Annotated in this window: 61 protein-coding genes (2 of these 61 running past the window's edge); 2 read left to right on the forward strand and 59 right to left on the reverse strand. The window is 53.2% G+C overall.

Annotated elements, in window-relative coordinates:
• The 32 genes from argH to WC891_07660 form a co-directional block, all read right to left on the reverse strand.
• Positions 1 to 116, reverse strand: partial view of an argininosuccinate lyase gene (gene argH, locus WC891_07505; GenBank protein ID MFA5867785.1) — the 5' portion only. Its footprint begins 1255 nt before the window's first position; 116 of the gene's 1371 nt are visible here — the first part of the coding sequence; its start codon is at positions 114 to 116; the stop codon falls past the left edge of the window.
• On the reverse strand, positions 113 to 1312 hold the full coding sequence (locus WC891_07510; protein ID MFA5867786.1) for an argininosuccinate synthase: 1200 nt from the start codon (positions 1310 to 1312) through the stop codon (positions 113 to 115). The genes argH and WC891_07510 overlap by 4 nt, the downstream gene beginning before the upstream one ends.
• On the reverse strand, positions 1313 to 1765 hold the full coding sequence (gene argR / locus WC891_07515; protein MFA5867787.1) for an arginine repressor: 453 nt from the start codon (positions 1763 to 1765) through the stop codon (positions 1313 to 1315).
• On the reverse strand, positions 1762 to 2700 hold the full coding sequence (argF, locus tag WC891_07520) for an ornithine carbamoyltransferase (GenBank protein ID MFA5867788.1): 939 nt from the start codon (positions 2698 to 2700) through the stop codon (positions 1762 to 1764). The genes argR and argF overlap by 4 nt, the downstream gene beginning before the upstream one ends.
• The gene (locus WC891_07525) at positions 2694 to 3887 is read right to left on the reverse strand and encodes an acetylornithine transaminase (GenBank protein MFA5867789.1); all 1194 of its coding nucleotides are present in this window, start codon (positions 3885 to 3887) and stop codon (positions 2694 to 2696) included. The genes argF and WC891_07525 overlap by 7 nt, the downstream gene beginning before the upstream one ends.
• A 153-nt stretch (positions 3888 to 4040) precedes the next feature.
• The gene (argB, locus tag WC891_07530; GenBank protein MFA5867790.1) at positions 4041 to 4895 is read right to left on the reverse strand and encodes an acetylglutamate kinase; all 855 of its coding nucleotides are present in this window, start codon (positions 4893 to 4895) and stop codon (positions 4041 to 4043) included.
• A gap of 96 nt (positions 4896 to 4991) precedes the next feature.
• Positions 4992 to 6203 carry a bifunctional glutamate N-acetyltransferase/amino-acid acetyltransferase ArgJ gene (gene argJ / locus WC891_07535; protein MFA5867791.1) on the reverse strand — a complete coding sequence of 404 codons (1212 nt, stop codon included), beginning with the start codon at positions 6201 to 6203 and terminating at the stop codon, positions 4992 to 4994.
• Entirely contained in the window at positions 6200 to 7243 is a 1044-nt protein-coding gene (gene argC, locus WC891_07540; protein ID MFA5867792.1) for an N-acetyl-gamma-glutamyl-phosphate reductase, read from the reverse strand. The genes argJ and argC overlap by 4 nt, the downstream gene beginning before the upstream one ends.
• Before the next feature lie 172 nt (positions 7244 to 7415).
• Positions 7416 to 9815: a phenylalanine--tRNA ligase subunit beta gene (pheT, locus tag WC891_07545; GenBank protein ID MFA5867793.1), complete on the reverse strand. Its 2400-nt coding sequence runs from the start codon at positions 9813 to 9815 to the stop codon at positions 7416 to 7418.
• Complete coding sequence (gene pheS / locus WC891_07550) at positions 9812 to 10858, reverse strand: phenylalanine--tRNA ligase subunit alpha (protein MFA5867794.1); 1047 nt, start codon at positions 10856 to 10858, stop codon at positions 9812 to 9814. The genes pheT and pheS overlap by 4 nt, the downstream gene beginning before the upstream one ends.
• 91 nt (positions 10859 to 10949) lie before the next feature.
• Positions 10950 to 11306 carry a 50S ribosomal protein L20 gene (gene rplT, locus WC891_07555; GenBank protein MFA5867795.1) on the reverse strand — a complete coding sequence of 119 codons (357 nt, stop codon included), beginning with the start codon at positions 11304 to 11306 and terminating at the stop codon, positions 10950 to 10952.
• Positions 11307 to 11332: 26 nt separating this feature from the next.
• Positions 11333 to 11527: a 50S ribosomal protein L35 gene (rpmI, locus tag WC891_07560; protein MFA5867796.1), complete on the reverse strand. Its 195-nt coding sequence runs from the start codon at positions 11525 to 11527 to the stop codon at positions 11333 to 11335.
• Positions 11520 to 12053: a translation initiation factor IF-3 gene (gene infC / locus WC891_07565; protein MFA5867797.1), complete on the reverse strand. Its 534-nt coding sequence runs from the start codon at positions 12051 to 12053 to the stop codon at positions 11520 to 11522. Before infC ends, rpmI begins: the two co-directional genes overlap by 8 nt.
• A gap of 87 nt (positions 12054 to 12140) precedes the next feature.
• Entirely contained in the window at positions 12141 to 13232 is a 1092-nt protein-coding gene (locus WC891_07570) for a nitronate monooxygenase family protein (protein ID MFA5867798.1), read from the reverse strand.
• Between the two features lie 13 nt (positions 13233 to 13245).
• Positions 13246 to 13806: an elongation factor P gene (gene efp / locus WC891_07575; GenBank protein MFA5867799.1), complete on the reverse strand. Its 561-nt coding sequence runs from the start codon at positions 13804 to 13806 to the stop codon at positions 13246 to 13248.
• Between the two features lie 29 nt (positions 13807 to 13835).
• Complete coding sequence (locus WC891_07580) at positions 13836 to 14897, reverse strand: Xaa-Pro peptidase family protein (protein MFA5867800.1); 1062 nt, start codon at positions 14895 to 14897, stop codon at positions 13836 to 13838.
• 41 nt (positions 14898 to 14938) lie between these two features.
• Complete coding sequence (locus tag WC891_07585; protein MFA5867801.1) at positions 14939 to 16267, reverse strand: hypothetical protein; 1329 nt, start codon at positions 16265 to 16267, stop codon at positions 14939 to 14941.
• A gap of 7 nt (positions 16268 to 16274) precedes the next feature.
• Positions 16275 to 16895: a prepilin-type N-terminal cleavage/methylation domain-containing protein gene (locus tag WC891_07590; GenBank protein ID MFA5867802.1), complete on the reverse strand. Its 621-nt coding sequence runs from the start codon at positions 16893 to 16895 to the stop codon at positions 16275 to 16277.
• Entirely contained in the window at positions 16879 to 18396 is a 1518-nt protein-coding gene (locus WC891_07595) for a hypothetical protein (protein MFA5867803.1), read from the reverse strand. The genes WC891_07590 and WC891_07595 overlap by 17 nt, the downstream gene beginning before the upstream one ends.
• A gap of 44 nt (positions 18397 to 18440) precedes the next feature.
• Positions 18441 to 18899, reverse strand: a complete 459-nt coding sequence (gene aroQ / locus WC891_07600; GenBank protein MFA5867804.1) for a type II 3-dehydroquinate dehydratase — start codon at positions 18897 to 18899, stop codon at positions 18441 to 18443.
• Entirely contained in the window at positions 18896 to 19999 is a 1104-nt protein-coding gene (aroB, locus tag WC891_07605; GenBank protein MFA5867805.1) for a 3-dehydroquinate synthase, read from the reverse strand. The genes aroQ and aroB overlap by 4 nt, the downstream gene beginning before the upstream one ends.
• Positions 19989 to 20504, reverse strand: a complete 516-nt coding sequence (locus tag WC891_07610) for a shikimate kinase (protein MFA5867806.1) — start codon at positions 20502 to 20504, stop codon at positions 19989 to 19991. The genes aroB and WC891_07610 overlap by 11 nt, the downstream gene beginning before the upstream one ends.
• Complete coding sequence (aroC, locus tag WC891_07615; protein ID MFA5867807.1) at positions 20504 to 21652, reverse strand: chorismate synthase; 1149 nt, start codon at positions 21650 to 21652, stop codon at positions 20504 to 20506. Before aroC ends, WC891_07610 begins: the two co-directional genes overlap by 1 nt.
• Positions 21653 to 21685: 33 nt before the next feature.
• On the reverse strand, positions 21686 to 22207 hold the full coding sequence (locus WC891_07620) for a hypothetical protein (GenBank protein MFA5867808.1): 522 nt from the start codon (positions 22205 to 22207) through the stop codon (positions 21686 to 21688).
• Complete coding sequence (gene pilO / locus WC891_07625; GenBank protein ID MFA5867809.1) at positions 22204 to 22857, reverse strand: type 4a pilus biogenesis protein PilO; 654 nt, start codon at positions 22855 to 22857, stop codon at positions 22204 to 22206. The genes WC891_07620 and pilO overlap by 4 nt, the downstream gene beginning before the upstream one ends.
• Complete coding sequence (locus WC891_07630; GenBank protein MFA5867810.1) at positions 22854 to 23522, reverse strand: PilN domain-containing protein; 669 nt, start codon at positions 23520 to 23522, stop codon at positions 22854 to 22856. The genes pilO and WC891_07630 overlap by 4 nt, the downstream gene beginning before the upstream one ends.
• The gene (gene pilM, locus WC891_07635; GenBank protein MFA5867811.1) at positions 23519 to 24640 is read right to left on the reverse strand and encodes a type IV pilus assembly protein PilM; all 1122 of its coding nucleotides are present in this window, start codon (positions 24638 to 24640) and stop codon (positions 23519 to 23521) included. The genes WC891_07630 and pilM overlap by 4 nt, the downstream gene beginning before the upstream one ends.
• Position 24641: 1 nt before the next feature.
• Complete coding sequence (locus WC891_07640; protein MFA5867812.1) at positions 24642 to 24824, reverse strand: helix-turn-helix domain-containing protein; 183 nt, start codon at positions 24822 to 24824, stop codon at positions 24642 to 24644.
• 444 nt (positions 24825 to 25268) lie between these two features.
• Positions 25269 to 25733 carry a Tad domain-containing protein gene (locus WC891_07645; protein MFA5867813.1) on the reverse strand — a complete coding sequence of 155 codons (465 nt, stop codon included), beginning with the start codon at positions 25731 to 25733 and terminating at the stop codon, positions 25269 to 25271.
• A gap of 48 nt (positions 25734 to 25781) precedes the next feature.
• Positions 25782 to 26162, reverse strand: a complete 381-nt coding sequence (locus tag WC891_07650) for a metalloregulator ArsR/SmtB family transcription factor (protein ID MFA5867814.1) — start codon at positions 26160 to 26162, stop codon at positions 25782 to 25784.
• Positions 26163 to 26212: 50 nt separating this feature from the next.
• A complete protein-coding gene (locus WC891_07655) occupies positions 26213 to 26653 on the reverse strand; it encodes a hypothetical protein (GenBank protein ID MFA5867815.1) in 441 nt (146 codons plus the stop codon).
• A gap of 689 nt (positions 26654 to 27342) precedes the next feature.
• On the reverse strand, positions 27343 to 30087 hold the full coding sequence (locus tag WC891_07660; protein MFA5867816.1) for an N-6 DNA methylase: 2745 nt from the start codon (positions 30085 to 30087) through the stop codon (positions 27343 to 27345).
• Between the two features lie 409 nt (positions 30088 to 30496).
• On the opposite strand from WC891_07660, the gene WC891_07665 reads away from it, so the two are divergent.
• Both WC891_07665 and WC891_07670 read left to right on the forward strand, forming a co-directional pair.
• On the forward strand, positions 30497 to 32959 hold the full coding sequence (locus tag WC891_07665) for an AAA family ATPase (protein MFA5867817.1): 2463 nt from the start codon (positions 30497 to 30499) through the stop codon (positions 32957 to 32959).
• A 344-nt stretch (positions 32960 to 33303) separates the two neighbouring features.
• Complete coding sequence (locus tag WC891_07670; GenBank protein ID MFA5867818.1) at positions 33304 to 34170, forward strand: hypothetical protein; 867 nt, start codon at positions 33304 to 33306, stop codon at positions 34168 to 34170.
• A gap of 164 nt (positions 34171 to 34334) precedes the next feature.
• Here the strand turns inward: WC891_07670 and WC891_07675 are convergent, their stop codons facing one another.
• From WC891_07675 to WC891_07805, 27 genes are all read right to left on the reverse strand, one after another.
• Positions 34335 to 34721 carry a helix-turn-helix domain-containing protein gene (locus tag WC891_07675; GenBank protein MFA5867819.1) on the reverse strand — a complete coding sequence of 129 codons (387 nt, stop codon included), beginning with the start codon at positions 34719 to 34721 and terminating at the stop codon, positions 34335 to 34337.
• A 71-nt stretch (positions 34722 to 34792) separates the two neighbouring features.
• Positions 34793 to 35614 carry an AmmeMemoRadiSam system protein B gene (gene amrB, locus WC891_07680; GenBank protein ID MFA5867820.1) on the reverse strand — a complete coding sequence of 274 codons (822 nt, stop codon included), beginning with the start codon at positions 35612 to 35614 and terminating at the stop codon, positions 34793 to 34795.
• Positions 35607 to 36521 carry a DNA-processing protein DprA gene (gene dprA / locus WC891_07685; protein MFA5867821.1) on the reverse strand — a complete coding sequence of 305 codons (915 nt, stop codon included), beginning with the start codon at positions 36519 to 36521 and terminating at the stop codon, positions 35607 to 35609. Before dprA ends, amrB begins: the two co-directional genes overlap by 8 nt.
• A gap of 3 nt (positions 36522 to 36524) precedes the next feature.
• Entirely contained in the window at positions 36525 to 38060 is a 1536-nt protein-coding gene (locus WC891_07690; protein ID MFA5867822.1) for a YifB family Mg chelatase-like AAA ATPase, read from the reverse strand.
• On the reverse strand, positions 38050 to 38442 hold the full coding sequence (locus WC891_07695) for a YraN family protein (GenBank protein MFA5867823.1): 393 nt from the start codon (positions 38440 to 38442) through the stop codon (positions 38050 to 38052). The genes WC891_07690 and WC891_07695 overlap by 11 nt, the downstream gene beginning before the upstream one ends.
• Before the next feature lie 68 nt (positions 38443 to 38510).
• Positions 38511 to 38957: a type II toxin-antitoxin system VapC family toxin gene (locus WC891_07700; GenBank protein MFA5867824.1), complete on the reverse strand. Its 447-nt coding sequence runs from the start codon at positions 38955 to 38957 to the stop codon at positions 38511 to 38513.
• Positions 38947 to 39210, reverse strand: a complete 264-nt coding sequence (locus WC891_07705) for a ribbon-helix-helix protein, CopG family (protein MFA5867825.1) — start codon at positions 39208 to 39210, stop codon at positions 38947 to 38949. The genes WC891_07700 and WC891_07705 overlap by 11 nt, the downstream gene beginning before the upstream one ends.
• Before the next feature lie 403 nt (positions 39211 to 39613).
• On the reverse strand, positions 39614 to 40075 hold the full coding sequence (locus tag WC891_07710; protein MFA5867826.1) for a hypothetical protein: 462 nt from the start codon (positions 40073 to 40075) through the stop codon (positions 39614 to 39616).
• Positions 40068 to 40637 (reverse strand): hypothetical protein, encoded by a 570-nt coding sequence (locus WC891_07715; GenBank protein ID MFA5867827.1) that lies wholly within the window; start codon positions 40635 to 40637, stop codon positions 40068 to 40070. Before WC891_07715 ends, WC891_07710 begins: the two co-directional genes overlap by 8 nt.
• 196 nt (positions 40638 to 40833) lie before the next feature.
• Complete coding sequence (locus tag WC891_07720) at positions 40834 to 41172, reverse strand: hypothetical protein (protein MFA5867828.1); 339 nt, start codon at positions 41170 to 41172, stop codon at positions 40834 to 40836.
• A gap of 3 nt (positions 41173 to 41175) precedes the next feature.
• The gene (locus WC891_07725) at positions 41176 to 42216 is read right to left on the reverse strand and encodes a heparan-alpha-glucosaminide N-acetyltransferase domain-containing protein (protein MFA5867829.1); all 1041 of its coding nucleotides are present in this window, start codon (positions 42214 to 42216) and stop codon (positions 41176 to 41178) included.
• Positions 42195 to 43403 carry an MFS transporter gene (locus WC891_07730; GenBank protein ID MFA5867830.1) on the reverse strand — a complete coding sequence of 403 codons (1209 nt, stop codon included), beginning with the start codon at positions 43401 to 43403 and terminating at the stop codon, positions 42195 to 42197. Before WC891_07730 ends, WC891_07725 begins: the two co-directional genes overlap by 22 nt.
• The gene (locus tag WC891_07735) at positions 43372 to 44076 is read right to left on the reverse strand and encodes a phosphatidylserine decarboxylase (protein ID MFA5867831.1); all 705 of its coding nucleotides are present in this window, start codon (positions 44074 to 44076) and stop codon (positions 43372 to 43374) included. The genes WC891_07730 and WC891_07735 overlap by 32 nt, the downstream gene beginning before the upstream one ends.
• A 66-nt stretch (positions 44077 to 44142) precedes the next feature.
• The gene (locus WC891_07740) at positions 44143 to 45123 is read right to left on the reverse strand and encodes a hypothetical protein (GenBank protein MFA5867832.1); all 981 of its coding nucleotides are present in this window, start codon (positions 45121 to 45123) and stop codon (positions 44143 to 44145) included.
• Between the two features lies 1 nt (position 45124).
• On the reverse strand, positions 45125 to 45796 hold the full coding sequence (gene scpB, locus WC891_07745; protein ID MFA5867833.1) for an SMC-Scp complex subunit ScpB: 672 nt from the start codon (positions 45794 to 45796) through the stop codon (positions 45125 to 45127).
• Positions 45797 to 45931: 135 nt separating this feature from the next.
• Positions 45932 to 46711, reverse strand: a complete 780-nt coding sequence (locus tag WC891_07750) for a segregation/condensation protein A (protein ID MFA5867834.1) — start codon at positions 46709 to 46711, stop codon at positions 45932 to 45934.
• Positions 46708 to 47694, reverse strand: coding sequence for a tryptophan--tRNA ligase (trpS, locus tag WC891_07755; GenBank protein ID MFA5867835.1), 987 nt, complete (start codon positions 47692 to 47694; stop codon positions 46708 to 46710). Before trpS ends, WC891_07750 begins: the two co-directional genes overlap by 4 nt.
• A gap of 15 nt (positions 47695 to 47709) precedes the next feature.
• Positions 47710 to 48210, reverse strand: coding sequence for an HD domain-containing protein (locus WC891_07760; protein MFA5867836.1), 501 nt, complete (start codon positions 48208 to 48210; stop codon positions 47710 to 47712).
• A 4-nt stretch (positions 48211 to 48214) separates the two neighbouring features.
• Positions 48215 to 48877, reverse strand: coding sequence for a site-2 protease family protein (locus tag WC891_07765; GenBank protein MFA5867837.1), 663 nt, complete (start codon positions 48875 to 48877; stop codon positions 48215 to 48217).
• A gap of 1 nt (position 48878) precedes the next feature.
• Positions 48879 to 50150, reverse strand: coding sequence for a CCA tRNA nucleotidyltransferase (locus WC891_07770; protein ID MFA5867838.1), 1272 nt, complete (start codon positions 50148 to 50150; stop codon positions 48879 to 48881).
• A 25-nt stretch (positions 50151 to 50175) separates the two neighbouring features.
• Complete coding sequence (locus WC891_07775; protein MFA5867839.1) at positions 50176 to 51447, reverse strand: thymidine phosphorylase; 1272 nt, start codon at positions 51445 to 51447, stop codon at positions 50176 to 50178.
• Position 51448: 1 nt separating this feature from the next.
• The gene (locus WC891_07780) at positions 51449 to 52654 is read right to left on the reverse strand and encodes a phosphopentomutase (GenBank protein ID MFA5867840.1); all 1206 of its coding nucleotides are present in this window, start codon (positions 52652 to 52654) and stop codon (positions 51449 to 51451) included.
• A 4-nt stretch (positions 52655 to 52658) separates the two neighbouring features.
• Complete coding sequence (xerD, locus tag WC891_07785) at positions 52659 to 53624, reverse strand: site-specific tyrosine recombinase XerD (protein MFA5867841.1); 966 nt, start codon at positions 53622 to 53624, stop codon at positions 52659 to 52661.
• Complete coding sequence (locus tag WC891_07790; protein ID MFA5867842.1) at positions 53608 to 54162, reverse strand: NUDIX hydrolase; 555 nt, start codon at positions 54160 to 54162, stop codon at positions 53608 to 53610. The genes xerD and WC891_07790 overlap by 17 nt, the downstream gene beginning before the upstream one ends.
• A gap of 23 nt (positions 54163 to 54185) precedes the next feature.
• A complete protein-coding gene (locus WC891_07795; GenBank protein ID MFA5867843.1) occupies positions 54186 to 55274 on the reverse strand; it encodes a DUF3866 family protein in 1089 nt (362 codons plus the stop codon).
• A complete protein-coding gene (locus tag WC891_07800) occupies positions 55274 to 56233 on the reverse strand; it encodes a hypothetical protein (GenBank protein ID MFA5867844.1) in 960 nt (319 codons plus the stop codon). The genes WC891_07795 and WC891_07800 overlap by 1 nt, the downstream gene beginning before the upstream one ends.
• Positions 56234 to 57671, reverse strand: partial view of a CTP synthase gene (locus WC891_07805; protein ID MFA5867845.1) — the 3' portion only. It continues 185 nt past the right edge of the window; 1438 of the gene's 1623 nt are visible here — the last part of the coding sequence; the start codon falls outside the window, past its right edge — the gene reads right to left on this strand; it ends in the stop codon at positions 56234 to 56236.

The following is a 57671-nucleotide window of genomic DNA, read 5'->3' on the forward strand; positions in this document are numbered from 1 at the left end:
GCCGCGTTGACCTCGATATCCTCCCGGTACAAGCGTTTGTCGAACGGCAGTGACGCGTTGAACTCCTCCATTATCTCGGCCGGTTCTTTGTCAAAACGCCCGCCCCAAAGTTTCATTTTTTCTCCTTGTTTTTCTTAGCCCATTCGATCAGCGGTAAGCCCCACAGTTCGATGAACCCGGTCGCCGCGTCGTGCTCAAAGATGTCGTCCTTGTCATATGTAGCCAGTTCGCGTTCGTAAAGGGAGGCCGGGGAGCGACGGCCGGCGACTGTCAAGTTGCCTTTGAAGAACTTCAACCGAATGGTGCCCGTCACATTCTTCTGCAAGCTCAAGAAAAACTCGTCCAAGGCCTGGCGAAGAGGTGAAAACCACATCCCCGTATAAATCAGGTCGGCGTATTTCTGTTCCGCGATGCGCTTAAAATGCAGGGAGTCCCGTTCCATTGTTAAATCCTCAAGCGCCTTATGGGCGGCGATGATCGACAACGCCGCCGGCGCCTCGTAGACCTCTCGAGACTTTATACCGACAAGACGGTTCTCTATCATGTCTAAACGCCCCACCCCGTGCGCGCCCGCCAACGTGTTCAGGCTGAGTATAATCTCCTTGAGCGTCATTTGCTTACCGTTCAGCGAAGCCGGCAAGCCCGACTCAAAACCAAGTTCCGCGTAGGCCGGTTCGTCCGGCGCCTCGCTGACAGGCTTGGTCATCAGATACACCTTTTCGCCCGGTTCCTGCCATGGATCCTCAAGGTCGCCGCCTTCGATCGCGGTTCCCCAGAGGTTGGCGTCGATGCTGTAAACCTTATCCTTATCGACGGTTATTTCTATGCCTTTCCCGTTCGCGTATTCGATCTCTTCCTCGCGAGACATCTTCCACTCGCGTATCGGAGCTACGATTTTCAAACCGGGGTCCAATGTCTTGATGCCTATGTCAAAGCGTACCTGGTCGTTGCCTTTCCCGGTGCAGCCGTGAGCGACAGCCACCGCGCCGCTCTTGGCGGCCTGCTTGACTAGATGCTTGACGATACACGGACGGCCTAAAGCGGTCGCGAGAGGATATTTGTCCTCGTATAAGGCATTGGCGCGAATGGCCCGGGCCAGGTACTCGTTTACGAATTCTTCGCTGGCGTCGATCCCGTAGACCTCGGCCGCTCCGTTGCGCTTGGCGCGCGCCAAGGCTTCGCTGACGTCTTCGCCGCCGTTCAAATCGACCGCCAACGCCACGACATCATATCCATAATTCTCTTTTAGCCAGGGTATGGCGACGGATGTGTCAAGCCCGCCGGAATACGCCAGAATAACCTTTTCTGCCATTTAAACTCCTTTCACGGCCAGGCTCTTGGCAAAAGCCTGCCCGCTGGCCTCGTCAGACGTTATGACAAGTATTGTATCATCGCCGGCCACGCTCCCCAGGATCGTTTTGTCGCCAAGGTTATCGACCGCTGTGGCGACTCCGGAGGCGTACCCGGGCAGTGTTTTTACAATAACCAGGTTGCCCGCGCGCTTTACCTCGCTAACAAGATCCTGCGCCATGCGCCGCAAGGCCGGCCAGGCCTGGGACTGCACCGCACCCGTCGCGTAGACCAGTTTGCCGACTTTCGATCGTGTCTTGCCGACGCCCATCTCTTTTAGGTCACGCGACAAAGTCGCTTGCGTCGTCTGGAAACCCGCTTTCTTTAGCTCCTCCGCCAGGTCCTCTTGCGTCTCTACCTGACGCGTTTCTATGACTTTAAGCATGGCTGCCTGGCGAGCCGTTTTCTCCCTCATCGCCATCCGCCTTTGCCGATCAATGCGTTCATTAGCGCCTTCTGCGCATGCAAACGGTTTTCAGCCTGGTCGAAAACTACCGAGTTCGGTCCGTCCAGTATGCCGGCGTCGATTTCCTCTCCCCTGTGCGCCGGCAAACAGTGCATGACCAGCGCGTCCACCTTCGCGACAGACATGACCTCCTCGTCGATGCGATAGGGCCGCAGGGCGTCCATCCGCTTCCCGCGCTCCGCTTCATCGCCCATACTTACCCAGACATCCGTGTACAGAATATCCGCTTGTTTGGCCGCGACCATTGGGTCTTCCGTTACCGCAACGGTTGACCCGGTGTCGATAGCGATTTCCTTAGCTGTCTTGACCATTTTAGCGTTCGCTGAAAATGCCTTCGGACAAGCCGCCGTTATGTTCATCCCCGAAGTCGCCGCGGCTATCATTAGCGAGTTTAAAACGTTGTTACCGTCTCCCAGATAGGCCAGTTTTAGGCCGGCCAAAGTCTTTTTCTTCTCAAAGATGGTAAACATGTCCGCCAGCGCTTGGCAGGGGTGGTGCTGGTTGGTAAGCGCGTTTACCACCGGCACCGTGGCCGCGGCCGCCAGTTTCTCCAGCTTTTCCTGCTCAAAGGTACGGATAACGATCGCGTCGCAATACCGGGAAATCACGCGGCCCGTATCCTCAATGGTCTCGCCCCGCCCCAGCTGCATGTCTTGGCCGTACAGAACAACAGCGTGGGCGCCCAGCTGAAACAGACCGACCTCAAACGATATACGCGTCCGCGTCGACGGCTTATCAAAAACTAAAGCGACGCTCTTCCCGCTCAGCGGTTGGTCGCGATATCCCTTCTTGAGCTTGTCTTTCATATCGGCCGTTTTGGCCAGAAGGACGTCGACGTCGCGCTTGTCTAACTCCTCGTATGTTAAAAAATCTTTGCTCAGCATAACGCCTCCAACGACGCTTGCAAGGTTTCTATCATCGCGTCAACGTCGTCTTTGGTGACGATAAGCGGCGGCAGGAACCGCAGCGTCGTTGCCGACGTCTTGTTGATGACAAGGCCTCGTTTCAAACAGTCCAACACGACGTCCTGGGTGGCCGGCTCGGTGAGCTCTAAGGCGGCCATCAACCCCAGGCCGCGAACATCGGCTATACAATCAACCCGCTCCCGCAACACGTTTAGGCTGTTTATCAGGTAACTTCCCATTGTCCCCGCGTTGTCCACCATTGCCTCGTCCTCAATCGCTTGTAGCGCAGCCAATCCCGCCGCGGCGGTTAGAGGAGATCCGCCGAACGTCGTGCCGTGGTCGCCCGGCTCGAATACCTCGTGCACTTTTTTTGAAGCGATAACTGCGCCGATCGGCACGCCCCCGCCTAAGCCCTTCGCGACCGTGACAATATCTGGGTCCACGTCATAATGCTCGTAAGCGAACATCTTTCCGGTCCGGCCTAAGCCGGATTGAACCTCGTCAATGATGAGCAAAGCACCGCTCTGGTCGCAGATCTCACGCGCTTTTTCCACATACACGTAATCGGCCACATTAACGCCACCCTCCCCTTGCACGACTTCCAGCATCACGGCCGCCAGTCCCGCCGTCGCGGCGTCTTCCAAAGATTTTATGTTGTTGAACTCCGCGTGGATGAACCCGGCCGGCATCGGCTTGAACGGTTCGTGTTTATCCGGCTGTCCCGTCGCGGCCAACGTTGCCAGTGTCCGCCCATGAAAGGAGTGTTCCGCCGTCAGAATCACGTAAGATCCCAAATCCGCGTCCTTGGCGTATTTCCTCGCTAACTTGATGGCCGCCTCATTAACCTCGGCGCCGCTGTTGGCGAAGAACACCTTGCCGGGAAACGTCATGTCAATCAGTTTCTCCGCCAAGAGCGCGGTCGGTTCCGTATAAAAAAGATTGCTGGTATGGATCAAGTTGGCCGCTTGCTCGGTCAAGGCTTTGACGACATAGGGGTGGCAGTGGCCGATCGCCGCTACGCCGATGCCGCCGACGAAATCAAGGTACTCCCGTCCGTCCGTGTCCCACAGCTTGACTCCGCTCCCCTTGACAAAAACGACCGGCAGCCGCGCGTACGTGTTCATCACATATTTCTTGTCCAGTTCCATAACCTCATGTGTTTTCATATAATCTCCTACCCTAATCTCCGCCACTTGTCGCCAATCGCCAAACTAAGTGATGGAGGAGGTGATTCTAGTGATGCTGGTGATAGCGCCTTTTTCGTCACCTTCATCACTTCAAGTTTCACTCCGTCACTGGCCGCCTTGCACCAATCACCATCAGATTATCATTGTGCCGACGCCCTCTTTGGTAAACACCTCGAGCAGCAAGGCGTGAGGAATCGTTCCGTCCAGAATGTGAGCCCGGTTCACGCCGCCTTCCAGCGCTTTAAGGCAGCCCGATAGTTTAGGCAGCATGCCCGACTCAACGTGTTTCTCCTCTACCATTCGCCGGCATTCTTTCTCTGACAGTTCCGAAATCAACGAACTCTTGTCGTCAAAATCCCGATACAAACCCGCGACATCCGTTAGAAAGATGATCTTGTCGGCGCTGATTGCCGCCGCCACCTCGCCCGCGACAAGGTCCGCGTTGATGTTATAACTGTTCCCGTCACGTCCGATCCCGACGGAGGCGACCACCGGAATAAAATCCTCGTGCACCAGGTCGTTGATGATCTTCGGCTCGATCTTCTCGACTTCTCCGACAAAGCCCAGGTCAACTTTCCCAAGTTTCTTGCGGGCGTGAATCAGATCACCGTCATCTCCGCTGACTCCTACCGACAGCCGACCATGGCGGTTTATCAAGGTCACAATCTCCTTGTTCACCTTGCCCACGAGCACCATCTTCACGATGTCCATCGTTTCCGCGTCGGTCACCCGCAGGCCGTCCACAAACTTCACTTCCTTGCCCGACTTCTCCATGAATTTGCTTATCTCCGGCCCGCCTCCGTGCACCAGAACCGGATTCATGCCGACGTACTTCATAAGAACCAGGTCAGAAGCGATGCTTTCCTTTAGCTCGTTATTGACCATCACGTTCCCGCCATATTTGACGACGACAGTCTTGCCGAAATGTTCTTTTATGTACGGCAACGCTTCCATCAAAACGGAAGCCTTATACATCGCGTCTTTCACATAAACTCCTATCGTCGTTAGTAATTAGTTGTTAGTTGTTGGTCGTTAGTCTTAAATACTAACTGCTAACAGCCAACTACTAACCACCTACGCTGTTCAGGTGCGGTAGTGGGCGTTGAACTTCACGTATCCGACCGACAAGTCGGTTGTCAAAACCGTCGCCCGGTCCTGTCCCGCGTTAAGATTTAGGTTGATTTCTATATCCCCGCTCTTCATAATCTTTTTGATCGTTTCGACGCAGAAAACAACGCCTTCGCCGCCGCGCATTATCGGCTCGCTATCGAGGCTTATTTCCAACCGCCGCGGGTCGAAATCGACGCCCGCCGCGCCGGCTGCCGCGGCTATCCGGCCCCAATTGGCGTCTTCGCCAAATAGCGCGCATTTTACCAGTAGAGAATCGGCTATGGCCATGGCGACCGCCTTGGCGTCCGCCTGACAGCCGGCTCCGTCGACCGCGATCTTCACGAACTTGGTCGCCGCTTCACCGTCCCGCACCATCATTTCTGCCAGCTTGAACATTACTTCAGTCAACCCGGCCGTGAACAACTCATGGCCTGACGTGTTTTGCAGAATATGGGTGTTGCCGGCCGCGCCGTTTGCCAGGACATTAACCGTATCGTTCGTGCTCATATCCCCGTCTATGGAAATACAATGGAACGAAACGTCGACGGCTTCCCGGACCGATTGGTCCAAAGCTTTCGCACAGATATCGGCGTCGGTGGTTATGACGGCGATCATGGTCGCCATGTTCGGAGCGATCATGCCGGCCCCTTTGGCCATACCCCCTATGCGGACGGTTTTCTTGCCGATGGCTACCTCAACCGCCGCTTCCTTGGGTTGTTTATCAGTCGTCATTATCGCCTTTGCGGCCGCCGCGCCGCCCTTGACTGTCGCTTTGGCCATGGCCGCCTTGATACCCTTTTTAACGGCCTCCATCGGCAGCGGTATGCCGATGATCCCGGTCGAGGCAACGAGTATCTTATTCTCCTTGACCCCGACGATATCAGCAGCCTGGGCGCACATTTCGCGCGCGTCGCTTAAGCCCTTGTCTCCGGTGCAAGCGTTCGCGTTTCCGCTGTTGATGATAATCGCTGCGATATGCTTCTCCCCGCAGTTCTCCATGGAGACAACGACCGGAGCCGCCTTAACCGCGTTCGTGGTAAACATGCATCCGGCTTTGGCCGGAGGATCGGCAACGACGACGGCCATATCCGGCAAGCCGCTTTTTTTGATCCCGCAGACCACGCCGGCGGCTTTGAACCCCAGCGGAGCCGTCACACCGCCTTTGACGCTCTTCACGGCGATCATGGCAGGAGTCCTATTGTTTTCAAGCCAACGTCTTCGGCCAGGCCGAACAATATATTCATGTTCTGAACCGCCTGCCCGGCCGCGCCTTTCACCAGATTGTCCAGGGCGGAGGCAACGATTAACCGGCCGGTACGCTCGTCAACGACCAAACCAAGATGGCAATAGTTCGAACCGACGACCGATTTCAACTCCGGCATTACCCCGTCCGGCAGGACGTGAACGAAGACGCTGTCCTGATAGTATTCTTGATAAACCTGCTGTATCTCCGCTGAGGATATATCCTCGGTCAAGTCGGCATACACGGTCGAGTAAATACCGCGTGAGAACGGCCCTAGATGAGGAGTAAACGATATCTTCGCGTCATCACCCGCCAGCCGGCTTAAATAAAGCTCCATCTCCGGTATATGTTGATGTAAGCCTCCGGCCTTATACGCCGCCACGCTGTCCGAACGGGCGCAGAAGTGCGTTTTTTGGTTCGCTTCACGGCCGGCGCCGCTGACGCCGCTTATGCTGTTGACGATAATGTCCTGACAGTAAACAATGTTTTTCTTAACTGCCGGCGCCATGGCCAAAATAGCCGACGTCGGGTAACACCCGGGATTGCTGACCAGTGAACTGCCGGCGATATTGCCAAGATTGATTTCCGGCAAACCGTAAACCGCCTCCGGCAACAAGTCGGTCTGCGTGTGCGGCACGCCGTACCATTTCTGGTAGAGTTCCGGATCCGGCAGACGGAAATCACTGCTGAGGTCAATGACTTTTTTGCCTGCCTTGGCCAGGCCGGCCACTATCTCCATGGACTTTCCGTGCGGCAGCGCTGCGAATACGATATCCGCCTGATTCGCGCTGTTCGGCCCGGTATAAGCCGAATATTCGATATCGTTCGGTCCGTCAAGACTAGGATACAATCCGGATGCGGCCTGGCCCGCGTATGTTTCCGAAGTGGCCAGGATTACCTTGACGTCGTCCCGGGGCCCGAGCAGACGCATAAGCTCCGCTCCCGTGTAACCCGACGCTCCGATTATCGCCGCCTTAATCATTTAAGCCTCCATAAATAAATACAACAGTACGCATATTATACAGAGGTGTGAATGTCTATGCAAGCGGTTTCTTGATCTACCAAACACGATTAGGGCTGGATAGTAAGCTTCGTGTCAGTTCCTGCGGCCGCAAAAAACGGGCGTCCCCAGGATGACTGTATGCGTTTTCATTTTATCTTATTTCGGCCTTGATGTTTTTCTTTAGGGCTTCGATGACTTTCGCGTGGGCCGCGTCGGTCTCCTCAACAGTCAAAGTGCGGTCCGGTGCCCGGTAAACCAGGCGATACGCCAGGCTCTTCTTGCCGGTCGGCACCTGGTTGCCGGAGTAAAGGTCGAACGGATACGCGTCGGCCAGTAAGTCGCCCGCGGCTTTCTTAATAACATCTGTAATTTGCTCGACTGTCATTTCGGTATCAACCAGGGTGGCCACGTCCCGAATCATTTGCGGGTAGCGGGACGGCGGGACTACTTTCACGGCTGGATTCCTGGCCTCGGCCAGGATCCCTGTGTCTATTTCAAAAGCGAAGACGTCGTTGGCGAACTCGTAATTCTTAGCGACCATCGGATGCACCAGGCCGAATACCCCCGCCTGTATTCCCTTCACCCTCAAACTCGCGCATTGGCCGGGATGGAAGATCGCGTCCTCCGCCCGCTCTATCCGGCTTTCGGTCACGTCCAGGCGTTCGACCAAAGCTTCTACGATGCCCTTAATATCGAAGAAATCCACTCCGCGGCCTTTCCCGTACCAGGTGTCGTTTCCTAAAGCCCCGGTCAATAAGCCGGCGGCCATGACTCTTTCCAGCGGTAAACCGGCATCGTCCTCGTCAAAGAAGACGCGCCCCGTTTCGAAAAGCGCGCAGTTCATCTCGCCGTAATTAGCGTTAAACCGGACCGCGTTGAATAGACCAGGCAACAACGAAGTCCTTAAAACGCTTTGCGCCTCGCTGACCGGATTGGCCAGCTTGATCGCGGCCGCGCGCCGGTCATCGGCGGGCAGAATCAACTTGGCTATATCCGCCGGGTCGATAAACGCGTAGTTGACCGCTTCCAGCAAACCGGCAGCCGCCAGTACAGACTCTGCTTTCCTGATAGATATCTGCTCGGACGTCAAAGGAGCCGCGCTGCCCCCGCTATCCGGAACTGTTGATGGCACGTTGGCGAATCCGTAGACCCTGGCTATCTCCTCGATCAAGTCGACCACGCGAGCGATATCCGGTCGGAACGACGGAGGTGTCGCCTTGATTGCGCCAGCCTTGATCTCTACTTTGAAATCCAGCGCTTTCAGGATTCCGGCCATCTCCTTGTCGCTGATCTCCGCCCCGATAAAAGACCTGGCTTTGGCCGTTTCAAGGTTAACTGTCCTGGCCGCGATCTTCTTCGGATAAACATCGATAGCGCCCTTGGCCACCTTGCCGCCGGCCAGTTCCTGTATCAGATAAGCCGCCCTGTCGGCCGCGAACAGCGTGCCTTCGGGGTCGGTGCCGCGTTCAAATCTGGCCGACGCCTCCGAGCGCAGATCCATGTCGAAACTGGTCCTAAAAATCCCGGTCGGAGCAAAATATGCCGACTCGAGCAGACATTCCGTCGTAGCCTCGTTAATCTCGGTCGTCGAGCCGCCCATTATGCCTGCCAGGGCGACCGGACCGGAAGGATCGGCGATGACCAGGGTGTCCGGTCCTAAAACCCGGTTAACCCCGTCCAAAGTAGTCATGTTTTCGTTTAACTCCGCCCGGCGGACGATTATCTTGGCGTCCTTGACAAGCTTTTTGTCAAAAGCGTGCAGCGGTTGGCCGGTCTCCAACAAAATGTAGTTGGTTATGTCGACTAAGTTGTTGATCGGCCGTATACCCGCCTTGGACAGCCGCTGTCTCATCCAGAACGGCGAGGTCCCGACCTGTAGACCGGTAATAATCCTGGCCGAATATCTCGGACAAAGGTCCGGGTCCTTGATATCAACGGAGGCCAGGAAGCCGGCGGTTGTCTGCCCTTCTTTAATCTTTACCGGAGGCGCTTTTATTTTGCCGCCCGTTATCGCCCCGACCTCACGGGCGATTCCAATCATCGACATGCAGTCGGGACGGTTGGGCGTTATCTCAAACTCGATCACGGTGTCTTCCAAACCCAAATGCTCGGAGATACCCACGCCGACTTTCGCCTCGGGATCGAGGATCATGATCCCGGCGGCGTCTTCCCCCAGCTCAAGCTCTGTTTCCGAACAAAGCATGCCCTCTGATTCAACGCCGCGCAGCGACGCCTTCTTAATGGTTAAACCGCCGCCCAGCTCAGCCCCGATCAACGCGACCGGCACTTTGTCGCCGGGGTTGATGTTTTTGGCCCCGCAGACGATCGTTAGCTCGCCCGACCCCGCATCGACGCGGGTCACGACCAGTTTATCCGCCTGCGGATGGGGCTCGATGGCCTTAATTACACCGGTTACGATCTTGTCCAAAGACGGTTTGATCTCGGTCACAGACTCCACGGCGGTACCGGTCATTTCCAGCCGGTTGGCCAGCTCGCACGGCGTCCAAGGAATGTCTACATATTCCTTTAGCCAGTTAACTGAAACTTTCATTTGAACTGCCTTAAGAATCTGATGTCGTTCTCGAAGAACATCCTGATGTCCGGAATATCGTATTTAAGCATCGCGATGCGGTCCGGCGCCATCCCGAAGGCGAATCCGGTTACTTTGGTGGGATCGTAGCCAACCATCACGAAGACATTTGGGTCGACCATGCCGCAACCCATAATCTCCAGCCAGCCGGTATGGCTGCATATCCGACAGCCCTCGCCTCCGCAACGAATGCAGGAAACGTCGACCTCAGCGCTGGGTTCCGTAAACGGGAAGAAATGCGGTCTGAAACGGACGGCACGGTCCGCGCCGAACATTTTGTGGCAGAAAACCTCCAACGTTCCCTTGAGGTCGCCGAACGTGATATTCTTATCGACCGCCAGCCCTTCTACCTGGTGGAACATGGGGCTGTGAGTGGGGTCGGCGACGTCCGGGCGGTAAACTTTGCCCGGCACGATGACGAAAACAGGGGGCGCTTGTTTCTCCATGACGCGGATCTGCGCCGGGGATGTTTGCGTTCTTAAAAGCGGCCGCCCTTCATTCCCGCCGGCCGACGGCCTGTCTACATAGAAAGTGGCTTGCAGCGTCCTGGCCGGGTGATCCGGCGGCGTGTTTAGCGCCGTGAAATTGTAATATTCGTTCTCGATCTCCCTCGTTTCAACGATTCCGTATCCTAGCGAGGTAAAAATCTCCTCGATTTCCCGGATCGTCCTGGTGATCACATGGGCCGCGCCGATCAGCGGCGGTCGAGCCGGCAACGTAATGTCAATGCGTTCCGTCCTTAGCCGCTCGGCGACAACTTCTTTGGCCAGATGTTCGGAGCGCTCAATCAACGCCGCTTCCAGCCTTTGCCGGATGTCGTTGGCCAGGCCGCCGATAACGGGGCGTTCTTCCTCAGGCAAGCCGCCAAGGCTCTTCAGAACCTCCGTCAGCTCTCCCTTCCGGCCCAGGTATCTGACGCGCACGTCCTCAATCGTCTCCGCGGACGCGGCGTTCGCCTCGGCTAGCGCCTTCTCACCAAGTTGTTTTAGCTCTTTCTCGCTCATCAGGCCCTCATTATAACAAAGAAAAAGACGGGGCTTTAAGACCCCGCCTTAAGATTGTGCCGCTATGTACGCGCCTCGAGGGCTGCGGGGTCTAGTTGACCTGCCCTCTGGCAACTTCGGCCAGCCTGGTAAAGCCCTCGGGATCGTTTATGGCCATGTCTGACAGAACCTTCCTGTCCAGCTCGACGCCGGCCAATTTCAAACCGTGAATTAAACGGCTGTACGACAACCCATTATTCCGGGCGGCCGCGCCGATTCTGGAAATCCAAAGCGTCCTGAACTGGCCTTTCTTATCCCGCCGGTCGCGGTACGCGTACATCAGGCTGTGCATGACCTGTTCCTTGGCTCGCCGGTACGAGCGGCTTTTCGCTCCCCGGTAGCCCTTGGCCAGACTCATGATCTTGGCCCGTTTTCTGCTTCTTTCGTTTCCTCTTTTAACTCTTGACATCGTTCCTCGCTCTTTCGTTGCCGGACTTATCTGCCCAGCAGTTTCTTTATCCTTTTCTCGTCGGCCGGCTTGACGATTAACATTTTCTCCAGCTGCGCCTTTCTCTTAGGGCTTTTCTTCTCGAGAATATGGCCGTCAAAAGCCTGCCGCCTCTTCAATTTCCCGGACGCGGTCGATTTGAACCTTTTGGCCGCTCCCGAATGCGTTTTCATTTTAGGCATTGATCGCTATCTCCTTCTTGGCTGCCGGCGCCAGGATCATGATCATATCACGTCCCTCGACCTTGGCTTCCGATTCTATAATCGCCAGGTCTTGCACCGCTTCAACCATCCTGTCCAGGAGCTTCTTGCCGAGTTCCGTGTGGGCCATCTCTCGTCCCCTGAACATGATTACTACTTTTACTTTACAGCCCGCGTTTAAAAACCTTTCTACGTGCTTTCTTTTCGTGTCGAAATCGTGATGGTCGATCTTCGGTCTTAATTTTATTTCCTTGATAACGATCAAGGACTGGTGCTTGCGGGCCAGTTTGGCCTTTTTCTCCTGCTCAAACTTGTGCTTGCCGTAATCCATCACCCGGCAAACCGGGGGCTTTTCCTGGGGCGCGACCTCAACAAGGTCAAGTCCCGCGTCGTAAGCGATCCGCAAAGCGTCTTCTATCGTTTTGATGCCTAACTGATCACCATTCTCGGCCACTAATCTAACCTCTCTGGCCGGAATCTGCGTATTAATCCGGTTTGTCGAACTGATTAAAAACCACCTCCGCTCAAGTCTGAGCTTTTCCTAAATGTCTTCAAAGGTAAAAGTATAGCTTGTCCAGTAGTTCTTGTCCATAGTCTAGGCGGTCGCCTGATACGCCGCTTCGGCCTCCGCCACCAGCTCATTCATTAGTTCCTTGACTGACGTGATGGAATCTATACGCCAGGCATTTGTGCCGGCGAAAACAAAACCTTCGTCCATATTGCCGTTCCGGGCGTTGACCAGGGCGCGCGCGATACAATAAGGGCTCTGGCTGGGGCGACAGGTTTTCAGACAGTGATAGGTGCACCGGATCGGCGTCGTCTCACCCCTCTTGGCTTTGTCCAGGAACTCATTCCGTATGGCCCGGCCCGGCAATCCCACCGGACTGTCGATCAACACAATGTCGTCCGGACTGACCGTTTTGATATATGTCTCTTTGAAGGCTAACGAAGCGTCGCACTCGTCCGTCGCGACAAACCGCGTCGCCATCTGCACCCCCGACGCGCCTGCCTCTAAAGCATTGGCGATGTCCCGGCCGTCAAAAATGCCTCCGCCGGCGATGACGGGAATCTTGACGCCGTGCTCCTTCTCAAAAGGCAGGACCGCTTGGACGGTTTCCTTAATCAGAGAAATGAGATCGAATTTGTCGATGTTGTCCAGCTGTTCCCGGTTGAAACCCAGGTGCCCGCCGGCCTTCGGACCTTCCAGAACAATCGCGTCGGGGAGACGCTTATATCTGTTCCACCAGGCCTTACAAATCAGCGCCGCGGCTCGACCGCTCGAAATAATCGGGGCAAGCTTTGTCTTGGCTCCCTTTTCAATCAGCTCCGGCAAATTCAACGGCAACCCGGCTCCGGAGAAAATGATATCTATCTTCTCCTCAACTGATACCCTCACCATATCCTCAAAATTCGTCAGCGCCACCATTATATTGACGCCCAAAAGGCCTTTTGTCTTGGCTTTGGCGGAACGAATAACCTTACGCAAAGCCTCGATGTTCGCGGTCGGAAAGTCGGTCTCCCAATTTGGCTCTTCCATGCCGACGCCGGCGGTTGAAATGACGCCGATCCCGCCTTCGTTGGCGACGGCCGCGGCTAGATTATCCAAGGAAATCGCGACGCCCATGCCGCCCTGGACAATAGGTACCTTGGCCACCAAGTCTCCGATTTCAAGTTCCGGTAAGCGCATCTGTCCTCCTGAACTAGACACGGGTAACATAAGCCCCGGTACGGGTATCAACGCGAATCGTTTCCCCAGGACCCACGAAAAGCGGGACCTGGACTACCGCCCCGGTCTCCAGCGTGGCTGGTTTTGAACCGCCTGACGCGGTGTCGCCCTTAACGCCCGGGTCTGTCTGGGCAACCTTAAGGTCAACGGTGACGGGCAGCTCGACAGACAAAGCCTTGCCCTCGTGAAACAGAATCGAGACCTCTATGTTTTCCTTTAGATACGACGCCTGATCAGCCAGGGCGTCCATCGGAATCGAATACTGTTCGTAATTGTCGGTATCCATAAAGACATAGTTCGCGCCGTCCGCGTACAGGTATTGGGCTCTGTTGGTCTCCATCATCGCTTGCTCGACTTTCTCTCCGGCCCGGAATGTCTTGTCGATAACCGCGCCGTCGCGCAAGCGTTTCAGCTTCGTCCGCACAAAAGCAGGCCCCTTGCCGGGCTTGACGTGCTGAAATTCAACGATATTAAAAAGCTGGTCGTCATCCAGCTTAAGCGTCATACCGTTCTTCAACTGGTTCGTCGTGATCAATATTCTTCCTCCAAAAGCGGTCGCACAACCTATAATCCGATTAAATCTCGCGGGGATTGTGTCATGAGCCGAGGCTCACCGTTTAATACTACCATATCCTCTACCCGCACGCCCCCGAAGCCCCGGGCGTAAAGTCCTGGTTCTATAGTGAAAACCATACCGTTCTTAAGCTCGTCCGTCGAGCCCGTTCCCAGTTGGGGTTGTTCATGAATCTCGAGCCCGACGCCGTGTCCCAGCCCGTGTAATAGCCTGGCCGGTCCGCCGTAGTTATCCAAGTAGCTCCGGCACATCTCGTCGGCTTCCGCGGCCGGCAGCCCGGGTTTAATAGCCTCCAGGACAAGCCGGCCGGCATGGGCGGCGGCCGCGTGCATAGCCGCCTGGGCAAGCGTCGGCTTGCCGATTACGAACGTCCGCGATATGTCGGAATGATACCCGTTGACGATCGCTCCCAAGTCGACCAACACCAGATCGCCGCGCTCCAGAATGCGGTCGGTCGACGAGGCATGCGGCATCGAGGAGTTCGGCCCCGAGGCGACGATGATTTCAAAGCTTTCCCCTTCGGCGCCATTATCTCTTAGATATCCGCAGGCCAGCTTAGCCAATTCTTTTTCCGTTCGTCCAGGTCTTATTTCTCCCGTAAGGTACGAGATTGTCCTGTCGGCCAGACCGGCCGCCAATTGTAAGTCGGCCACTTCGTCGTCGTCTTTGATGACGCGCAGGCCTTCTACCGCGTTATGAACCGGGACAAGTTCAATTTTCTTTGAGGCGTTGTCCAGGCTTTTAAAGAGGCTTTCGTATTCGGCGTAGGTTAAGCCGCCGGCCTCAAAACCCGCTTTGGCCGGCGCCGCCTCCATCAGCGCGTCTTTTAGCGCCGCCGCCACACTCCGTCCGCCCAGAATCTCAACGTTGGCCGCTTCCAGCTCCGCCCGCTCTTCATACCGCGTATCTACCACCAAGACCGCTTTGTTCGGCCAAATGACCAGGGCGCCGTCGGTGCCGCGGAAACCGCAAAGGTAAAACAGGTTGGCGGGACGGAATACGACCAACAGGTCAAGACGCTTTTTCTTAAGGAAGGTTTTGATCTTATCCAAACGCGCGTTCAAGCGCGGGGAATGACTGACGAGCTTTAGGATCATGGGGCGGACTCCAACCATTTAATAATCTCGAAACCCGCGTTGGCCGGTTCTATAAAATGAGGCGGGGCCAGATATGCCATCCTCTCGTCGAATTCGTACTTCTTATAGTAACCTGTGCGGCGGGTCGCTGAGAATGTGCCCACAGGACCCCTATACCTTTGGCAAATAGATCCCTTCAATGTGATGGTCCCCCTTTGGTTACCCTCACTATAACGCTCAAAACCGAATGAATGGTTGACCGCCGCGATGGCCGCATCGATCCTGACGTCGAAAGGCGCCACATCCACGCCCGTTCTGTTGTAATGATTGATATAGACGTAATTATCGGCCACCAGACCAAGTATCCCGTTAACCAGGTCCCCGTTAAGCACATCGGCCGTTACATAGATTATATTCTTTGCGCCGACCGTAAGCCCCCCGGAGTACGTTCCCGATATATAGACGTCGCCGTTGTTGGCCGTGTACTTGGCCGAAGCCAATCCGTCTACATAAACTACGCCGTTGGTCGGAAAGCTGACCGTGCCGACCGGACCTTTGGTTTTGCCTGATGTGTCCGAATTGGCGATAGTCAAAGAAGAACCTACTAAGGTTATAGTCGTCTGTCCGTAATAGTAGTAGCCGCCCTGCAAGGCCAGACTTTTCAGTTCAAGATTCGTCGGCGGGAAATCCAGCGCTGCAGCGTGTTCCGTGTAGCCCTGATCGAATGTCGGCGTTCCGTTACGGGCATCCAAAACGCCGGTCATGGTCACTTCGCGCATAAAATGGGGCGTGCCGTCGGTATGGAGGTTGTCGTTGGTGTGCAGAGGCCCCATGATGATATCGCCTGTAACCCACCAGATGACGCTGTTGGTCCCTTCAACAATCTCGTAGTCCGTCATATAGATATAGTTGGTGAACGCTTTCTTCCTTATCAGCGCGGTTATTTTTCGGCTGACATAGGCGCCCGTCGATCCCTTGACGCGACCTGTGGCCGTAACAGTTATCGCCGGAACGTTCCCGCTCGGCGGCGCGATTTCCAGGTGATACTGACCTTCCCCAAAATCAACCCATTTGTCGGCGCCCAGGGCGTCTTTACCTTGAGCAGGGTGAATGAAGTTCAAGTAATACAGCCGGTCCTTATTGAGCCTCCATAGGTAGTCGTTTACGCCGCTCTCGGCAATATTGACTGCCTTCTCCCTGTCGCTGCTATGTATGATACCGCGGCGCGTAGTCTGCACCAACAGAATCGAAGTCGTCATCAAGGTAATGATTAACGCGATGATGCCGATCACCTCGACGGTGGTCATGCCCGCCTCTGGCTTAAAGTCGTATATTTTGCGCGTCATATTTTGACTATTCATAGTTTCGAAGACTGACCTCCCGGGTAACGTTAGCCGGCGGCGGCGGTTTACTAATATCGACATCGCAACGTATGTTGATTCTGACCAGCCTTATTTTCGCTCTTTCCGCCGCCGTTTGACCCGTTATTTCGACTCCGTTCCCGTCAAAGTAGGAGAAAATCGGTGTGCTGGAGTCGTTCACGATATACCGGCCGATTTCCGCGACGGTCGTAACGCCGGTGAAAACCCAAGGCGGTCCGCCCGCCTGAGCAGTCTCGTACACTTTTAGCAGTTTCGCCCCCGATTGATAATAGCGATACCGGGTCGGCGCGCCTTCCAGGGTCCCGCCTCGGTATAAGACGATTTCGACCGGAAGGGCCGTCTCAATTATCGGCTGTGAGCTATCCAGGCTTCTAGCCGACCGAATCTCCCACGCCAAGGTGGAGATCGTTAATTGAGCCTCACCGTCAGCTTCCGATCTGGCTTGCACCTCACGCATTATGCCTAAGGCCGCGTTTAACAAAGCCAGCAGGACGAGAGCCGCGATGCTCATCAACATCATAGTGACCATCAACTCAACCAGGGTAACACCTATCTCGCGATTTTTGGTCGTGTCTTTAGAAACTGTAGACAACGCTGCTTTGCACCCCCGCGGCGACGGTGACATTCCTAGGGTAACGCCACCCGTTTCCTCCCCATCTGTAAACCGTATAGTTCCCCGGCGGGACGTCTATAAACAAAACCTGTCCGGGCGCGTAACTTCCCGTGATTCCCGTCACGTCGACGGTGCCTCCGATGAGCCGAACTTGGACATTGTCACGCGGCGCGCCGCTTCTTGTCTGCGCAGTCACTAGAACCGATCCGGAGGTCGGATAACCTTGCAGGTAAGCATTGAGATTCGTATTTCCGCTCTGTGTTATCGTTATCAGGTTGCTGTACGGCTGATAACCCGCCGCCGTTATTACGATATCGTATTGCGCCACCTCGAGGTCGATCTCAAGAATTCCGCTTGTGTTGGTCTGCGCGTTTATAACGGTCCCGTCGGTCCGATCAGTCAGTGCCACATCGACGATTCCCAGTCTACCTGACGTTACCGCATCGAACGTCTCTAGGTGGAGATGTCCGGAAGGAGTCGGCTGAAGCGTGATGTTTACGGTCTGCGACCCGTTCGGCGCGACAATTACCGAAACTGGTGTTATTGTCGGACTATATGCGGCGGCGTCCGCCGAAATCTCGTAATTGCCCGGGAACAGAGAAGCCAAATCGAACAGGCCTGTCGCGGCGGTATATTTGATGTCGCCAAAATCGGCGTTGGACAAAGTGATCTTGGAATATTTGTTGATAACGGTGCCGCCGGGGTCGAGCAAGCGCACTATTAGATGGCCCGGTTGGTCTATCAAAAAGGTAACGGTGCGGGTCTGGCCAAACACGACGGTCGTTGTCTGGATTTCCTGATCGACCCTTACCACATAGCCGACTTTACTTATCTTCAGAGAGTAATCGCCCGGCGAGACACTGGCGGCCAGCTGCGCGAACAATGCCGATCCCTCACCGTTCGTCCAACCAGCCAACGGCGACGCCGGCCCGGTCGTAATGTCGATCCTGGCGTCCGACACGCTCGTCACTCCGTCGGACAAAAACGCCTTAGCGATGATATTCCCGCCCGTGATGGCTGATTCCTCCGATTCGGCTGAGATATTGGCCGACAGCTCAGCCAGGGGCTTGGCGACGCCTGCTTTCGTTACAGTCACCCGCGCGAGTTTGAAGTCATTCGGAAGAGCGTCTGTCCCGGCCGCGGCCGTCCCGTCCATCGGGTCGTCCACCCAGCTGATGCGGACGGCTATATGAAATACGCCTCCAGAGCTTTGCGCTTCGTCCCGGTCCGCCAGAAAGATGCCGTTGGGGTTTCCCCCGACTATGCCTACCTGGTTGTAAGACGTTTTGCGGATCCTTTCCATCTCCCGGCTGGCGACATTATCCGCGACCGCCCGCAATCTGTTATTGACGACATAGTTGGTAAGCACGAAATACAAAGGTAGGACGGCGACAAAAGCCAGAACGATCAAGGATAATGCCAGCAATGTTTCCATTAAGGTATAACCGGCTTGGCGTTTCAACCTTGCTAAACCTGACATATTAAGCCTGCTTTTGATAACGATAAGCTCGCAACACCGTCTGCTTATATATTATCGTCAGACTGTGTGGTCAGGTTTAGTTTCGCCTGGATAATCGCCTCCAGCGCCAGATAATAGCTGTCCGCGCCGAAACCAGAAATTTGTCCGACAGCGACGGGGGCTATCACAGAAATCTTCCTGAATTCCTCGCGGCTATAGATATTGGAGAGGTGGACTTCTACTACAGGTTTATCGATCGCCGCTACGGCGTCGCGTATGGCGATGCTGTAGTGCGTAAACGCGCCGGGATTGATTATTATGGCGTCGGCGTCGGTCGTCTGGAGCTTATCGACAATCTCTCCTTCATGGTTTGACTGGAATATCTCCAGCCCTACGCCTAATATGGCCGCTTTGGCGATCATCGTTTCGTTAATCTCATCGACCGAGGTTACGCCGTAAACGTCCGTTTCCCGCTGACCGATCAAATTAAGGTTCGGTCCGTGGATGACCAGGATCTTTTTCATTGACGCATCTCCTTTATCGTTTCCATTATAGTGATTTCGTCAACATCCCTGATAACCGGACGCCCAAAATCCTCCAGCAAAATAAACGAGACGTCGGAACCTGTTTTCTTCTTGTCCCGGCGCATCGCGTCAATCAAACCTTTGTCCGCAGCTTCAGTCAATCCGGCAACCGGTTCAAAGCCGGCTTTCTCTAATAATCTGTCGGTGGTTGCCGCAATCTCCGGGCCGCTGACGCCGAGTTTCTCCCCCAGCTTAGCGGCGAAACGCAAGCCTGAAGCAACTGCTTCGCCGTGGTTTACCTCCTGATATCCGGAGACCGCCTCCAGGGCGTGTCCAAATGTGTGGCCATAGTTTAATATGGCGCGGCGGCCCGTCAAATCCCGCTCGTCTTCGCCGACGACCTCCGCTTTAAAGCCGGCCGCTTTGGCGACGGATTCCTCGAGCGCGGCCTCTTCCCTTCTGACCATACCGTCCAGACTGTTATCGACGAAGGACAAGAAGTCCCCGCCGGCCAGCATCGCGCTCTTTATTATCTCGGCCGCCCCGCACCTGATCTCCCTGTCGGGCAACGTCGCCAGAAACGCGGTGTCTGAAACGACCGCCCGTGGTTGGTAGAACGCGCCGACCAGGTTCTTCCCCGCCGGCAAATCGACTCCGGTTTTTCCCCCGATACTGCTGTCAACCTGCGCCAGAAGAGTCGTCGGCACGTTTATAAAAGGAACCCCGCGCATATACGACGCCGCGACGAAACCCGCCAAATCACCGACGACTCCGCCGCCAACCGCGACAATGGCGCCACCACGGCCGGCGCCGAACTCGGATAAAGCCACAAAAACATCCTGACAGGTTTCAATAGTCTTAAACGCCTCGCCATCCGGGATTTCGATAAGGTCAAAAATGAAGTCTGAGTCTGCGAGGCTTTTATCGACCGTCTCGCTTACCAAGCGCCAGATATTCGCCGATGTGATCACGGTGGCCCGCTTAGAGGCTGTCACGCCTGACATAATCTCGCCCAGGGAACCGGCCGAGCCGCATCCTATTCGAATGTCATAGCTTACGGACTTGCCGGGAGGTACAGTAACCGTGATTTTAGTAACCAATGGCCTGAAATATTTCGTGTTCGACTTCGCCGATTGTTTTATCCGACGTGTCGATTATCATATCCGCGGCTTCTCTGTACAGGGGGTCTCTTTGCATGAGCAGAACTTCCATGTCGGCATAGCCGTTTTTTGTTTCCGCCAGCGGCCGTCCGGATCCGGACCCTATGCGCTCGAATAACACATTGGGTCGGGCATACAGATAGACGACAAAACCGCCGTCCTTTAGCATCTTGGCGTTTTCTTCTTTAGAAATGGCTCCGCCTCCGGTCGCGATGACCTCGCCTCTGATATGGGCCAGACTCTTTATCGTTTCCGTTTCAAGTTCCCTGAATTTATCTTCACCCAGGGTGCTGAAAATCGTTTCTATGGTCGCCCCGGCCGTGTCCTCAACCATCTTGTCAGTATCGACAAACGGGCGATGCAGGACTTCGGCCAGCCGTCTCCCGACTTGAGTCTTACCGGCGCCCATAAAACCGATCAACACTATGTTCCTTAGATTGCTCATCAGCGCGTTTCCTCTTTATATGACTCGAAGTTGCGGCGCGTCTCATCCACACTGTCACCGCCGAATTTTCTTAAGAATGCCGAAGCGATTTCAATGGCCGTTACCGCCTCGCCAACCACACTTGCGGCCGGAACCGCGCACACGTCAGCCCTCTCCTGAATCGCCTCGGCCGGCTCTTTGGTTGCGATATCCACCGTCGTCAACGGTTTTCCTAAGGTGGGGATAGGCTTCATCGCCGCTCTCAATATCAAGTTCGAACCGTTTGTAATACCGGCTTCAAGACCGCCGGAGCGATTGGTGGAACGGAAGAAGCCGCGCTCCCGGTCGTAAGATATCTCGTCGTGCGCTTGCGAGCCCAAACGAGTCGCCAGGTCAAATCCGTCTCCGAACTCGACGCCTTTGATCGCGGGGATGCTGATGATCGCCCGAGCCAGCGCCGCGTCCAGCCGGCGATCCCATTGCGCGTAGGTGCCCAGGCCGACAGGCAATCCAAACACTCCGACCTCGAAAACGCCGCCCAGTGTCTCGCCGGCTTGACCGGCTTCGTCAATAGCCGCCATCATGCCCGCCGCTGCCTCTTCGTCCAGGCACCTGACCGGGGACGCGTCGGCCTTGTCGTTGTCCGCCGGACTGTCCACGCCGGCGCGCGTTTTTACGTCTCCTATGGCGACAACGGCGCTCGCTATCTCGATGCCGAATTCGCTCAAAAGTCTTTTAGCCACGGCTCCGACGGCTACCCTGGCCGCTGTTTCACGCGCCGACGCCCTTTCCAGAACGTTTCTGATATCCCCGAAACCGTATTTGATCGCGCCCGCCAAATCGGCGTGACCCGGCCGTGGTTGGGTAAGTATGTCTTCGCTGAGTGGTTTAACCTCGACGTTCATCAGGTCCTGCCAGTTTACCCAGTCCTTGTTTCTAATGATGAGAGAAATCGGGCTGCCTAAAGTCGTTCCGCCGCGGATACCGCTTAAGATATCCACTTCATCGCGCTCGATCTTCATCCGACCGCCGCGACCGTAGCCAAGCTGCCGGCGAGCCAGATCCTTGTTAATGTCGTCCGACGTGACCGGCAGGTTCGCGGGAACGCCGTCAATAACTGTTACCAGCGCCAAACCGTGAGATTCGCCGCCCGTCAAAAACCTCAACATCTTAAACTCCAGGGGGATAATTTACTTGTTTTGTCAGCCTACATTAATTGTTTCGCCAAGGTAAATCGTATATTGGTTGTCGCCGTACTGAATGACGACGCTACCAGTGCCTATCGACAGCAGCTTAAAGTATTCCGCGAAGGTGTCGCCGACTCTCAAGCCCTCGTATAAAGTCCCGTTGACTTCGATCGCCGCGGACGCCCCAAGCGGAATCGTTACCAGTTTTACCGTCGCGGACCCGGTTGGGGCAGCCCCGGTTGTGCTGGTTGTCCCGTCTTTATTTCTCCCTACATTGCTGGGACTACTGGACGATCCGCCAACCAACGGAGAAAAGGGGTCCTTGTTCTCATAAATCTCGTAGCCCTCGATCTTCCCGGCGGGCGTGGGCGTTGTCTGTTGGGTTTCAGCTTTGGTTTTCGACGACGGTGTGGTTTCTTTTTGAAACTCGCTTCCGGTCGGCGTGGCGGCCAGGCACCCGCCCAGCGTAAACGATATTCCCAGCAGGGCGCAAATCAACCATATCGAGACAGTTCGCTTTCCGTTAACCCTGATCATTGGGCGGCTCCTGTCGATGAACCGCCTGCGCTAGTCGCGGCGCCTTGAGCCGATCCTGTCTCCCCTGTAGTTCCGCTGGGGGCGGCGGTTTTCGCGCCGGTAACGCCGGGGGAAATTATATATGCGTTGGCTTTTACCGTTACCTCGATGTTCGGCAACTTAGCCTTGCCTTCCTTGACGTCGATACCGGTTACGTTGATAATCCGCTGTAGCTTCTCCAGTCTGTAGATGAAGTCAAGGAGCGAGAAGAAGTATCCGTCTATCTGCATTTCCATCGTCACTTCTTTAAAGTCCGTCTTCTGGACCGGATTCGAAGGTTTAATCGATAACAGCGCGATACCGGATTTTACTGAGACATCTTCAATCTGGACGAGCAAGGCCGGTAGTTCCGCGCCGCTTTCCGGTGCCTTCTTGTCCAAGCGCAAGAGTTCGTTGTCGGTTTTGCGGCTGGCTTTCTTGAGCTCTTCCAGTTGGCTGTATGTAGCCTTTGAGCTGTTTAGCTCGGTCATCGCCGACTGTTCCTCGACTCCCAGCGTTCCCAGCCGTAGTATCTGCGGAACAACAAAGAAACCGATAAACAAGAGCAGTATCGCCGCTAAGATTACACCGATCAATGCTATTTGTTGTTTTGGAGTCAGCTTAAAACTCATGGCGTCGCCTTGTTTGTGGTCGAGGTTTCTTTGAACTTGGTCAAATAAACCGTCGTCTGAAACTCAATGACCTTTACCGGCTGCGCGGCCACGGCCGTAGGCGCGGACGTGGTTTCAGCAGCCAGCGTCTGTTCCGTCGCATAATCCAGCCATACGCCCCGGAACTGGTTAATTTCGTTCAAATGAACCAGCCATCTCGCGACCGCCGCGTGGTTAAACGCGTAACCGATGATCGTAATCGGAGGCTTGGGCGCGGTTTTCGCCGCGGCGCCGGAAGCTTCCTTAGCTGTCAGAATCTCGCCCAGGTCCACCTTGACGCTCTTTAACCAGATGTCGTTTGGCACGACCATGCTGATATCGTTCAGGATGCTCGACCATTGAACCTGGTTCTCGGTCATCTTTACGATAATCGCCTGGCGTTCGTCCAAGGCCTTCTTTCTATCCTGGTACGGCTTTAACTTCTCTGTATATTGCTGAACTTTAACGTTTTCGCTTTTGATTATATCGACGCGCTCGCTGGCCATCATGGCCTGGGCTAACGTGATTAAATATACCGCTAGGGCAACCCCGAAGACCGCGGCGAAGACGATTCCCATGAGCGCGATAATCCGCCGCGATTTATGTTTCTCAACTACTTCAGGTGGGATTAGGTCTATGCGGGTCATTTCTCGGTCTCCCGTAACGCCAATCCTATCGGCACGGCCAACGCCGGCTCGATTTCCTGGAACTCGGTTTCAGTCAGCTGCATTTTCCCGACTTTCACGTTCTGTAGGGGCATGCCGTACCTGACATTGATCTGCAAGGCTTTTTCCAGTTCGTCTCGTAGCCCGCCGATCTTCGCCCCACGCCCGCTAAGGACGATTGATTCCGGCGGCTTGCACCCTGTCTGGTCCAAACAGTAGTCTATGGACCGGCGGATTTCCCTGACAAACGATGCGATCCGGTTGCGCAGAATCTCCTGGGCCGCTTCTTTCTTCTCCAGCGAAGGCTTGGGAATCGCGGGGTTTTCGCTTTCCGCTAGCGAAATCTTCAACTCCTCCGCTTCTTCCTCGGTGATATTCATGTTATCGGCCAGGGCTCTCGTAAAGTCGTTCCCGCCGAACAGAAGAATTCTGACGAAGTATGGCAGACCTTCCTCGACGATAATCATGTTGCTGACGCCTGCGCCGATGTTCAACAAGCAAGACGTTTCCAGAGCTTCCTTGGCTTGTTCGTCGGATGGAAAAGCCGGCAGACGCGGAATCAACGAGCGCATAAGCGCGAATGATTTGACATCTATGGAGGCCGGGTACAGACCGGCGCCCGACAATGCTTCCACAAACGATTGGATCATTTCCCTCTGCGCTGCGACCAAGAGCACTTTGATGTTTTTCTCGTCCTCTTTGACTTGATATTCCTTAAGGATCTCGAAATCGATAATGGTTTCTTCCACCGGCATCGGGATGTAGTCGGCTGCCTGGAATTTGATCGCGCCCTTGAGCTCTTCATCGCTCATTTGCGGCATATCGATAACGCGCACGATTACTTTTTGGTTGGCCACGCCGAGGACGATGTTCTGTTTCGGGAACTTGTTCTTAGCCCAAAGGTCTTTGAGGATGGCCGAAACCGCTTTGGCGTCGGCTATTTCGCCGTCGACAACCAGGTTTTCGGGAATGCGGACGATTCCGACCTTGTCTAATACCGGCGGTTGCTTGCCTGTTTGAATCTCCACCACGCGAATCGACCTGGTCCCTATGTCAAGACCTATGGCCTGCGTCGGTTTGCCTAATGAGAAAAGCGCCACGTTAACCTCCGCGGGCTGCGTTTGATTCTTTGGAGAGATACTTGTTGACGGCTAGGGATTTAATACGGTAGCCGCGACCGACGCGAACTGCCGGAAGCTGCCCCACTTTGATTAGCCGGTAGACCGTCATCTTTGAAACACGAAGATGTGTCGCGACCTCAGATACCGTCATCAGCGTCTTCATTAAGCCACCTCATGTGTATTGCCTGCTCAAGCTACACTTAGGAATATTATCACTAGTTAACATTAGTTGTCAATCGTTACCAGTTCTTAACAACTGTATTACCTCGTTAACACGAGTTAACATCAGTAACATCGGGCAATGCAAGTGAACACTTTAGTGTTTTCTTGGTTTTTTTATGAGCATTGCGGGGACGCCATATTAGATAGTAAGAGCTAAATTCTTTCCAGCGGCCGGTTACCGCTGACCGTTGTCTGATTATTCTTCTCTTAGAATATTCGACAGGGCTTCCGTTGGCTGCATGGTGGTTCTTGAATTGGTCTATAAAGCTTTCATTCGCACCTGGTAACCTTTGCATCCTTCGTCTTCGAGTTTAGGTTCGAGCATCCCTTTCAGTTTTCAGATGCGGAGGGCTCACAGTCTCTTCAAACTTGGCATATTGCCTGGTTAGCTGCCTGTTGGATAAACCTTTATCCGGCCGATGCTTGTGGTTCTGATTACCATAGAGCGCTTGTTGACGAGCGCAGAGAACAAAAGCGGCACCCGTGCCCGACTCTCCACCTCAACATATACTTCAGTGTTAACAACTTTGACGTCTAACAGCTCCGCACCGCACAAACCATCCAGGTTCTTCTCTACCCATTCCATGGCATCTTCATCGGAGGCATAGTTGTTTCGCGACCCGGATTCCGCCGCCTCACGTAGATCGATTTCCTCAGCAACCTCACGCGCCGCGACGTCACTTGCCTTATATAGTTCCGCCTTAGCCGCCATCACCCGCCCGGCATCAATGCTCCACCCCATAAACAACAAAACCACCGGCATTATCGCCACAATCAAAACCGTAATTGACCCTTCTTGTGGCTTATGTTCTAAGTTCGTTCTCTTTTTACATGCATCAATTATTTTCATTTTACGTCCATGATTTTACGGACACATTCCCGGGAATGTGTCCGTCGACTAATGGAGATATTTCCTAAAGAGACTGCTAAGGTTGCCTAGCATCACGTCCGTGACCACCCGACTGTCTTTGTCTTCTATTTCTCTGTTAAAGGAGTGTATTACAAGAAATAGCAGCATTTCATTCCTTAACGACAATCTGACCTTGCGAACTCTATAATAGATAAACGATCCCCTGTTTCTATAGGTAACAAATCCGGCTTTGTTCAGGTCGCTTAGATTCCGCGAAACTGTTTTAACAGGCCACCCGCCCCGAATGCTGATTTCACCAACAGTTAGCGGTCCTGTATTGTTGAGCATTTCAAGTATCTCCAAACGTTTTCTGAAGCCAAGGACTTTGAAAATATTCGCCAAATCATCAAGTTCGTTCTTCTTTGTCATTTTCTCCTTTGCAAACATCAGGACACATTCCCGGGAATGTGTCCTTACTTTTAAAAACTTACACTTCCGGTGTCTTGGAGAGAACGTGCAAAAGGCAGTTCGGGGGCCTTCTGCCCGGTTTCATTTATGTTTACGCCACGGAATGAGTTAATCGGGATTTCAAAATAAACAGTTGCCGTTGAGCCGTCTATCGCGGTGATTTGGACATAGTGCGTGCCTTGACCGCCGAAATCATATTCGCCCCTGGCTGTTATGTTGTTTGATAGTTGCGGATCCGTGAATTGTCCAGTCGCCAGCGTAACCGTGTAATGCGATCCGTTTCGATCCTGCCGCCCGACAACAGCGTACACTCGATAAGACTGGATTGGTTTGTTTGCGGAGAACGCGATATTTAGGTCTAGGTGGGCCGGTTCGTCATTTTGACTCTGCCGGCGCCCGTCTTCTGTTAAATAATGCCAGCGGGTAAAAACATACGGTGGCGACTTTGCCACAGAAACCGTCACCTGCAACGGTTCTGCCCAATACCCGCTGGCCGCCCACTCTTGATAGGTCTGCCAATATCCGCTTGCAACCCAGGTTGAATATGGCGCCCAAGCCCAGTAGCTTGTGTCCACCCACGTCCAGTAGCTCTTATCGTGCCATTGCCACCAAGCCCCGACCCAGCCGGCACCAGGGCAATACACGTCGCTTCGATGCTTATGATACCCCCATGCATAAGCGAAATACATCGGCCCCCAATTCATGCCAATTAGGGAGTCATCCTGAGGAGCAGAAGAGATGACTGGCGACGAGGGAACTCTCACGATTCTACTCATTCAGCCACAATCGTGCCTTGAGAATCGCTGGACAGTGAGGCAATCGCTTATAGAATCATCCGAATGCTTGCCGACAAGTTTAATCCGATGTTGGCTCCCCGGGTTGTATGTTTTTCGCACATTCCGAGCTTGCATAAGACAAACCGAGGTCGTCTTCGACGCATCTACGAAAAAGCATATCCTTAAAAATGCCAATTGCTGCTTCGTCAAAATACACGTTTTCACACCTTCTGCCCGATGCTGGGCAAGGAGGCAATAAAGAACTTGGACGCATTGATAAAAGAGAATAGCGAGAAATGCCTGGACGTTGCCTCATAGTAATTGGCTGCAAAATCGACAAACAGAACTTACATAATAATGCGAGGCTACTTGGGCGGTTTAGCTGCTTTCAGTCGTTGTACGGCCCACTCGTTTGAAAGATCAAGCGATTGGTTTAGCTCGAACGAGGTGTCAGCTCGTTTCTTCTCAGCATTTCGAACTTCTTTGACGGAATCGTAGAACTGTTTGCCAATCAGACGTTGTTTCTCAATTGGAATTACCGGTACTGGTATTGCTCCAAGATCATCCCATTCAACGCGGTGTCTACTAATACCTGTGGATTGAGATAAAAGGCGGGCTCGGACTTCGGGGCTTCGAAGAAATCCCCATAAAAACCAAACATCGAATCTTGCGTCCTTAAGTCGCATAATAGTAAACTCCGACGAGGCAATTACACCCGAGAGGTCAGCAGGAATCACGGCAATGGAACCGAGGGCAGCAGCAATGTTGCTTGCTACAATATCATTTTCTTTTGGGTTTTGAACTTTACTATATGTAAGTTCTTCTCCGAGCGCCTTATCGCCTTCCTCGGGGATTCCGTCATATCGAACACGCAGTAATGTGTTTAGTTTGCTAGGCTCGTTTTTCGGATTGAAGCCCTCATTTTCAATCTTGTCGACTATTGTGTGTAGGGGAACAACATTAAGGCCATCGGCACGCCATTTGTCAGAAATGTCATTTGGGCGGGGGAGACACGACTTAACATCAAGACGATCTCCAATAAGGCCGCTCCTGACCCGCCAAGGGCCCTTTATCCCCTGCATAAAAAGATTAAAAGCCTCAAAAAGGTCCCTAGTTTCGTCTTCAGCTGCGGTACGAGCTTCAGCTGCTTTACTAGGCCGTGTCTTCATGGGCACATCATCAAGGCCTACGTAGCGACATTCATACATAAAGGCATCCGGCTGACTTTGCTTTTTCGCGTCCCGCCGAATGAGGTATAGGACCGATGTCTTTGCACGAGCTCCAACACGTTGAAATGCGTCCCCAGGGATACTGATTACGGCACGAACTATAAAGCGATCCCTTATAAAATCTCGTGCGAAACGATTATTTGAGGAACTCAAGATTGAGTCGTCAATTACAGTTACGAGTTTACCGCCTGGCTTAAGAATGTCTGCATATCGTTCTAAGAACATAATGCTCGACTTTAATGATGGGCGTTGTCTATTTGTTTTCCCAAAGCCAAAGGTCCTTAGAGCGTACTGGTTGAGAATTAAAGCCTCGTCTGGCAGCGTCTCTGAGTAATCCATCGAGAATGGTGGATTTGTTAGAACGATATCGAAACCTCGTCTGCTTCCATTTGATATTTCGAAAATAAGTTTCTGAAGCTCTTCGAGCTCAAAACGCGATTGCTGATCATCTCCGACACCATGAGACACTGTCTTATCAAGGCTGTCCGCCGCATATATCCGGCTACCGCCGTCTCCATGGAGATACATGTTGATTCGTGAAATCTTTGCTAATGGTGGTTCTTTACCTGCATCAATGCCAAATATGGAATCGTTGGCGACCCTTTCTAACAAGGCGTTTTGTTCGCTGTCGCTCAGAGAAGTGTTAGATCGAATTTGATTCCGCATGTCGGTGAGGGCTTCAATAAGGAAGCCTCCTGAACCACAACAGGCATCAATTACATGGTCAATATGGTCTTTTGATGCAATTGGGGCAGCGAGTTGTTCCATCATTTTTACAATAGACCTGGGTGTAAAGTATTGCCCCAAGGCTTGTCCCCGCATGGTGGCACTTAAGAACGTCTCAAACAAACGACCGTTAAGGTCCTCATCAATGCTGTACAAATCAAGTGATTCTAGTTTCGAGACAACTTGTCTGATTGTTCCTATCTGGAGTTCAATATGGTCATTTGGCCCAAATATCGGTTTCTTCTTTCCTCGGGCAACGTCCTCTCTAAGAACTTCATTAAGCCTGGCAAAAAGGGTCTCATCAACTGGATTCTTTACCCCCTGTGACTGCAGAGCATCAATCCAATGCGTTGAGAAGATAACATTGTCCCGTGGTATTGGTTTCTCGTCTCGTAGTAAAGGCCCCATTATGGGGTCATCGTGTAGTTTTCGATCCTCCCAAAGCTTTACGAACATTATTTTTACGAACTCAAAGAAAGCAGGTTGAGGATTCATCTTCTCAGCTTTCCATATAAGTCTATGACAGCTGTTAAAAACCCTTTTGATCTCCTCAACAGAAGGCTTTTTCATTAGAAAGCGTGGCTTTTGTATCGAAGGCTTCAGGCCTTGCCTAATAGTAGTAGCCTGAAGTAACGAGCGTACCGAAAAGAAGCTTATGTTGTCATCAGCAAAGTCGGAAAATTCCAGGCTGATTATAGGCTTGCTCTCATCCCATTTATAAAGGTCAAATGCGAGACCATTAGTTATTACGTAGTATGAACAGGGGTTTTGATTGCTAAACTCTTGATTAAGCCCTAACGCATATCCAGCACCTTGAAAAGCCCACTTGTCGATATCTTCCCCTGGTGATTTTGCATCGATTAGCCACATAGGCTTCTCGTTACAGTAGATGACGTAATCTGGCCTATAGCCTTCTTTTTTTCTGCCTCTGGCTACAACAATCTCTTTAAGAGATACCTTTGGCCGGATTTCAGAGTCTTTGTAGCCGAGATCCTTTAGCAAACGATTTATAAAGAATGTCTCGACTGAAGACTCATCAACTAAAACCGCTTTATCACAGTATTTGTTTGACTTCGCGTCCTTGCCAGCGCGACTCAAAGAGTCTAGGAGCGTAGGGCGAAGTAGGTCACTTTGCGGGGTTTTTGACTGTTTCATGTGTTCATTATCATTTGACGGAAGAACTGCGTCAAGGTTCGGCCAAACACTGTCCTATATAGCGGTCAAGTGACAGACAACTAGACAACCCATTGCTAGGCGCATTGTTCATAGAAAAGGTCAGCCAAGTAAGTTATTTAATTTCTATCTAATAAGCCATGGCAAAACCTCATCACTCTTCGGTAATCATAGAGAATGTTCGAAGACGCTCCGGCGGCCGCTGTCGCGTCACTGTAAAGTGTCAACAGAAACGGGGGAACTCCAACTCCAGTTTGTTGTTTATTGTAGCCGAGTGGGCTACGAGTCTTCTTCAAAAGAATATTCCATATACATAGCGTTTCCTCAGCTCTTGAGGTTTAGCACTTGAAAGTACATAATGAACCTAATCTTGTCTACTGGGGAGTTAATTATGCCTTTGAAGATTAAGCTTAAGAATCAGTTTCGTGAGCCCCTCAATACGGATGCGGGTTTCGTCGGTCGTGAAGACGAATTGGCGCGACTCATTACGATATTTCAGCAGAGGCAAGCCGCAACAGTCCTAGTCGCTGGACATCGAGGGGTAGGCAAGAGCGCACTGGTTGACGAGGCCTTAAAACGCTCGCAAGCCGACAAGAAAAAGCGCGTAGTTGCTCGATTGACGTTGCCCCATCTATCGCCCGGTAGTTCGGATATTCGAGATCAAATACTTCAATCGCTGGCGCGCTCGCTATATTTCTCTATCAAAGACGACAATAGCGTTCCAAAACCTCTTCGCGAAGTCAGCAAGGTTCTATATGATAAGACCTATTTGAAGGAACTACACGAGCAGACTGGGGTCGAGTCATTATTCGAAACCGAAGCTAAAGCCCGATCAGCGACAAAGACAAAGACTTCAATCGCTTTTGGCAAGATAGTTTCACTTATTGTCGGAACGTCGCTCTCTGGTGTGGTTGCTATCGGAGGAATCGCGGTTATTTCGAGAATCGTTACGGATCATGGCCTGAGTTGGGGAATAGTGGCTAGCGCTGTCGTGTTGGTTACGGTTGTGCTTTCAGCTTATCAACTTAATCTCGAAAAAGAGGATGAGAATACGACTATTGACAAGGCAACGGCTTCTAACAAGATAAACCGAATCGGTCTTTACGACGTATCTCCCGAGACCCTTGAATTTGAGCTTCGCGATCTTATAAAGGAGCTTGCAGCTAAAGGTCATCCTTGTGTCTTCGTGATTGACGAACTTGATAAGCTAGAGGCTTTTCCCAAAGGCGTTCAGCAGGACCCTGAAAGCGCTGGGCAGGATTTTAAAAAACACATCATATTCAGGATTTTGTCCAGTTTGAAAAACTTCTTTACATTGGGTTCTGGAATATTTGTGTTTATTTCAGGGGAAGATTTCTACGCCCAACTAAATGGACCCATTGAAACAGACATCTATTCGTTAGCTCATACCTTGTTCACTGATCAGGTTTTTGTTCAGGTTCTCTACTATCAGGACGTGGAGCGCTTGATTGAGCAGATTATTGCCGAAACGCCTGCGGACGAGGAGGAGTACCATCGCTTCAGGAACTATTTGTGTTGGCGCTCTCGAAATCATGTGTTTGATCTCTTATCACTCATCGGGGAATTTGTCAGATTTGATAATCGAGGCCAGCCATTTCTTTGGGGAGAGAAATCAGGAGCTCAGGACGGGCATTGGCATGAAGGCAATCTACCGACGAACTGGGAAGTTGCTGCTGCTCTGCAGAAAATAGTGGGGGCCGCTTATGATGAATCGGCGAGGCCGTCTGCTGGAGAGCAGCGTTTCAATCAAGCATTGTGGCTTACCCAACTGCGAACGGCCTATGATCTGTTCGCTGATATGCCCGTGAAGGTGCCAGAGGCTGGTTTTGAGTTGCCTGCTGCTTATGCCTGGGTAAAGAATCTAACGCCAAACGATCTTGATGACCTTGCTGGCGCAGTCGAGCGTCTGCTGGCTAAACTTGAGAGGTATGGTGCGGTAAGAGTAGTCTCGGAGACACTCACTCCCGAGACAGAAGGCCAGCCCGATGTCTCTGTGACTAGCTATACACTAGTTGAAAACCCACCTTATCCGCCCACGTCAGTCAACTCTGAAGTACAAAGAATCCCACTTGAGGATTATTATCTCGATATCGGGGCGAAAGCGGAGCACCTCGCAAAGAATCTATCCGTCTTGGGCATTGAGACACCGCAGTTATCCGATGAAATCAACGCTGTCGTCGATCTAATACTCGCAGTCAAGAACATTTCGCCACGAAACACAGTACCGAGAAGCAGGGTCAAAGAAGGAATTAAACGAGCAGACGTTCTTGCCGAACAGATGGTCGAGACCGGCGTTAATGCAGTTATTACAAAATGGGCGGCGGATCACGGGATGCAGCTTAGTCAGGCACTTTCAGAAATTGAAAACAAAACTGGCACGCCCTGGCAAGACTCGCTTACCAGTGAGTTCCCAGAGTTTGTTGAGGCTTTGGACATAAGCGAGGTTGAATACTTCATCATCGGAGGTTCAACTTCCGAGAACCAGGTTTTAGTGCTGAATAATCGACGAGATCGTGATTTGACGGCAGTAAGCGAGGCTTATTCAAAATCCTTGCCTGGTGAAAAGGGTCGCGATAGACGGAAACAACGTCTTCCGATAGTTGTAGTGAGCCAGTTGTCTCCCGGCAAAAATCCTCAGATTCCACGCGAAGTCGTTGAGGTTATCCAAGAAACCGAAGGTTGGTCTTTCTTCTCTGCCGTACTTGGACTTTTACCGAAAACGAAGAGAGTCAAAACGAATCTGGCAGGATGGACTGTCTTTTCTCTCGATCCTAGCTTGGATAATTTGGAAGACCTACCAGCTGAACTAGAAACGGTCTCATACATTACATAGCTATGTTGCCTAGCATTCTTACAACAGATTTCGAAACAGCAATGAAAACTATCGAGTGCATCTAATGTTCATCGAATAAGTCACCGCAAAACTCCGCTACTCCTCGTTAATCACAGAGTACTCTCTTTAAAGACAATCCGCAGACAAGGACAGCCATCGGGTGATATAGTAATACATTGTTGGTTGCGCTGGAGGGACTACGAATCCGTAGGTTGGAGGTTCGGCTCCTCTCGGGCGCGCCACATCTCACCTGGGCAACAGATGATGATTTCTTTAATTGACAAGGTATTATCTGGGGCAATCTAATACTCATCTAATATTGATTGTCGCCGACAAGGAAGGCAATGATATACAAAGGCTTGTACTCTCAGCGCAAGAAAATAAACCCTGATGAAGATGTTTTTTCATATTCGCTCCCTGCCCCAGTAAGAGCTGCAATATTTAATATTATTAAAAACACCAATCCGAATTGGTCATCTCACGGCAAAACCCGAAGGCCTTTAAAGGCCATTGTTAAGGATTTTTGTGAAAATCATTTATTTCACGGGATTACACCAAGAGCAGAAGACGCTTTTGCATCTGGGTACCAATACGCCGACCACCAACTTACCGATGACCTTAAGGCATGGATCCAAACGACTCCACAAGAATCTTTGTTTGATTTTATTGAAGTAGCAATTATTAATATGAGCGAGTCTAATTTAACGACGCTTGTTAAAGATATTAATGATTTGTTTCAAAGGGAAATGATTGGATTTGAGATTGTAAACGGAAACATTATTGACAAGTCTGATGAATTCCTTCATCAAGAAGTTGTTCTGCAGCCAATTCTTGGGCTAAAAGCAGGAGGATTTGAAAAAGCCGAACAAGACTTCATGAAGGCATTGCAGGAATATGCCCACAAAGATTATGCGGGAGCCCTTACAAGTGCTAATACTGCGCAGGAAAGCGTTATGAAGAGGATTCTTGGAGTCGAAAAAGGTGTGTCAAGTGATTTGGTTAAGACATTAGTTGAAAGGGGCATAATCCCTTCATATATGCAGAATAAAATGTTACTGCCCGTTTCGATAAGAAACAAAGATAGCGACGCACACGGCAGGCTTGATCCAATTGACGTCACGCCGGAACTAGCTCAATACGCGATTCATTGTGTCGGGGCTAATGTTGTGTTCTTGCTCAAAGTTACGAATATGGACGGCACCCAACAATAGCTGTTTATCGGTTTTGGGTTTCTCGTTTTTAGGAATAATTGCAACCAGACTCATAATCCGCGGCAAGTTCGAGTCCTGCTGTGTTCCCCAAACAGGAGCTAATAAAAAGGCCGACTCCAATAAACAGACGTCTCTTCTCCTATTAGTTCATGTTTATCGCCTTGCTATTTCAAAGATCGCGCCCTTTGCGAGGCGACATATTCTTCTAGGTCGCTTTTCTGTACTCTCCACGACCCCGCTCCAGCGCCAATCCTGAAGCCTAGCAAGAGCTTCTTGTTTAGCATGTCGTAGACCTGCGCCTCAGAGAACCGCAACAGCTTGGCGACCTCGCTGACTGTCAGCAAACGATTAGGGTCAGCCATCTTGGCGGCTTCTTTTTCCGCCGCCTTTTCGTGATACTTTCTGGCGTCCTCGGCGTTAATGAACTTACGCCGGCCGAAGCGAGTGGTCCGGAATTCCCCGCGGCGCATCATCTTGCGAACCGTGTTCGGCTCCATTTGTAAAATCTCCGCAACTTCCTCAACACTTATATATCCCGTTTTGTTAGACATATTCATGACCACTTTCGTTTGCTTCAGTCTTCCGTTATCTTCATATATATCAACAATATATCATATTTCATTTAACTTGTTACTAATCCGCCGTAGCCAACGACACTCGCCGTATCCATGCTGAAGTCGGCGCTGGTCGCGTACTTAATTAGCTCCGCCTTGGTGGCGCCCAGTTCTTTGGCCGCGTATAGCATGATCGCCACAGGTCCTACTCCGCACATAGTGATGTCGTTTTCATAGACGGTCTGAAGCAGAAATTCCGGATCCAAGGCCAGAATCGCGTCTATCGCCAGCTTGTCCAATGATTCGGCAACCGATAAAGGCTCATAATGGGTGAAATCAGTCGATGCGACGATTAAGACGTCTTCTTTTTCCTGACGGATCGCCTCCGCGATGGCGTGCCCAACCTCCCGGTAGACGGTTATGTCAGGGAGTCCCTTAATAGCAACCGGCACGAAGGTAAAGTCATTACCGGTTATCACCTGCAGGAAGGGCAACTGAACTTCAACGGAATGCTCCAGCCGATGAGCGTCATAGCTGACTTTGATGTTCTTGCTGTTGGCCATCATACGCGCGGCCAGCGCTTCGTCTATGTCTGCGTTTCCCAGTGGGGTCTTCCAGGTCCCCGTGTCTTCGATTGAAATCGGGAAGCCGAACCCTGAGTGATTAGGCCCGATAACAATAAACCGTTTTGGAGGCTCGATCGCTCCATATACGCTGCCGGCAACCGGGCCGGAATATTCGTAACCCGCGTGAGGAACGACGATCCCTTTGGCTTTTACTTTCGACTCTCGCTCGGCTTGTGCCTTTAGAAGCTTCTTGACGTCCCTTGTCAGCCCTTCTTCGTAACCCAAGTAGAACAGTCCGGCCGCGTAAGGTGTCCGCTTATTCATTGGTTGGGTTCCCCCTCCCTACGTTCATCATGGCAATATAGTCTCCGTCAATCGATTTGCTGACGAGTTTCGCCATTTCAAGTACCACCAAAATACTACTTACTTTTCCACATTGCAAGCCCGTTTCATAAATAATTTTTGTTATCGCTTTTGGAGTTCCTTCTATCGCAGATAACACGGCATTTTCTTCTGCTGTTAGAGTTCCTCTAAAATGACTAATATCTACTTTGCCTTGTCCTTTTTCTGATTTGCTTGTAGGTATTTCAAGTTCTTCCAGGATGTCCTCGGCGGATTCAACTAAACAGGCTCCTGCTTTTAGAAGCTTGTTTGGAGTTGCGCTGTTCCGACTGGTAACTGATCCGGGTAGCGCGTAAACGTCTCGACCCTGCGACAAGGCCATATCAGCTGTAATTAGCGTCCCGCTTCTGGCCGCGCCCTCAACGACCAAAACGCCTATGGACAATCCGCTGATAATCCGGTTTCGCGAGGGAAAATGGTCGCCGCGAGGTTGGGTACCCGGGGGATGCTCACTTACAAGAGATCCGGCCGAAGCGATCGCTCTTTGCAGTTTCCGGTTGACTGCCGGGTAGTAAACGTCTGCTCCGCAGCCAAGGACGGCCACGGTTCCGCCTCCGCCGTCCAAGGCGCCCCGATGAGCGGCGGCGTCAACACCTTCTGCCAGACCACTAATTATCAACATTCCATTTTCGCTTAACTCTCGAGAGATTGAGTAGGCCATATCAAGCCCGTACTTAGTCGCCCTTCTGGAGCCCACAACAGCAAAACCGGCCCGATTGTCCCTGTTAACTGTGTTGATAAGATTCCCGACAACATAGAGTTTCTCCGGCGGATCAGGAATCAGTCTCAGCATTTCCGGGTACCGCGTATCGGTTTTTCTAAGAATCATCAACTAAATAATCCTTACCTCTCTATCAAGCGCCCGATATTGAACAGCCTCCGCGATATGTTCTATGCGTATGTCGTTTTCGCCAGCCAGATCCGCGATTGTCCGCGCGAGGCGCTTAACCTTTGAATAAGCCCGCGCAGTCATGCCGAACCGATCAATCGCTTGACCCAAGAACTCTTGTGCCTGAGAATCAAGACGGCAGAATTCACGCATCATTCTCGGTTTAAGGCGCGCGTTAACCCTAACGCCCGTTCCTTTCATTCTTTCAATCTGCCGCCGTCTGGCTTCGACCACCCGCGCCCTTATGCACCCAGAGGCTTCTCCATCCTGCTCAGACAACATTTGTTCCTTGCTGACCCTTCCGATCTGAACATGCATGTCAATCCGGTCTCTTAGCGGCCCGCTCATTTTTGAGCGGTAGTGTCTTATCTCTTGCGGCGTACAATCACAATCCCTAACGGTATCGCCAAGAAATCCGCACGGGCAAGGATTCATAGCGGCTATTAACATGAATTCGGTCGGGTAATCCACGATGCCTGCCGCGCGTGATACTGTTACCCGGCCGCTTTCAATCGGCTGCCTCATGACCTCTAGTACATGCCTTTTAAACTCGTTCACCTCGTCCAAGAAGAGAACTCCGTTATGACTTAAACTGACCTCGCCCGGCTTTGGCACTGTTCCGCCGCCGATTAATCCGATATCCGAAATCGTGTGGTGCGGGCTGCGGAACGGCCGTTCCGTAATTAGCGGACAATCCGCTGTAAGCATTCGCGCCGTACTGTAGACTTTTGTCGTCTCGATAGCCTCTTCGATGTCAAGTTCCGGCAGAATTCCTGGAAACGCTTCTGCCAGCATAGTTTTTCCAGATCCTGGCGGACCGAACATAAGAAGGTTATGTCCGCCGGCCGCGGCTATTTCCATCGCCCGTTTGGCCTGGTCTTGACCGCGGATCTCGCACATATCTTGAGATTCCGTCGACATATCTTTCAACAGCCGTTCTACGTCAATCTTCACCGGCTTTATGCTCGACTCGGCAGATAAAAACGTTGCGGCTTCTAAAAGATTGTTCACGGGGATAACATCGACTCCCCTGACAAGCGCGGCTTCCGGCGCGTTTTCTGCCGGGACGATAATCCCTGCGCGTCCGGACCCCCTGGCATATAGAGAAAAAGGCAAAGCTCCGGCAACTCGTCGTACAGATCCATCCAGAGCGAGTTCTCCGACAACAACATAGCTGTCAGGCTTTTTTTGCTTAATTTGCTTTGTGGCTATTAAGATTGACAAGGCGATCGGCAAATCGAAAGATGGTCCTTCCTTACGAAGATCAGCGGGTGCCAGGTTTACCGTTATTCGTCGCTTGGGAAATATAAACTCCGAATTTGTGATACCCGCCTTAACGCGCTCCCTTGATTCCCTAATTGCCGTGTCGGGTAGGCCGACAACGATAAATCCGGGAAGCCCGCCAACGACATGCGCCTCAACCTCTACCCCGCAAGCGTCTATCCCAATGACAGATGATGATGTGATTCTAGCGATCATCAATTACCGCGTTCCGGACGTGTTCGAGGTTTCTAATGCGGCCGTCATGTGACATCAAGATTGAGATAACGTCAATGCGCGTGTCTTCAAACATCGATCGAAGATTGTTTATCCCACCGTAAGTCAGATATCCATCCGCCAGCTTCAACAACTTTTTACGCTTCTTTTTATCTACGGCCTCGAATGGCTCGCCGACCGTGTTCCCGGATCTTGTTTTTACTTCAACGAAAACTAGAGTCTTGTCTTTGGCTGCGATTAAGTCGAGCTCGCCGACCTTAGTCCTATAATTACGTCCAAGAATTCGATAGCCTTTACGACGGAGATAGTCTGCGGCAAGAGATTCCCCTAGTCGTCCGAGGGCGTGGTCGTTTCTTTCATTCATATTGATAATGTGTCAAATATTCTCTAATCTGTCAAGTTATATTTGACATTATTTGAGATATTGGAAAGTTAATTAAGTCTAGCGGCGTATTCCTCGAGGGTCATTATGTCGGTGAGACCGCGGACGACCCTGGCGAGCTTTTTATCCGCTGTTATAAGTCGGAGTCCTTCAAGGTCGGCTTGGGCGACGAAGTAGGCGTCATAGACTGTTATGCCCGCCTGCATCGCTAACTCGATCGCTACGTGCAAAACATTTGAGTCAAATGCTATAGTTGGCAGGCCTTCGTCTTGAAGAGCTTGAATCGCGCGATTAATCTCTCTTGGCTTGTCAATACTCGACCATCGCAAACCATTCGCGATTTCATAGAAAGAGAGCTCGGTAATAGCCGTTAGGATTCGGCCTTTGTTGATGGCCGCTTTAAGCCATAGGGCCTGATAAGAGTCTTCTTCCTCAAGGAACCATTTTATTAGTATGCTTGAATCCAAGAGAATAGGTGTGCTGCTTTTATTTGCCAATAGGACCTCTCATCGCGCGGATAATCTCTGTGGAATCACCATGCCAATGGCCTTTTGTCGACTCTCGTATTTCATCCATTATCTTGCCTGCCTGTTTTCGGCGGGCTTTCAGTTCCTTTTCGTTCTTCCTCTCTTCTATCCCGGCGCGAATATACTCACGGATAATCTCGCTCCGCGATCTGGATTCTTCTTTTGCCGTTTGATCGAGCTCATTAATATATGCGTCGGGCATGGTCAGAATAATCCTGGACATTGTTACCTCCTCTTGAATGATATCTTTCTGGTATCAATTGTATATCTCTTGTTTGTATCAGGCAATACATTGCCTGATTATGATCAGCAAATATATTTGGCCCCTCACCTCAATCCTCTCCCCGGAGGGGAGAGGCAGTAACAAAACTCGAGCACCTATTCTGCGAGTCAAGACTGAGGGTGGGCGGGAGCCTCGAACATGGGTTTCCTTGAAGTTTTTCGCGCCGCCAGCCGCCGATTAATATAAAGGATCGAGCATGCGGACATTCCACGACTCGAGCGGAGAGCATTGTTTGCTCGCCGTGGCGACCTGAAACACGGGGTCAGGCCCTATCTCATAAGAAGAAAGGGCCTGACCCCATAGCACTAACGATGGTAGGCCGCGAGCGGCATGCTCGTCTATTTTACCGGCGGGTTGTGCTTAGTGTTTTGTATTCTTTTTGCGAGATGAGGCGGCGGGAGTGGGCTTCTTTGAGAATCCAGCGGGAGTCGTTGACTTCCAGGTCGGCGGACATTAGGTCTTCCCTCGCCCGCCGGTCGTCTGTGATAAGCGTGTATAGGTGGGTTAAGGCAAGAGCGGCGGAGTCGCGCTCGCCGGCGTGCATGAAATCGGTTTTGTATTCGGCAATCACGCGATCCTCGGCGGGGCTTACGTCAATTGTGCGGATCCTTCCGGCGGCGAGGTCGCGAGTGAAATCTTCTTTCCCGGGACCGAAGCCGTGGTACTCAAACTCTCGTTTGACCCGCTCGGCAACTGTTATGCCGCCTAATACGCGGTGGAGAATGTCAGGCCGGCCCAGATGGCAGTAGAACTTCATTAAGACGTCGGTATCGACGATATATCCGTTCTGAGTCATTTTACTCAAAAGGGCGTGCTTCTTTTTGCACTTCAGCCCACTCTTTATCTAGTTCCAATTCTGTAATCCAATGAGAAATATATTCTTCGTCCAAGTCACCGTACTGAACTTCGTAAACGCGTATTGCATCGACGATTTGTTTTCGGCTACCTGCGGATAGCTTTGACCATTGAAGCTTGACTAGAATCGTATCCTCCGGGCTGGCTACGCTAATGCCAACTCCCGCGAACTCTTCGAGCCGCCGACGCTTGAAACGTGAAAGATCAAAGGGTTTGTCGGTCAAGAGCCAGAAGTCGGCTTTGTCACCTGTTTCGGTATCTATCAGGTTGAACATCGTCGTTGCTTCGATGGCTTGGCTGATGGCTTCCGGATCAAGATAAAACCGAGGTCCGGGAAAAGCTGTAACAAGCGAATCTATGTCGTTTTTCTTAATATTGACTACTACGTCCACGTCGTGGGTGGCCCTAGGCTCTCCGTAAAGGCTTGACGCAATCGATCCTGATACGAAATAGTTGATGCCTGCTTTATAAAGAGCGCTGCATATCTCTACTAGTAGTTGTTGTTGCGACATCGTTCGATAATCTCCCTCGAGCGGTTTGTCAGTTCTTCGTCAGAATACTGAGGATAGCGCCTTCTTAGCCCCTGCATGAGAAGCCTATCTGACAAATCTGTCAACTCAAAAGCCTTGTCTAGTCTTTCTTGTGGAGTCATACGGCGAAGTGTTTTTATGTAAATTGCGTGATTGGGGCGCGGTTTTAATTCCATTTCTACCGGACTTTTGTGAGTTCGCGGGCGGTGGTGCGCTGGCCGCAGTTGGGGCACTTAAGGTACTTCCAGCTTCCCGACTTGTTAACGCCTTGAAAACTAAAGAGGTCTTTGAGCATCGATATTTCAAAGTCTTCGTCGCAGTTGGCGCAGCGATAGCCGAAGGTTCTGGCATGCCAGCGGACCAGAAGTAACAAGCAGCCGGCGACGAGGATGCCTCCGGTCAGCATGTTTTCCGGCCAGGACATAGCCAAGATGGCGATGATACCGACGAGGAAAATGCCGACGAGGATGAAGGTTTGGATGGCGTCTGATTTGTTGGGTTCCCTTAGTTTAACCATAACTTAGATTCTAAGGGTCAGGCCGCGCCGATTCAAGAAGTGCACGACAGTCCAGGTGATAACGATCAAACCGCCGGCCACAATCGTGCCGTATTCCCAGGGTAGTCTGGCGCCATGCCGGTATAGGTCGTAGATAATGGGAGCAGCCAGGATATACTGCAGAATCCAGACAGTCAACGCCGCGATACCGAAATCGCGCAGCGGTTTCATGATGCGTATCAACCACTTCCAGTGCAGCACTTCAATCAGACCGTATAGAAACATGAAGACAAGCACCGACACGCCGGATGACAGCAGCGCGTAGCTGATTGACACCTCGTTCTTACTAAACGGCTCGAACGTATTGACGATGACTCCCAGCAACACGAGAGAGCAACCTACCTTGTACAGCCACCACTCGTAATCGACCGCCCCCACAACAAGGTGCTCGCCCGCTATCATGCCGAAGATTGAAATAACGGCCCAACCTAGAACCCCGAACGGGCTTCCGTGGGCAAAGGTGTTAAGGATATGAACATATGAATCCAGCTGGGACAACAGGAAATGCGTTGTCAGGAGGCCGGTGATCGCGGCAATGCGCCAGAATATGTTCAGCCTTAGCGCGAGATAGGTAATCAGATAGCTGACGCCGAGGGTTTCCAGAACACCCCAGCGCAATCCGAAATTCATCCCCACCAACATCGCTTTGGTCTCGTCCACCAGCAGCCCTATGACAATCAGCATGACAGCGCGATACAGAACCTGCTTTAATATTTCCCGCTCGGGGACGCCCTTACTGCGCCTGTTCGTCCAGGTAAACGCCAGCGACATGCCCATCGTAAAGAGGAAGAACGGGGCCACGAAGTCGCCGGGGAGAAGAAAATCGGTGCGGCCGTGCTGCAGAATCCGCGGCTCGTTGTAGGAAAAGAAAGGAACATAATCATAAATCAGCATGCCGAGAACGGCCAGGCCCCGGAATAAATCGACTACGAGCAGGCGCGGAATCTTGAGTGGCGCGAAGTTGTCTGCGAGCTGGGAGTTGTCTACACTCTGGATTTTAGCCACATCAACAGTATAGCAATCAGACTGGTTGACGTAACCAACAAATAGACCGAGGTGTAGCCGAAGGCGTCAATAATAGCGCCTCCCAACAAAGAGGCCGGCACTTGCGAGAGGGTGATCGAGATTGTGTCCAGGCCGTAGAACTCCCCTTCCCGGCCTTTGGGAACGAGCTCGGCGAGCAGCGCGAACGGTTCGTTGAAAAGAGGCGCGGCTCCGACGACGACAAAGAGCGCGGCCACGTAAAACATGGTCAGGTCGCGGAAGAAAAAGGCGATGACGCTGCCGATGGTAAGCGAGACCAAGCCGACCGTGACGATCTGGCGATGCCCCCACCTGTCGCCCAGCGCCCCAGCCGCGACGATGGCCCCGATTAAGAGAACGGCTCCGATAATGACGCCCGGGCCGAGCCGAAACAGTTCGGATACCTCGACGCCGTATAGTTCTTTCAACATGATGGTCGCGAACGGCATCAGCGAGCCCAGGCCCAACCACCAGAAGAACTGCGCCGCGAAGAACAGAAGGATCTTCTTTTGCGATACCAGATCACGCATATACCGGCGAAAGTTTTTGAAGATTGAAATCTTGTCCTGGTCGGGAAGCTCCCCGCCCCTGTCTTCCCTAACCGATATGAATGTGATGGCGGCCGTGAAGACGATAACGAAAGCCGTCAGGTAAAACAGCCAGGCCGGATTCTTAGCCCAGAACCAGCCGCCGAAACCAAGCACCAAGGCGGCTCCGAGCAGGCGCAGAAGTCCGGTGAACGTCGAATAAGCGCCGCGCCGGCCTTCCCCCGACATCTCCGGAATAAGGGCGTAGAATGGTATCTGGTAGGCGACCGAGAAGGTGAAAAACAGGCTTACCAGGAGCAGAAACACCCAGTAGTTAAGGGTGTGCGGCATGGCCGCGACGCATAGCGCCGCCAGAATAGAACCTGCCAGTATATACGGCCGGCGCCGGCCCCACGGCGTCCAGGTGTTATCGGACAGCGTGCCCGCCAGCGGGGATAGGATGACGGAGATAACGTGCGACAGGCTGGCCGCCACCCCGACCATAAAGTTGGACACGTTGATAAAGTCGTGCAGGTATAAGGTCGCGAAACCGAAGATAAGCGTTGTCGACATGGTGATACCGACAACAGCGGAATTATGCCAGAGAAAACTAATAAGACGCGATGACTGTTTTTCCGCCATACACTTGTTGGCCTTCCGTAATCTTGATTTCGATGTCGGTTTTGTAAATGATCAGGTCGACCTGGCTGCCGCGGTCTATAAATCCGACTTTGTCGCCGGTTTTAAGGTTCTGCCCCTCTTCCACGTAGCAGGTGATCTTGTTGACGAATTTGTCCGCTATCTCGATGACGGCGTAGTCGAAACCCGGGCCTTCGACCAGCAGACTGTTCCGCTCGTTCACCAGATGAAACTTGGCGCTGAAGTTGTCTATGGCCTGCCTTAGGTACGTAAACTTGATGTATTCCCACAAGTCGACCATGGGCACATTGGCCTTGGCTTTGGTGTAAGCGATTCGTTTTATCTTGCCCGGCGCCGGCGCGTAGTTAAAGTGCACGTCGAAAGGCGACATGTAGATCCCGACGATCCAGCCGTCCGCGTGCTCCGGAAGATCAAGGTCGGTCAATTCGGTCAGCTTGATGTCTCGGCCAAGCTTGCTAGAAACAACCTTGCCGCCGGTGAACTTCTTGACATAGACGACCTGTCCGTCGGCGGGAGAGATGAAGACGTCGCCGGTGGCGTCGGCCGTCCGCGGCGGGTCGCGGTAGAACCAGACGAAGCGGTTCAGGAGGTATAGCGTCGTCAAAACGACTATAACCAGTAATAAGACTATGAGGACAATATACAGTGGTTTCATCTGCTAACTTCTCGATTCCCTCGCTGCCACTCGCTCACTCGAAGAATATTCTTCCCTTATTCCCTGTTACTTTTCTTTAAGATACTTCCAGATAACGTACGGAAGTTTCGGAACGTAATACCCCGCCAACCCTGCCATCGATTTTAGCGCGGCGGCTTTGTTCTCCGGGATCGGACCTTGCTCGAAAACGCCGGTCCGGTAGCCGCTGTCCAGCGCCGTATAGGTCGCTTGGTACCCGAACTTTTCGTTAAAAGCTTTGACCTCGTCAGACGCCGTCCGTTTTATCAAATCTTCCGGGACATCGGCGATTGAGGATAACTCATTATACAGGGGAATAAGTTCTTCGACATAGCCTTTCGCGGCGACGCCGGCGCGCACCTTGTTGTACCATTGCCGATCGAACGGCAAGCGCCTGTCCAGCTTGGCGATTGCCTCGACAGCGCGGGCCAGGACGGCGACGCGGTTTAAGTCCCAGACAGGATCTAGCACCCTTAGCTCGACCGTGCCGAGACGTTTGGCGATGATAATGTCCTGGAAGCGGTCCCGCGGATCTTCGCGCAGCTTGCCGATGGCGTAACTGTGGGCCATTCTGAAGGACTGCCCCATATATGTGCCACCCGCGTAAGGCGCGTTAATTGTCAGCAAGGTTAAAACGGGTAAGAAATAAGCCAGGTTGGCATAGGTAAGCTCTATGTCGGGGACCCCTCCGACGTGCAGCTGCAGCGCGCAGACGTTCGTCGGCGTACTTAGGTTGATCAAATGTCCGATCGGCGCGATCAAGCCTTCCGAAACGCCGGCCAGTTCCCGCCGGCGCGCGGCCAGATCGTCCAGCAAAGAGGCGGCGTCGCCATGAACTTGCGTCGCTACCTCCACCCCGCTCATCAACCCGTATTTTACGTCGGGACCCCGGCTGAAATTAGAGGCCGTCAGGCGGTAGTGCCGCCCCGGGTCACTCCACATAAGTTTGGACAGGTAATACAGGGATTTGAGAGAGGGCCTCTCCGGCTCGACAACGAAGACCTCTTCTTCCAGGCCGAAGGTAGCCATCTTATTCCGCAGGCTTGTCCGCCGGAGCTTCAGCGGCGGCGGGCGTTTCGGCGGGCCTGCCCTCCGAAGCTTCAGCGGCGGAGGGTTCTTCCGTAGCGGCTTCCGCGGTTTCGCCGGCGAGCTTGAACCTGATCTTGCGCTGCGTCTCCTCGTCCGGTTCAAAACCTTCCAGTTCCGGCAGTTCGTCAAGGTTCTCCAACCCGAAGCTTTCTAAGAAACGCTCGGTTGTGCCGTAGAGTGTCGGCCGGCCGATGACGTCGTCCTTGCCGATCTCTTTAACCAAGCCTTTGGCCAGCAGATTGGCCAGAACCGAATCGACGCTGACGCCACGAATCGCCGCGATTTCAGCGCGGGTGATCGGTTGCCTATAGGCGATAATGGCCAGGGTTTCCAGACCGGCTTGGGTAAGCCTCCTGAAATCTGATGAGAGAACCAGCTTCTCCACGTAGACGCGGTTCTTGGGATCGGTATAGAGCCGGTATCCGCCGGCGATCGCTTTCAATCTTATGCCCCGGCCGCCTTTGGCCATGTCTTCCTTAAGGTCGGCCAGCGCCTGCTTAACCTCATCTTCGTTTCTGCCGGTAAAGTCGGCCAGCTTCTTTAGAGGCAAAGGTTCATCGGTAACAAATAGTAGCGACTCTATAATTGATTTCAATTGTTGGTCATTGCCCATTTCTGATATCCTCAGCTTCTCGATTCCCTCGCTGACGCTCGCTCACTCGAAGAATATTTACTAACTACTAACCACTAACTGCTAACAGCTCTTGGCTCTTGGCTCTTGGCTCTTGGCTCTTGGCTCTTGGCTATTCTAGTCCTCACTCCAGTGGTTTGAGTTAATCGCGGCCTCATCAACAAGCTTAACTTCGATGTCGCCGAACGTCTTGGCCTGACTGACGCCGATGACCCCGCGTTTGAAAAGCTCGAGGATGGTCAGAAAGACTACGATCTTCTCGATCCTGGACTCGGCTTTCCGGCAAAGGTAGCGGAAAGAACACGTTGGCTTCTTCTTAAGCTCTTTTAATAGGTCGACAGCCTTCTCGCCGACCGACAAGCTGTACAAAGCGATGTGGGAGGTATCAATCTCGAACGTCGGCTTAATCTGCAGAAGCTCCTGCGCCATGATGGACAAATCGGTCAACCTTATGCCCTGCAGAAAATCGGGCGCCAGGTCGGCGAAATCCTCTTCCGGCGCCGCCACCCTCATGAAGTGATAGCTCTGCTCTTCGGCCCGCCCTGACAGTTCCGCCGACATCGCCTGGAAAGTCATGTATTCGATCAAGTGGTCTATCAGGCTTTCCCGCGACTCCATTTCCCCGCGGATCTGTTCGATCTGGGCGGCTTCGTCGACCGGCAGCAGCGCGAAAGACTTAAGCTCCAGGAGCGTCGCCGCGATGACCAGGAACTCGCTGGTCAAATCCAGGTTAAGCTCCTTCATTTTGGTGACGTATTTCAGATAGTCGTCGGTGATCTTGGCGATGGGGACTTCGTAGATATCGACCTCTTGTTTGAGAATCAGGTCGAGCAGAAGGTCAAAAGGACCCGCGAAAACATCAAGTTTGATTTCGTAGGCCAGGGTGTCCGTGCTCACTCTACATTCATCCGCCCGCGAACGTCGTGCAGTGTTTTCTGGGCTTCCGGCCGGGCTTTCGCCAAACCGGCCGCCAGGACTTCATCGATGAATCCTTTCTTGGCGAGGAGCTCCCGGCGTTTCTCGCGGAAGCTTGCCAGCTGATTGATGATGTTTTCCGCCAGCTTGTCTTTGCAGACGGTGCAGCCGATACTGCCCGCCCGGCACTGTTTGGCGACTTCCTTGACGTCTCCGGGCGAGAACACGCCATGGCCGGCGAACACGCTGCACACTTCGGGATGGCCCGGATCGGTCGCCCTGACGCGCGCCGGGTCGGTAATCATCGAGCGGACCTTTTTGGTGATGACCTCCGGTTCGTCGCTTAAGTAGATGGCGTTGTCGTAGCTCTTGCTCATCTTCCTTCCGTCGAGGCCGATAACCTTGGGCGTCGCGGACAGAACGGCTTGCGGTTCGGTCAGGTTGGCTTTATACAGATGGTTGAAACGTCGGGCAATCTCCCTGGCCAGCTCGAGGTGCGGCAGTTGATCCTCGCCGACCGGAACCACGTTCGCGTGCATGATCAGAATGTCGGCCGCCTGCAAAACCGGATAGCCGAGGAAACCATAGGTAGCCACCAGCCTCTCGCCCAACTCCCTTAACTGATCTTTATAGGTGGTGTTGCGTTCCAGCCACCCCAGCGGGGTGATCATGGACAGATACAGATGGAACTCGGCGATTTCCGGGACGTCGGATTGCCGGTAAATTAAGCATTTATTGGGGTCGAGACCCATGGCAACCCAGTCGATGACCATCTCTTTGGTGTCATCCTGGAGCCTGCTCGTGTCTTTATACTTGGTCGTCAGGGCGTGCCAGTCGGCGATGAAGAAAAAGCAGTCGTACTTGTCCTGGGCGTCCAGCATGTTCTTAAGGTTGCCCTCGTAATGGCCGAGATGCATCCGTCCTGTCGGACGGTAGCCCGTTAACAGCCGCTTCCTTGTCGTCATGTTTGTCCTCTTTCGCTAGAAACGGTCGTCCGCGTCGCGCAAGACTCCGAGGTCGCGTTGCACGTCGGTCGGCGCTTCGCCGTTCTGGTGGAACCTGACCAAGCCGATAATATACGGATCCGCGGCCAACTCCTCGAGAATAGCCGCGCCAAGTTCCGGATGGTTCTTATGTACGTTGATCGCCCTGGCCAGCTTTCCTTTTCCCTTTTTGGCCAGCACGTCAGCCTCTTCGGGCTTATAGGCCTCGATCGCTACGCAGACGCTTCGTCGGATCAGCGTCAGCTCCGGACAATTGGCCTTGCCGATATCGTGCAGCAAACCGGCCCTGATGAGCGGCAGACCGGCTCCGTGTCCGGCCAGATACCGGCCGACGTCCAGGGCGTGCTTGCGGTCGTATCTGGACATGGTTTTGAACAGGTCAAGCTCGTCTTTGGTCAGGTAATCCGCTATGAAAGTATAGTCATTTTCGGTAAGCCTCGCAAACAGGCCCCGGATGAATTGTTTAACTCTTTTCACGGCGTCACAGTCCGAAAAGCGACAGCAATCTCAGCGGCCAGGTCATAAAGAAAGTGGCCAAACCGTCCACAATCGGCAGAATAATCAAGTTGAAAAAGCCAGGTACCAAGAAGAACAGGCCGAAGATGATAAAGATGCCGAAAGGCTCGATGGACATGTAGCCCTTCAACCATTTGTCGGGCATATAAGCCTCGACCAGGCGACTGCCGTCCAAGGGCGGCAGCGGGATAAGGTTAAAAACGGCCAGCACGCAATTCACTATGACCATCCGCCCCATTATCATAACGATCGCTCCCGGCGCCCATGAGTATACGGCAGCCAGAATAATTCCGGAAACGAACGCGATGGCCAGGTTGGAAATCGGCCCGGCAATTCCGACCCAGAAGAAATCCCGCCGGCCCCGTTTGAAGAACATCGGATTGACCGGCACCGGCTTAGCGGCCGCGAATAAAATCGGGGACCCGGTCAGGATCAGTAAGATCGGCAAAAGGATTGAGCCGAAGGGATCCAAGTGCGGCAAGGGATTGAATGTCAACCGTCCGGCGTTGCGGGCCGTCGGATCGCCCATAAGCTCGGCGACGCGGCCGTGCGCGTATTCGTGGACTACCACGCCGACCAGAAGCGCCGGCAGACTGTATAGCATGGCGGAAAGGCGCGTTAAATCCACTCTACGCGTCCTTAAGAAGACTCGAGGCCATCTCCCGCTCAGCTTCGCGGGTGCTGACCTTGCCGTCCAACTGCGCTTTTAGAACCTCTTTCAGAACACCGGCGAACAAAGCAGAGGGCTGGTAGCCCATAGCCACCAGATCGTTCCCATTGATAAGCGGTTTAGTTTTTCGAATCTCCATGAACCGCTTGACGTTCCGCCTGACCTCCGCGCCATACATAGCGTAGACATAAACAAGCGTCTCATTGGTTTTTCCGTGCAGTTCTTCCCAGACGGCGCTGGCCGACAGGTCGGCGTTTTCTAGACGCCGGCACGCTTCCGGCGCCCAGGCCATAGCGGCCAGAATCTCTTTTTGGCGGGTTTGGCTTAAGTTGATAAGGCAACCGAAAGCCTCTGCTACATCTTTATCGGCCGGCGACAATAACGCTTTCAAAAAAGCGGCGCTCCTTTTGTAGACATGCGTAAGACCGGGTTTCAGTTCATTCTCAGCCTTAACGATCTCGCGGAACAGTTTCATCGTTCCCGTATCTGCGTGCAAGCCGGGCGCGAGCGCGTTCCAGACGCCGAATTCCTCGAGGCGTTCAACCGCGGCCGCGGCGTCCTTTTCGTCGAAAATAGCCATAATCTCGTTCCGGATGCGAGCCCCCGAGATCGTTCGTAGAAGGTCGTCCTCTACACCGGCTTTGACCAGCTTCTCCGTTTCCTTCGTCATCCGGAAACCGAACCTTTGCTCAAAGCGGACGGCGCGGAATATCCTGGTGGGATCGTCAATGAAACTGCCGTGGTGAAGAACCCTGACGCGTTTCTTCTTGATGTCCTCGATACCTTCAAAATAGTCGAGCAACTCGCCGAAATTCCCTTTGTTTAAGGAAACGGCCATCGCGTTGATGCTGAAATCCCGGCGGTCCAAGTCGGCCTCGATGGGCCCGAACTCCACCTTCGGTAAAGCGCCGCCGGTCTCGTAAGTCTCGGTTCTGGCCGTGGCTACGTCGACGCGCCGCTTGCCCGGCAGCATCACCACAGACGTGCCGAAGCGATCGTGCATAACGACGTTGCCGTTTTTCCTGTCCGCCAGAAGGGCGGCGTAGGCCGGTCCATCGCCGTCGATGACCAAGTCGATATCCAGGTTCGGCCGGTCCATTAATAGGTCTCTGACGATTCCGCCGACCAGATAGACACGCACGCCGGCCTCTTCGGCCAGCGAACCAGATTCTTCAAGCAGTTCAAGGATTTCACGGGGCAACATGCCGCGGATGCGGTCGATTATTTCCATAGACAACAGTTTAGCATTTAAGGGATTAGGCGGGGGCGTTGACGGTTTCCAGGATGAGCGACCTGGGCTCCAAACGTTCCGGCCCGATCTCTATAAAGAGGCTCAAGCCCTGGGCCGTCGCCTCCGCGCCGACCTGGGAATCGCTGAACGCGTAGGCGATTTGCTCGCCTTTCTTGACCTCGTCGCCAATTTTCTTTTCCAGCATCAGACCTTGGCTTCTCTTCGCCAGCCAGCCGATATGCTCGGTGTCCATGGAACGCACAAAGCCGTTCTCTCTGGCTGCTACGCCTTCGAATATAACCGGTGACGGCAGTCTGGCCGGTTCTTTTATCATTGCCGGATCGCCGCCTTGCGCTTGTACCATCTCCGCCAGCTTGGCCGTCGCTTTCCCGCTGGCAATCGCCTCATCTATTTGCGCAGACGCTTCTTCCTTGTTGTCGGCGTAGCCGGCTTTTATCAGCATCATCGAAACGATCTCGTGTGACAGTTTTGACAAGTCGGCCGGTCCCCGACCGTTCAATGTCTGAATCGCCTCTCTGACTTCCAGAATACCCGTAACCGCGCGTCCGAGCGGCTGGCTCATATCGGTGATCAGCGCCGATACGCCGCGGCCGGCCGCCGCGCCCAGTTTCACGCACAGCTCCGCCAACGCTCTTGCGTCTTCAGTCGACTTCATGAAAGCGCCGCTGCCGGCTTTGACGTCCAGAACTATGTAGTCCGCGCCGGCGGCGATTTTCTTACTCATCACGCTGGAGGCGATCAGGGGTAGGCTGGCAACGGTCTTTGTTTTGTCTCTCAAGGCGTAAATCTTCTTATCCGCCGGCGCCAGCGTTTCGCTCTGTCCCGTGATGGCGACCCCGATCTCGTTAATCTGGTCGATAAATCGCTCTCTGGTCAGCTCCACGGACAATCCCGGAATCGCCTCGAGTCTGTCCAATGTCCCTCCGGTATGTCCTAATGACCGGCCGCTCATTTTGGCCACTTTCAAACCGCACGCGGCCGCCAGCGGGGCCACAACAAGCGTTGTCTTGTCTCCGACGCCGCCCGTCGAATGCTTATCCACTTTGAACCCATCTATCCCGGACAGGTCGACGGTCTCTCCCGACGCGACAAACGCGTGAGTCATCGCCAACGTTTCGTTGAAATCCATGCCTTTGGCAAAAACCGCTTTAAGCCAAGCTGTCATTTTCTCTTCGGAAATGATGTCCTTGGTGTATCCCAATACCACCCAGGCAATCTCTTTTGCCGTTAGCGCTTCCCCATTTATTTTCTTGTCGGTTATGTCGTCGATATTCACTTTACGCCTCTTGTTCTATATATCTAATATCATTGTAGAAACTATTTCCCGCTACGGGCACCTTGAACCCCATCAGGTCTGAAATCGTCTTGCCGACATCTGAGAAACTCGACCTTTCTCCCAAGGATACGCCCCTTCTTATGCCTTTTCCATAGACCATCAAAGGTACATATTCACGCGTATGATCTGTGCCAGGCATTGTCGGGTCGCAGCCGTGATCTGCGGTTATTATTAAGACGTCTGTTTGTCTCATCTCGCCCAGCAGTGTTTCCAGCATACTATCCGCCTCAAGTAAACCTTTAGCATACCCCTCTACGTCGTTGCGGTGGCCCCAGACCGTGTCGAATTCTCCGAGTATGGTGAACACTATCCCCGGCTCCCCCTCCTTCAACAATAAACCGGTTTGAGTAAACGCGTCGGCGTTGTTCTTGGTCTTAACCGCCTCAGTGATCCCGCGTCCGCTAAAAACGTCCCAGACCTTGCCGACCGACCACACCTTGACGCCTGCTTCCTTGGCATAGTCCAAAACCATTTTCTCCGTCGGGGCCAAACCAAAATCCTTGCGCCTTTCCGTCCTGACGAAATGCCCTTGCTTGCCCTTAAACGGCCTCGCGATGACCCGGTCGACGCCCAACGATCCTGTTAGAATGTTCCGTGCCGTAAGGCACATCTCATATAACCGCGGCACAGGAACGACGTCTTCGTGAGCCGCAATCTGCCAGACGCTGTCGGCCGATGTATAGACGATCGGAGAGCCGGTCGCCATATGCTCCGCGCCCAGTTCTTCGATGATTTCGGTGCCGCTGGCCGCTTTGTTTCCCAAAACGGGACAACCGATGCGGCGTTCGAACTCGGCCACGACTTCAGCTGGGAATCCGGCCGGAAAAACTGGAAACGGATTCTCCGTAACCAAGCCCATCATCTCCCAAAGGCCGACCGTCGTGTCCTTGCCGTGAGACCGTTCGGCCATTTTCCCGAAACAACCCAAAGGTGCCTTGACCGGCGGGACTCCTTTGATATCGGTGATTAAGCCGAAACCAAGCTTTGTCAGCGCCGGCAGCCTTAAGCCCCCGACGGCCGCGGCTATGTTGGCGATCGTATTGGCGCCGACGTCTCCGTATGCCGCCGCGTCGGGCAAAGCGCCGACGCCGAGACTATCGAAAACCAGGATTATTACTCGTGAAATAGGAGTCTTTTCTTCCCCCATTCCCCTATTCCCTTCTTCCCTTGATGTTTGCTCTTGGATGCGTGCTCATGTATTCCTCTTTCAGGTGATCCTTGGCCACGTGCGTATAGACCTGCGTCGTCGAGATCGAGGCGTGGCCTAACATCTCCTGAACCGCGCGCAGGTCGGCGCCTCCTTTAAGCAGATGCGTAGCGAAACTGTGTCGCAGCGTATGTGGCGTCAACTCCGGAAACCCGGCTTTGCCTCCCTGATTCTTTATCGTCTTCCACATTGTCTGGCGGCTCAAGCCGCGCCCTTGTCTGTTCAGAAACAGATGATCGTCGCGAGTCTTTCCGACGAGTTTTGGACGGCCGCTCATCAGGTATTTCTGCACCGCTCTGACCGCCGTTCCGCCGACCGGAACCAGACGTTCTTTTGAACCTTTGCCGAATACCCTCACGAACCCCTCTTCCGAGTCCAGGTCGCCCATTGTCAAGCCCGCCGCCTCGGAAACGCGTAAGCCGCTCGCGTACATAAGCTCCAGGATGGCCTTATCTCGCCAGCCCCGTGGCGTTTCCGGAAAGTCTCCGTCAAGCAGCTTGGCCACGTCCTCTATTGATAAAACCCTTGGCAGACGTTGGCTTTTTTTAACGTTAGCCACCGTTGCCATCGGATCGTTTGTTTGATAACCCTCTCTGACCAGGAACTTGAATAAGCCTCGGATAGCCGCGTGAGCCCTTCCGACCGACGCGGCGTTTAACGGAGTCCCTTCGGCCGTAAACGCTCCGTCGGCTAGTTCCCGGGAGTAGTCCAGGATATGCGTCTTAGTCACGTCCGAGAAATCGGTTATGCCCGCGCGCCCCAACCAGCGCATGAAGTTATTCAAATCAAGGGCATACGCTGAGGCCGTATTCTTGGCCAGACCTTTCTCCACCGAAAGAAAATTAAGGTACTCTCCGGCTTGGGCGGCCAGCTCCGGCGGGACCGGCAATTCTTTATTTCTCCCGTCCACTTCCGCCGGCCTCCAGATAAATCTTGATCATCCCGATGGCGGCTATTGTCTTGCCGTCCTCTATTCTGCCATCGTCGATCATTTTAATCGCTTCGGCCACGGTGACATCTACCGTACCGACGATTTCTTCCTCCGGTTCGTCCGCTACTTCAACAGACAGATCCTCGGCGGCATAGAGATGGAAAATCTCGTTGCTGTAGCCCGGAGAGGTGAAAAACGACGATATCGGGATCAGGCGGCCAGGGGCTTGACCGGTTTCTTCGATAAGCTCGCGCCGGGCGCAATCCTCAGGAGTTTCACCCGGGTCGAGTTTGCCGGCCGGTATCTCCAACAGCATCTTGTCGACGGCGTGACGGTACTGCTCGACCAGGATAATCTTATTGTCATCTGTCACGGGGATGATTCCGACCGCGCCGCCGTGCGTAATCACCTCGCGCTCGACGATTTTGCCTGACGGCATCCTTACCTCGTCGACCCTTACTTTAAGAACTTCCCCGTTGAATACCGATTTAGACCCAATAACCTCATAATCGTTCAAAGTATACTCTCCGCTCTCTGGTCTTAGCTCTTAGCTCTTTTGATCATCTTCGCAGCGACATATCCCGCGGCGCCGGCCGCCCGGAAAAATTCAGGCTCTTCTTTAAACCCTCGCTTCATGGTCGATGGCTTCAGGTCGAACATGTCCAACGCTTCCTCGGTATTGTCGCCCGCAATTATGGCAATCCTGTGTTTAGCGGCCAGCCCCGACATATTCATTTTCATCATGACCGCTTCGTGTTTGGAAGTGTCCATCCTGGGAATCGGGACATCGCAGGTTACCAGCGCCGCCAGCCCTAACGCGGCCACCGTTTGATCGCTAAGCCCTTGATGGCGGGCTCTTTTATCGGCAAAGTTGAGGCGCGGAATAGCGATCGGCCGGCCGCGCATCGCGGCCACCGCATTGACTATCTCGCCCTGTTCTATCCCTGAAAAACCCAAAAAGGTCTCTGTGCCCGCCACGCCGACGCCCATCGTCACAATGGCCGCCTCCGCTCCGCCTATCGCCTTGGCGGCCGCCAGGCCGCTGAAGACGTTTACGGCCTCCAGGTCGCCGCCGAAGGCTTGTCCCGTTGTGACCGTAATATCGATCAGTTCTTTCCGTTTCAGATGCCGAACCTGTTCGCTCAAAGCCATCGGCAGAGCCGCGCGGTCAGTCATTATATAGGCGAGTTTTTTATTCATGCCCGCCTGTTTCTTGAAAACCGCGGCTGCCGGGCCGAGCTGGCTGTGGAGCGTACCGACTATTACCGGCATACCAAAAAGGTCTTTGAAATCGCGCAGCTTATCCATGTTGCCGGCGGTTTGTTCCTCAGCCGCCAGGACGTTTAACTGAAGGGGCGAGTAACGGAGCTTCATGATATGCCCGTCGGCAGGCAGGTCCAGGTCGCCATGCTTTAGGTTCCACACTACGAAATGCCAACCGCCGCTCCCCAGGGCAAGTTCGCCGGCGGTTGTATTTATGATAACCTCGTCGCCGGCGGCGACCGGTCCGGTAAGATCGGGATAGGCGATAGCTTTAGCCTCCTCGCCTGACGTCTCCACGACAAGTCTGATTATGCCTTTTTCGTCCGCGAGGATATTCTTCACTGTCGCTTTGCGGTAAGAGGCCATTATCTCAACTCCAGGTTGGCGCTCCGGATTGACAGCTTGGGCGCGTTCGCTCCCTTGCCCGTCAACAAGCCCTTATCCAGCTGAGTATAGTACATCCGCATCTTGCCCAGGCTGACCAGGACCACGTCCGGATCCAACACCATGATGGCTCCTTTGTCCGCGGATACCCGAGCGCCCTTTTCCACTTCCCAATCATATCCGTTGGTGCTGCGCGCGCTTATGATGACCGCGCCGGTCAGCTTCTCTTCCGATTCCGATTTTACAAAATACATCCTGAACACGCCATCAGACATGACGATGACGCTGGGGTCCAGGCAGGCGTTTGGAAGACCGCTTAGCGTCCGTTTGCGCCAACTCTCGCCTTCGTCATCGGAAACCGCCAGTTTGATCGTGTCACCGTCCGAGTAATACATGTACCAGCTGCTGCCTCGCGGCTTTACGACGTCGGGCGTCGCGGCGATCTTCTGGTCAAAACGGTTGGTATCCTGCAGCCGGACGCCCTTTTCCTTCTTCCAGGTCGATCCGTCCGTGCTCACGGCGCTGAAGATGGCAAAGTTTTTCTGGGTGGCGTCGCTGCCTTCGTAAAGCATTCTGTAGCCGCCTTCTTTCAGTTTAATTATCGCGGGATTGTCGACCAACCTTTGGTCCTTGCTTTTCTTATTGGGATTTATCCTGACGCCCTCTTCTTTGCTCCACTTCAATCCATCCTGAGAAATGGCGCTTACTATCCCTTCCTCGACGGCGTAATACATTCGCCAACTGGCGTCTGGCAACCTGACGACGTCCGGAGAGATACCGACGTCTATACGGGCGCTTTCTTCCTTAGCCCAAACCTCTTCAGGCTCAGGGAAGGTTGTCTCGGCTTGCTTTAAGCCGAACTGGTAACCCGTATAGAAGAAAACGGAGAAGAGGACAACAGCCGAGGCTGCGACGGTCAGTTTAACCTTGTTGATTTTCATTTAGCTTGTCTTAAGCGTTTTTCTCGCCTTGGCGGCGCCGATAAAGTCGCGGAACAACGGATGGGGTCGGGTCGGACGTGATTTAAACTCGGGGTGGAATTGACTGGCCATAAAGAACGGGTGGTCTTTCAGCTCGATTATTTCAACCAGGTCCTGGTCGGGATTAATCCCGGAAAAGATAAGGCCGCCCTCGCTAAGTTTGTCGCGATATTTATTATTCACCTCATAGCGGTGGCGATGTCTTTCTTGAATGCGTTTTTTGCCGTAAGCCGCGGCTGCCTTGGTCCCGGGTTTTATATCACATGCGTAGAGGCCCAGGCGCATCGTGCCGCCCATCGCCTCAACATCCTGTTGTTCCTCCATAAGGTCGATTACCGGGTAGGGCGTTTCGGGTTCGAATTCCGTGCTGTTCGCGCCTTTTAACCCCGCTACGTGCCGGGCGAACTCGACCACCGCGACCTGAAGCCCCAGACAAAGGCCGAGGTACGGCAGATTATGTTCCCTGGCGAACCTGGCCGCCTGAATCTTACCCTCGATTCCCCGGATGCCGAAGCCGCCCGGAACGACTATCCCGTCCACGGTCGACAGCTTCTCTTCGGCAATGTCCGAAGCTAGTTCGTCCGCGTCGATCCAGGCAACGTCGATTTTACAGTCGTGCGCGAATCCGGCGTGCTTGAGAGCTTCCAAGACGCTCATATAGGCGTCCGTTAGCTGAACATACTTACCGACCAGGCCGATTGTTAGCCGATTGTCCGACGCTTCGATCCGTTGAATCTTGCTCACCAGCTGGTTCCAATTCGTCAAATCGACGCCGGTGGCCACGATACCCAGCCGGTTGACCACGATATCGTCCATCCCTTCCTCAAACAGGGCCAGCGGGACATGATAGATACTTTCGGTGTCGACCGCGCTGATCACGGCCTCGATATCGATATCGCAAAGGAGCGCGATCTTCTGCTTAACTTCGGGCGTCAGCTCCCTGTCGGACCGGCACACGATTATGTGAGGCTGGATACCCAAACCGCGAAGTTCCTTTACGCTGTGTTGGGTAAGTTTAGTCTTAAGCTCGCCGGCCGTCTCGATAAAGGGAACCAAGCTGACGTGAATGTAAAGGACGTTTTCTCGTCCCAGGTCCTTCTTAAGCTGGCGGGCCGCTTCCAGAAACGGCAGGCCCTCGATGTCGCCGACGGTCCCGCCGATTTCGGTGATGACGACGTCGACGCTTTTGTCTTGCGCCGCGGCGATGATCCGTTCTTTAATCTCGTTGGTTATGTGCGGTATGACCTGAACGGTGCCGCCCAGAAAATCCCCGCGACGTTCTTTGTTCAGGACAGTCCAGTAAACCTGACCCGCGGTCACGTTATGATTCTGGGTTAGATTCTCGTCGATGAACCGCTCGTAGTGGCCGAGGTCGAGATCGGTTTCCGCCCCGTCGTCG

It is taken from the genome of Actinomycetota bacterium, from assembly GCA_041658625.1.
In the GTDB taxonomy this organism is placed as follows: domain Bacteria; phylum Actinomycetota; class JAHEXW01; order JAHEXW01; family JAHEXW01; genus JBAZZW01.

Coding starts and splice junctions, on each gene's coding strand:
- WC891_07510 (MFA5867786.1), bottom strand. CDS start 1,312: ATGGCAGAAAAGGTTATTCTGGCGTATTCCGGCGGGCTTGACACATCC.
- argR (MFA5867787.1), bottom strand. CDS start 1,765: ATGAGGGAGAAAACGGCTCGCCAGGCAGCCATGCTTAAAGTCATAGAA.
- argF (MFA5867788.1), bottom strand. CDS start 2,700: ATGCTGAGCAAAGATTTTTTAACATACGAGGAGTTAGACAAGCGCGAC.
- WC891_07525 (MFA5867789.1), bottom strand. CDS start 3,887: ATGAAAACACATGAGGTTATGGAACTGGACAAGAAATATGTGATGAAC.
- argJ (MFA5867791.1), bottom strand. CDS start 6,203: ATGATCGCCGTGAAGAGCGTCAAAGGCGGTGTGACGGCTCCGCTGGGG.
- argC (MFA5867792.1), bottom strand. CDS start 7,243: ATGATTAAGGCGGCGATAATCGGAGCGTCGGGTTACACGGGAGCGGAG.
- pheT (MFA5867793.1), bottom strand. CDS start 9,815: ATGAAAGTTTCAGTTAACTGGCTAAAGGAATATGTAGACATTCCTTGG.
- pheS (MFA5867794.1), bottom strand. CDS start 10,858: ATGAGCGAGAAAGAGCTAAAACAACTTGGTGAGAAGGCGCTAGCCGAG.
- rplT (MFA5867795.1), bottom strand. CDS start 11,306: ATGTCAAGAGTTAAAAGAGGAAACGAAAGAAGCAGAAAACGGGCCAAG.
- rpmI (MFA5867796.1), bottom strand. CDS start 11,527: ATGCCTAAAATGAAAACGCATTCGGGAGCGGCCAAAAGGTTCAAATCG.
- WC891_07570 (MFA5867798.1), bottom strand. CDS start 13,232: ATGCGCTTACCGGAACTTGAAATCGGAGACTTGGTGGCCAAGGTACCT.
- WC891_07585 (MFA5867801.1), bottom strand. CDS start 16,267: ATGACGCGCAAAATATACGACTTTAAGCCAGAGGCGGGCATGACCACC.
- WC891_07595 (MFA5867803.1), bottom strand. CDS start 18,396: ATGTCAGGTTTAGCAAGGTTGAAACGCCAAGCCGGTTATACCTTAATG.
- aroQ (MFA5867804.1), bottom strand. CDS start 18,899: ATGAAAAAGATCCTGGTCATCCACGGACCGAACCTTAATTTGATCGGT.
- WC891_07610 (MFA5867806.1), bottom strand. CDS start 20,504: ATGAGCAATCTAAGGAACATAGTGTTGATCGGTTTTATGGGCGCCGGT.
- aroC (MFA5867807.1), bottom strand. CDS start 21,652: ATGTTGAGGTTTTTGACGGGCGGCGAATCTCACGGTTTGGCGCTGGTA.
- WC891_07620 (MFA5867808.1), bottom strand. CDS start 22,207: ATGATCAGGGTTAACGGAAAGCGAACTGTCTCGATATGGTTGATTTGC.
- pilO (MFA5867809.1), bottom strand. CDS start 22,857: ATGAGTTTTAAGCTGACTCCAAAACAACAAATAGCATTGATCGGTGTA.
- WC891_07630 (MFA5867810.1), bottom strand. CDS start 23,522: ATGACCCGCATAGACCTAATCCCACCTGAAGTAGTTGAGAAACATAAA.
- WC891_07640 (MFA5867812.1), bottom strand. CDS start 24,824: ATGAAGACGCTGATGACGGTATCTGAGGTCGCGACACATCTTCGTGTT.
- WC891_07645 (MFA5867813.1), bottom strand. CDS start 25,733: ATGAAAATAATTGATGCATGTAAAAAGAGAACGAACTTAGAACATAAG.
- WC891_07650 (MFA5867814.1), bottom strand. CDS start 26,162: ATGACAAAGAAGAACGAACTTGATGATTTGGCGAATATTTTCAAAGTC.
- WC891_07660 (MFA5867816.1), bottom strand. CDS start 30,087: ATGAAACAGTCAAAAACCCCGCAAAGTGACCTACTTCGCCCTACGCTC.
- WC891_07665 (MFA5867817.1), top strand. CDS start 30,497: ATGCCTTTGAAGATTAAGCTTAAGAATCAGTTTCGTGAGCCCCTCAAT.
- WC891_07670 (MFA5867818.1), top strand. CDS start 33,304: ATGATATACAAAGGCTTGTACTCTCAGCGCAAGAAAATAAACCCTGAT.
- WC891_07675 (MFA5867819.1), bottom strand. CDS start 34,721: ATGTCTAACAAAACGGGATATATAAGTGTTGAGGAAGTTGCGGAGATT.
- amrB (MFA5867820.1), bottom strand. CDS start 35,614: ATGAATAAGCGGACACCTTACGCGGCCGGACTGTTCTACTTGGGTTAC.
- dprA (MFA5867821.1), bottom strand. CDS start 36,521: ATGATTCTTAGAAAAACCGATACGCGGTACCCGGAAATGCTGAGACTG.
- WC891_07690 (MFA5867822.1), bottom strand. CDS start 38,060: ATGATCGCTAGAATCACATCATCATCTGTCATTGGGATAGACGCTTGC.
- WC891_07695 (MFA5867823.1), bottom strand. CDS start 38,442: ATGAATGAAAGAAACGACCACGCCCTCGGACGACTAGGGGAATCTCTT.
- WC891_07705 (MFA5867825.1), bottom strand. CDS start 39,210: ATGTCCAGGATTATTCTGACCATGCCCGACGCATATATTAATGAGCTC.
- WC891_07715 (MFA5867827.1), bottom strand. CDS start 40,637: ATGTCGCAACAACAACTACTAGTAGAGATATGCAGCGCTCTTTATAAA.
- WC891_07720 (MFA5867828.1), bottom strand. CDS start 41,172: ATGGTTAAACTAAGGGAACCCAACAAATCAGACGCCATCCAAACCTTC.
- WC891_07730 (MFA5867830.1), bottom strand. CDS start 43,403: ATGGCGGAAAAACAGTCATCGCGTCTTATTAGTTTTCTCTGGCATAAT.
- WC891_07735 (MFA5867831.1), bottom strand. CDS start 44,076: ATGAAACCACTGTATATTGTCCTCATAGTCTTATTACTGGTTATAGTC.
- WC891_07740 (MFA5867832.1), bottom strand. CDS start 45,123: ATGGCTACCTTCGGCCTGGAAGAAGAGGTCTTCGTTGTCGAGCCGGAG.
- scpB (MFA5867833.1), bottom strand. CDS start 45,796: ATGGGCAATGACCAACAATTGAAATCAATTATAGAGTCGCTACTATTT.
- trpS (MFA5867835.1), bottom strand. CDS start 47,694: ATGACGACAAGGAAGCGGCTGTTAACGGGCTACCGTCCGACAGGACGG.
- WC891_07770 (MFA5867838.1), bottom strand. CDS start 50,150: ATGGAAATAATCGACCGCATCCGCGGCATGTTGCCCCGTGAAATCCTT.
- WC891_07780 (MFA5867840.1), bottom strand. CDS start 52,654: ATGGGGGAAGAAAAGACTCCTATTTCACGAGTAATAATCCTGGTTTTC.
- WC891_07795 (MFA5867843.1), bottom strand. CDS start 55,274: ATGGCCTCTTACCGCAAAGCGACAGTGAAGAATATCCTCGCGGACGAA.
- WC891_07800 (MFA5867844.1), bottom strand. CDS start 56,233: ATGAAAATCAACAAGGTTAAACTGACCGTCGCAGCCTCGGCTGTTGTC.